The organism is Brevibacillus sp. Leaf182, from assembly GCF_001423865.2.
Classification (GTDB): Bacteria; Bacillota; Bacilli; order Brevibacillales; family Brevibacillaceae; genus Brevibacillus; species Brevibacillus brevis_C.
On the sequence record NZ_LMPN02000015.1, the window covers coordinates 520643 to 578313 of the forward strand.

General features: G+C 48.7%; 51 protein-coding genes (2 of these 51 running past the window's edge). 23 read left to right on the forward strand and 28 right to left on the reverse strand.

Annotated elements, in window-relative coordinates:
* The 5 genes from gcvPB to ASG16_RS05290 all read left to right on the forward strand — a co-directional run.
* Window positions 1–1027, forward strand: the 3' portion of a protein-coding gene (gene gcvPB, locus ASG16_RS05270) for an aminomethyl-transferring glycine dehydrogenase subunit GcvPB (protein ID WP_056489019.1). It extends 563 nt beyond the left edge of the window; the window shows 1027 of its 1590 coding nt (coding positions 564–1590); its start codon lies off the left edge, out of view; its stop codon occupies window positions 1025–1027.
* Between the two features lie 125 nt (window positions 1028–1152).
* The gene (locus tag ASG16_RS05275) at window positions 1153–2022 is read left to right on the forward strand and encodes an ABC transporter substrate-binding protein (RefSeq protein WP_056489017.1); all 870 of its coding nucleotides are present in this window, start codon (window positions 1153–1155) and stop codon (window positions 2020–2022) included.
* Between the two features lie 19 nt (window positions 2023–2041).
* Window positions 2042–2743 (forward strand): amino acid ABC transporter permease, encoded by a 702-nt coding sequence (locus tag ASG16_RS05280; RefSeq protein ID WP_056489015.1) that lies wholly within the window; start codon window positions 2042–2044, stop codon window positions 2741–2743.
* Window positions 2740–3462: an amino acid ABC transporter ATP-binding protein gene (locus tag ASG16_RS05285; protein WP_056489013.1), complete on the forward strand. Its 723-nt coding sequence runs from the start codon at window positions 2740–2742 to the stop codon at window positions 3460–3462. The genes ASG16_RS05280 and ASG16_RS05285 overlap by 4 nt, the downstream gene beginning before the upstream one ends.
* A gap of 21 nt (window positions 3463–3483) precedes the next feature.
* Window positions 3484–5133 carry a M20/M25/M40 family metallo-hydrolase gene (locus ASG16_RS05290; protein ID WP_056489011.1) on the forward strand — a complete coding sequence of 550 codons (1650 nt, stop codon included), beginning with the start codon at window positions 3484–3486 and terminating at the stop codon, window positions 5131–5133.
* A 54-nt stretch (window positions 5134–5187) separates the two neighbouring features.
* Here ASG16_RS05290 and ASG16_RS05295 read toward each other — a convergent pair whose 3' ends face one another.
* Window positions 5188–5841 (reverse strand): hypothetical protein, encoded by a 654-nt coding sequence (locus tag ASG16_RS05295; protein WP_056489009.1) that lies wholly within the window; start codon window positions 5839–5841, stop codon window positions 5188–5190.
* 168 nt (window positions 5842–6009) lie between these two features.
* On the opposite strand from ASG16_RS05295, the gene ASG16_RS05300 reads away from it, so the two are divergent.
* Both ASG16_RS05300 and ASG16_RS05305 read left to right on the forward strand, forming a co-directional pair.
* A complete protein-coding gene (locus ASG16_RS05300; RefSeq protein ID WP_056489008.1) occupies window positions 6010–6435 on the forward strand; it encodes a MarR family winged helix-turn-helix transcriptional regulator in 426 nt (141 codons plus the stop codon).
* A gap of 109 nt (window positions 6436–6544) precedes the next feature.
* A complete protein-coding gene (locus ASG16_RS05305) occupies window positions 6545–7936 on the forward strand; it encodes an MFS transporter (protein ID WP_056489006.1) in 1392 nt (463 codons plus the stop codon).
* A 10-nt stretch (window positions 7937–7946) separates the two neighbouring features.
* Here ASG16_RS05305 and ASG16_RS05310 read toward each other — a convergent pair whose 3' ends face one another.
* The 8 genes from ASG16_RS05310 to ASG16_RS05345 form a co-directional block, all read right to left on the reverse strand.
* Window positions 7947–10622 carry a YhgE/Pip domain-containing protein gene (locus ASG16_RS05310; protein WP_056489004.1) on the reverse strand — a complete coding sequence of 892 codons (2676 nt, stop codon included), beginning with the start codon at window positions 10620–10622 and terminating at the stop codon, window positions 7947–7949.
* Between the two features lie 156 nt (window positions 10623–10778).
* A complete protein-coding gene (locus tag ASG16_RS05315; RefSeq protein WP_056489001.1) occupies window positions 10779–11342 on the reverse strand; it encodes a hypothetical protein in 564 nt (187 codons plus the stop codon).
* A gap of 183 nt (window positions 11343–11525) precedes the next feature.
* Window positions 11526–15422: a metallophosphoesterase gene (locus ASG16_RS05320; RefSeq protein ID WP_056489000.1), complete on the reverse strand. Its 3897-nt coding sequence runs from the start codon at window positions 15420–15422 to the stop codon at window positions 11526–11528.
* Between the two features lie 52 nt (window positions 15423–15474).
* Complete coding sequence (locus tag ASG16_RS05325; protein WP_056488998.1) at window positions 15475–15816, reverse strand: DMT family transporter; 342 nt, start codon at window positions 15814–15816, stop codon at window positions 15475–15477.
* Window positions 15809–16591, reverse strand: a complete 783-nt coding sequence (locus ASG16_RS05330; RefSeq protein ID WP_056488996.1) for an HAD family hydrolase — start codon at window positions 16589–16591, stop codon at window positions 15809–15811. Before ASG16_RS05330 ends, ASG16_RS05325 begins: the two co-directional genes overlap by 8 nt.
* A gap of 40 nt (window positions 16592–16631) precedes the next feature.
* Entirely contained in the window at window positions 16632–18332 is a 1701-nt protein-coding gene (locus ASG16_RS05335; protein WP_056488995.1) for a putative 2-aminoethylphosphonate ABC transporter permease subunit, read from the reverse strand.
* A 14-nt stretch (window positions 18333–18346) separates the two neighbouring features.
* Entirely contained in the window at window positions 18347–19378 is a 1032-nt protein-coding gene (locus ASG16_RS05340; protein ID WP_056488994.1) for an ABC transporter ATP-binding protein, read from the reverse strand.
* A 20-nt stretch (window positions 19379–19398) separates the two neighbouring features.
* Window positions 19399–20469, reverse strand: a complete 1071-nt coding sequence (locus tag ASG16_RS05345) for a putative 2-aminoethylphosphonate ABC transporter substrate-binding protein (RefSeq protein ID WP_056489314.1) — start codon at window positions 20467–20469, stop codon at window positions 19399–19401.
* A 268-nt stretch (window positions 20470–20737) separates the two neighbouring features.
* Here ASG16_RS05345 and ASG16_RS05350 point away from each other — a divergent pair, with 268 nt between their 5' ends.
* A complete protein-coding gene (locus ASG16_RS05350) occupies window positions 20738–21283 on the forward strand; it encodes a GbsR/MarR family transcriptional regulator (protein WP_056488993.1) in 546 nt (181 codons plus the stop codon).
* Window positions 21284–21333: 50 nt separating this feature from the next.
* On the opposite strand, the gene ASG16_RS05355 is transcribed toward ASG16_RS05350, so the two are convergent.
* The 4 genes from ASG16_RS05355 to ASG16_RS05370 form a co-directional block, all read right to left on the reverse strand.
* Complete coding sequence (locus tag ASG16_RS05355) at window positions 21334–22317, reverse strand: FecCD family ABC transporter permease (RefSeq protein ID WP_056488992.1); 984 nt, start codon at window positions 22315–22317, stop codon at window positions 21334–21336.
* Window positions 22314–23324, reverse strand: coding sequence for a FecCD family ABC transporter permease (locus tag ASG16_RS05360; protein ID WP_056488990.1), 1011 nt, complete (start codon window positions 23322–23324; stop codon window positions 22314–22316). The genes ASG16_RS05355 and ASG16_RS05360 overlap by 4 nt, the downstream gene beginning before the upstream one ends.
* Window positions 23325–23410: 86 nt before the next feature.
* Window positions 23411–24379 carry an ABC transporter substrate-binding protein gene (locus tag ASG16_RS05365; RefSeq protein WP_056488988.1) on the reverse strand — a complete coding sequence of 323 codons (969 nt, stop codon included), beginning with the start codon at window positions 24377–24379 and terminating at the stop codon, window positions 23411–23413.
* A 213-nt stretch (window positions 24380–24592) separates the two neighbouring features.
* Window positions 24593–25741, reverse strand: a complete 1149-nt coding sequence (locus tag ASG16_RS05370; protein WP_056488986.1) for a glycosyltransferase — start codon at window positions 25739–25741, stop codon at window positions 24593–24595.
* A 172-nt stretch (window positions 25742–25913) separates the two neighbouring features.
* Between ASG16_RS05370 and ASG16_RS05375 the strand changes: the two genes are divergently transcribed.
* The 10 genes from ASG16_RS05375 to ASG16_RS05420 all read left to right on the forward strand — a co-directional run bounded on the left by ASG16_RS05375 (window position 25914) and on the right by ASG16_RS05420 (window position 34370).
* Window positions 25914–26765 (forward strand): class I SAM-dependent methyltransferase, encoded by an 852-nt coding sequence (locus tag ASG16_RS05375; protein WP_056488984.1) that lies wholly within the window; start codon window positions 25914–25916, stop codon window positions 26763–26765.
* A 7-nt stretch (window positions 26766–26772) separates the two neighbouring features.
* A complete protein-coding gene (locus tag ASG16_RS05380) occupies window positions 26773–27474 on the forward strand; it encodes a glycosyltransferase (RefSeq protein ID WP_056488982.1) in 702 nt (233 codons plus the stop codon).
* A gap of 291 nt (window positions 27475–27765) precedes the next feature.
* A complete protein-coding gene (locus ASG16_RS31735) occupies window positions 27766–27858 on the forward strand; it encodes a hypothetical protein (protein ID WP_483296474.1) in 93 nt (30 codons plus the stop codon).
* A 237-nt stretch (window positions 27859–28095) separates the two neighbouring features.
* On the forward strand, window positions 28096–28401 hold the full coding sequence (locus tag ASG16_RS05390) for an alpha-helical endospore appendage domain-containing protein (RefSeq protein WP_056488979.1): 306 nt from the start codon (window positions 28096–28098) through the stop codon (window positions 28399–28401).
* Between the two features lie 227 nt (window positions 28402–28628).
* Window positions 28629–28982, forward strand: coding sequence for an alpha-helical endospore appendage domain-containing protein (locus ASG16_RS05395; protein ID WP_056488977.1), 354 nt, complete (start codon window positions 28629–28631; stop codon window positions 28980–28982).
* A 58-nt stretch (window positions 28983–29040) separates the two neighbouring features.
* The gene (locus tag ASG16_RS05400) at window positions 29041–29415 is read left to right on the forward strand and encodes an alpha-helical endospore appendage domain-containing protein (RefSeq protein ID WP_241970691.1); all 375 of its coding nucleotides are present in this window, start codon (window positions 29041–29043) and stop codon (window positions 29413–29415) included.
* Window positions 29416–29449: 34 nt separating this feature from the next.
* Entirely contained in the window at window positions 29450–30265 is an 816-nt protein-coding gene (locus ASG16_RS05405; RefSeq protein WP_056488972.1) for a hypothetical protein, read from the forward strand.
* A gap of 28 nt (window positions 30266–30293) precedes the next feature.
* Window positions 30294–31217, forward strand: coding sequence for an MBL fold metallo-hydrolase (locus ASG16_RS05410; protein ID WP_056488970.1), 924 nt, complete (start codon window positions 30294–30296; stop codon window positions 31215–31217).
* Between the two features lie 26 nt (window positions 31218–31243).
* Complete coding sequence (locus ASG16_RS05415) at window positions 31244–33115, forward strand: glycosyltransferase (protein ID WP_056488968.1); 1872 nt, start codon at window positions 31244–31246, stop codon at window positions 33113–33115.
* A gap of 232 nt (window positions 33116–33347) precedes the next feature.
* A complete protein-coding gene (locus ASG16_RS05420) occupies window positions 33348–34370 on the forward strand; it encodes an alpha-helical endospore appendage domain-containing protein (RefSeq protein WP_056488966.1) in 1023 nt (340 codons plus the stop codon).
* Between the two features lie 65 nt (window positions 34371–34435).
* Here ASG16_RS05420 and ASG16_RS05425 read toward each other — a convergent pair whose 3' ends face one another.
* Window positions 34436–34777, reverse strand: coding sequence for a zinc ribbon domain-containing protein YjdM (locus ASG16_RS05425; RefSeq protein WP_007720328.1), 342 nt, complete (start codon window positions 34775–34777; stop codon window positions 34436–34438).
* 60 nt (window positions 34778–34837) lie between these two features.
* A complete protein-coding gene (locus tag ASG16_RS05430) occupies window positions 34838–36667 on the reverse strand; it encodes a helix-turn-helix transcriptional regulator (RefSeq protein WP_241970699.1) in 1830 nt (609 codons plus the stop codon).
* A gap of 171 nt (window positions 36668–36838) precedes the next feature.
* Here ASG16_RS05430 and ASG16_RS05435 point away from each other — a divergent pair, with 171 nt between their 5' ends.
* Together ASG16_RS05435 and ASG16_RS05440 are read left to right on the forward strand one after the other, a co-directional pair.
* Window positions 36839–38734, forward strand: coding sequence for a serine hydrolase domain-containing protein (locus ASG16_RS05435; RefSeq protein WP_056488963.1), 1896 nt, complete (start codon window positions 36839–36841; stop codon window positions 38732–38734).
* 105 nt (window positions 38735–38839) lie between these two features.
* Window positions 38840–39388, forward strand: a complete 549-nt coding sequence (locus ASG16_RS05440; protein ID WP_048035380.1) for an NADPH-dependent FMN reductase — start codon at window positions 38840–38842, stop codon at window positions 39386–39388.
* A gap of 148 nt (window positions 39389–39536) precedes the next feature.
* Here the strand turns inward: ASG16_RS05440 and ASG16_RS05445 are convergent, their stop codons facing one another.
* The 5 genes from ASG16_RS05445 to ASG16_RS05465 all read right to left on the reverse strand — a co-directional run bounded on the left by ASG16_RS05445 (window position 39537) and on the right by ASG16_RS05465 (window position 44660).
* Window positions 39537–40718 carry an ABC transporter permease gene (locus tag ASG16_RS05445; RefSeq protein ID WP_056488961.1) on the reverse strand — a complete coding sequence of 394 codons (1182 nt, stop codon included), beginning with the start codon at window positions 40716–40718 and terminating at the stop codon, window positions 39537–39539.
* A complete protein-coding gene (locus tag ASG16_RS05450; RefSeq protein WP_056488960.1) occupies window positions 40715–41434 on the reverse strand; it encodes an ABC transporter ATP-binding protein in 720 nt (239 codons plus the stop codon). The genes ASG16_RS05445 and ASG16_RS05450 overlap by 4 nt, the downstream gene beginning before the upstream one ends.
* Before the next feature lie 11 nt (window positions 41435–41445).
* Window positions 41446–42708, reverse strand: a complete 1263-nt coding sequence (locus ASG16_RS05455; RefSeq protein ID WP_056488957.1) for an efflux RND transporter periplasmic adaptor subunit — start codon at window positions 42706–42708, stop codon at window positions 41446–41448.
* 151 nt (window positions 42709–42859) lie between these two features.
* Window positions 42860–43966: a sensor histidine kinase gene (locus ASG16_RS05460; RefSeq protein WP_056488955.1), complete on the reverse strand. Its 1107-nt coding sequence runs from the start codon at window positions 43964–43966 to the stop codon at window positions 42860–42862.
* Window positions 43959–44660: a response regulator transcription factor gene (locus ASG16_RS05465; protein WP_056489312.1), complete on the reverse strand. Its 702-nt coding sequence runs from the start codon at window positions 44658–44660 to the stop codon at window positions 43959–43961. Before ASG16_RS05465 ends, ASG16_RS05460 begins: the two co-directional genes overlap by 8 nt.
* A gap of 196 nt (window positions 44661–44856) precedes the next feature.
* Between ASG16_RS05465 and ASG16_RS05470 the strand changes: the two genes are divergently transcribed.
* From ASG16_RS05470 to ASG16_RS05480, 3 genes are read left to right on the forward strand one after another with little or no spacing between them, the layout of a single operon-like run.
* Entirely contained in the window at window positions 44857–45642 is a 786-nt protein-coding gene (locus tag ASG16_RS05470; protein ID WP_056488953.1) for a transporter substrate-binding domain-containing protein, read from the forward strand.
* Window positions 45643–45691: 49 nt separating this feature from the next.
* Entirely contained in the window at window positions 45692–46345 is a 654-nt protein-coding gene (locus tag ASG16_RS05475) for an amino acid ABC transporter permease (RefSeq protein WP_007720310.1), read from the forward strand.
* Window positions 46342–47064 (forward strand): amino acid ABC transporter ATP-binding protein, encoded by a 723-nt coding sequence (locus ASG16_RS05480; protein WP_056488952.1) that lies wholly within the window; start codon window positions 46342–46344, stop codon window positions 47062–47064. Before ASG16_RS05475 ends, ASG16_RS05480 begins: the two co-directional genes overlap by 4 nt.
* Before the next feature lie 66 nt (window positions 47065–47130).
* Here ASG16_RS05480 and ASG16_RS05485 read toward each other — a convergent pair whose 3' ends face one another.
* From ASG16_RS05485 to ebgA, 8 genes are all read right to left on the reverse strand, one after another.
* Window positions 47131–48822, reverse strand: coding sequence for an amylo-alpha-1,6-glucosidase (locus ASG16_RS05485; protein WP_056488950.1), 1692 nt, complete (start codon window positions 48820–48822; stop codon window positions 47131–47133).
* Window positions 48812–49468 (reverse strand): YesL family protein, encoded by a 657-nt coding sequence (locus tag ASG16_RS05490; protein ID WP_056488948.1) that lies wholly within the window; start codon window positions 49466–49468, stop codon window positions 48812–48814. The genes ASG16_RS05485 and ASG16_RS05490 overlap by 11 nt, the downstream gene beginning before the upstream one ends.
* A gap of 13 nt (window positions 49469–49481) precedes the next feature.
* Window positions 49482–50294, reverse strand: a complete 813-nt coding sequence (locus tag ASG16_RS05495; RefSeq protein ID WP_082517199.1) for a carbohydrate ABC transporter permease — start codon at window positions 50292–50294, stop codon at window positions 49482–49484.
* Window positions 50291–51211, reverse strand: a complete 921-nt coding sequence (locus ASG16_RS05500) for a carbohydrate ABC transporter permease (RefSeq protein ID WP_056489307.1) — start codon at window positions 51209–51211, stop codon at window positions 50291–50293. The genes ASG16_RS05495 and ASG16_RS05500 overlap by 4 nt, the downstream gene beginning before the upstream one ends.
* Window positions 51212–51268: 57 nt before the next feature.
* On the reverse strand, window positions 51269–52567 hold the full coding sequence (locus ASG16_RS05505) for an ABC transporter substrate-binding protein (protein WP_056488946.1): 1299 nt from the start codon (window positions 52565–52567) through the stop codon (window positions 51269–51271).
* 118 nt (window positions 52568–52685) lie between these two features.
* Window positions 52686–53882 (reverse strand): response regulator transcription factor, encoded by a 1197-nt coding sequence (locus ASG16_RS05510; RefSeq protein WP_056488944.1) that lies wholly within the window; start codon window positions 53880–53882, stop codon window positions 52686–52688.
* Window positions 53854–55590, reverse strand: a complete 1737-nt coding sequence (locus ASG16_RS05515) for a cache domain-containing sensor histidine kinase (protein ID WP_056488942.1) — start codon at window positions 55588–55590, stop codon at window positions 53854–53856. Before ASG16_RS05515 ends, ASG16_RS05510 begins: the two co-directional genes overlap by 29 nt.
* Before the next feature lie 96 nt (window positions 55591–55686).
* A protein-coding gene (ebgA, locus tag ASG16_RS05520) for a beta-galactosidase subunit alpha (RefSeq protein ID WP_056488941.1) crosses the window boundary here: on the reverse strand, window positions 55687–57671 show its 3' portion. 1120 nt of this gene lie beyond the right edge of the window; only the last 1985 of its 3105 coding nucleotides appear in the window; its start codon lies beyond the right edge, outside the window; its stop codon occupies window positions 55687–55689.

Genomic DNA, 57671 nt, shown 5'->3' on the forward strand with positions numbered 1-57671 from the left:
CGAAGGAGAGCAGCGCAACGAGTTTATTACCACTCATTTTTCCCACCCGTCCCAAGCCGCGACGGCAGCAGTCAAAGGCTTCAAAATCATTTATGTACCTGCTGACGAAAACGGCTACCCTGATCTGGAAGCGCTAAAGGGCCTCGTCTCGGAGCGTACCGCCGCCTTTGCCGTAGCGAATCCAGAGGATACAGGCATTTACAACTCCCGCATCAAGGAGTTCACAGACGTCGTTCACGCCGCAGGGGGGCTGTGCTGCTACGACCAAGCAAACGCCAACGGCTTGCTCGGCATTACACGCGCGCTGGAAGCAGGCTTTGACATGTGCTTCTTTAACCTGCACAAAACCTTCTCCGTCCCACACGCTTGCGGTGGACCTGCAACAGGTGCCATCGGGGTCACTGCCGAGCTTGCGCCATTCCTGCCAGGACCGATCGTAGACTTCGACGGAGAGCGTTACTTCTATAAGCGTGACCTGAAAAACAGCATCGGGAAAGTCCGCAGCTTTTACGGCGTACCACCTGCTGTCCTGCGCTCCTACGCTTGGGTCCGGGCGCTTGGTGCTGACGGCTTGAAAGAAGTTGCTGAAATCGCTTGCCTCAACAACAACTATCTCTATCACAAAATCCTGCAAATCCGCGGTGCGAGCGCACCCTATATACAAGGCCGCCGCCTGGAGCAGGTTCGCTATAGCTGGCAGCAGTTAAAAGAAGACACCGGCATCACGACATACGATGTTCAGCGCCGGATGATCGACTTTGCCCACCATTACTGGACCAGTCACCACCCGTACGTTGTGCCAGAGCCGTTCACACTGGAACCGACGGAGTCTTACTCCATGGCAGAGCTCGACGAGTACATTGCGGCACTGACCCATATTTCACAAGAAGCCTATGAGAATCCGGAGATCGTCAAAACAGCGCCGCACAATAGTACAGGTCACCGTGTCCTAGAGTCCGTACTCGATGATCCTGATCAATGGTGCATCACTTGGAGAGCTTATCTGAAAAAGACGGCACAAAATTAGTTCATCCAGGGGCAAGGGCGGCACGTACGCCCTCCCCCTTTTCCTCTAGAGGCAGCACACTTTTTTGTTTCCTAGCTGGGTCAGCAAGACGATTTGCACACCATATCTGTTAGGGGGATTCTCGCATGAGGAAGAAAGGTTTGTTTCCTGTCGCTCTTTTGGTAAGTTCGCTCGTGCTCTCTATTTTGGGAGGCTGTGCTTCCAATGCCGCCCCACCACAATCGCCAACAAATGCAAGCGCTTCCACCACTCCCTCTACTCCCTCCACTACACCAGAACAGCCTGCTTCTGATGTGAAACTCAAGCTCGTCCATGAAGGAAAACTGACATTTGCGATGAGCGGCCTGCTCAAGCCACTCAACTACAAAGACACGAATGGCGTACTGACCGGATTCGATGTGGAGATCGGCAATGAGATCGCCAAACGGATCGGACTCGAAGCCAATCCCGTAACCAATCCGTGGGAAACGATTCTGCAAGGGCTGAAGGGCGGCAAATACGATGCCATTATCGGCAGCATGACGCACACAGAAGAACGTGCCAAGCAAGTAGACTTCACCGAGCCCTATTACATCTCCGGCGGGCAAATTTTCATTGCCGAGACCAATGACTCGATCAAAACGCAGGACGATCTGCAAGGCAAAGTCATCGGTGTCGTCCAGGCAAGCACTCACAAGGAGGTAGCCGAAACCTTAACGGATAAGACAAAAGTAAAAGGCTATCCCACAGACATCTACGCCTTGCAGGATCTGGTCCCCGGTCGGGTCGACGCCGTAATTACAGACCGTGTCGTTGGCACCTCTGCGATCAAGAATCAAGGCCTGAAAATCAAAGCGACAGGCGAGGTTTTGAACAAGGAAAACATTGCGATCGCTGTAACCAAAGACAACCCTGAGCTGACCAAAAAAATCAATGAAGCCATCAAAGCCATGATTGAAGACGGCACCTACGAGCAAATCAGCGTGAAATGGTTCGGATCGAACCTGTTGAAATAACGTGGGAGGTTGAGCAGCCATGGGTTTTGTGACCAGTATCATTGATATATTTACGATTCATGGAAAAGCTTTTTTAGAGGCCGCTTGGATTACCGTTTCGCTCACGGCTGTATCCTTGGCGATGGCCTCTGTGATCGGACTCGTCTTCGCCTTTTTCAAAGTATCCGGGATTATCGTCCTGCAAAAGCTGGCCGACACCTATATTTTTATCGTGCGCGGCATGCCGTTAATCGTCCAGCTCATGTTCCTCTACTACGGAATATCCAGTGTCATCGTGCTCTCTGACTTTACAGCAGGTGCACTCGCGCTTGGCATCCACTCTGGCGCTTACATTGCCGAGATTTTCCGGGGAGCCATCCAATCGATTGACCGTGGACAGATGGAGGCAGCGCGTTCACTCGGGATGCCGTACAGCCTGGCGATGCGTCGAATTGTTTTGCCACAAGCCTTCAAACGTGCCATTCCGCCGCTTGGCAATCAGTTCATCATCGGATTAAAAGACTCTTCACTCGTCGCGTACATTGCCGTTACAGAGCTGTTTAACCGTGCCTTGTCTGCACAAGCAGAGAACTTCATGCCTTTTGAAACGTATTTCGTCGTCGGACTGTATTACCTCGCACTCGTCGCCATCTTTTCCTTTCTTTTAAACCGTGTGGAAAAACGTCTCGATACTGGCAGGGCGTCCGTCAGCACTCCAAAACCAAAAGAGGTGGCAGCATGATCAAGGTACGCAATCTGGCCAAGTCATTCGGGAACCTGCATGTACTTAAAAACATCACGCTGTCGATTCAAAAATCAGAAGTGGTTGTGCTGATCGGAGCGAGTGGGTCAGGAAAAAGCACGCTATTAAGATGCCTGAACTTTCTGGAAATAAAAGACAAAGGCGATATCGAGATCAACAATCAGGTCATCGATGTCAACAACAGTGATTTGAACAAAGTACGCGAGCATGTCGGCATGGTTTTTCAGCATTTCAATCTGTTCCCGCATATGACCGTACTGGAAAACGTGATCGAAGCACCGATCTACGTCAAAAGGAAAACCAAGATGGAAGCGACCGCAAAAGCCATGGAGCTATTAAGGCGCGTCGGACTGACAGACAAAGCAAACACCTATCCCGAGCAGCTCTCCGGCGGGCAGAAGCAGCGTGTCGCGATTGCCCGTGCCCTGGCGATGGAGCCGGATGTCATGCTGTTTGATGAGCCTACTTCTGCCCTGGACCCTGAGTTGGTAGGCGAAGTGCTCGCTACGATGAAAGACCTCGCTCGCGATGGCATGACAATGGTCGTCGTAACACACGAAATGGGCTTTGCCCGCGAGGTAGCTGATCGAGTCATTATGCTAGCGGACGGAGAAATGGTCGAAGAAGCCCATCCCCATGAGCTTTTCACGAATCCGAAGCATGAACGTACCAAGCGGTTTTTACAACAAATTTTGTAAGCCAAAGACGAGGTGGAACCCATGCTACAAAGCCGTGAATCGATCCTGCAATTGACCGATGAATTAGTCAGCATTGAAAGTATCGTGAACACGACCGGAGAAATCGCCGTTGCTACCCATCTATACGAGCATCTGAAGTCATTCCCCTATTTTCAAAAGCATCCAGATCAATTGATTCTCTCCCGCACGGTCAACGACGAGGTGGAGCGCTACAACGTCCTCGCTTTTGTCAGAGGAACCAAGGAGCCAAGCGCCAAAACCGTTATTTTGATGGGGCACACGGATACGGTCGGCATCGAGGATTACATCCACCTGAAGGACAAAGCTTGCCATCCAACTGCACTCATGGACGCCTTGAAAAACGAGCCACTGCCTGCACTGGTGAGTGAGCAGCTAGAGTCAGGTGATTGGCATTTTGGGCGTGGCGTGCTCGATATGAAAAGCGGCGTAGCGAGCCACGTTTACTTGCTGAAGTACTATTCCGAGCACCCGGAAGAACTGGCGGGCAATCTCATGCTGCTTGCCGAATGCGACGAAGAAGATAGCTCGCATGGCGTCCTCTCTTCCTTGAAGGACTTGAAAAAATGGCGGGAGGAGCACAATTTTGACTATATCGCGCTGATTAACTCCGACTTCGTCGCCCCGCGCTACGATGGGGACCCGAATCGCTATATCTATAAGGGTACTGTCGGCAAGCTGCTGCCCTCCTTTTATATCACGGGCTACGAGACGCATGCGGGCTCTGCTTTCGAGGGACTCGATCCCAACTTTATCGCCGCAGAGCTGACTCGCCAGATTAGTTACAATCCTGACCTGTGCGACGAAGCCTACGGCGAGACACCTGTGCCGCCTGTATCGTTGAAGCAGACAGACTTCAAGCCGACCTACACGATCCAGACCGCCCTGTCAGCCTACGTCTATTACAATTTCTTCATCCATTCCTGGTCTCCAAAGCAAGTCTTGGCACTACTAAAGGAGCAAGCCGAGATCGCTTTCGAAAACGCGCTGACTCTGTTGCGTGAGCGTCATCGCCGCTTCTGTGAGAAGAGCGGGCAAGCTTGGACTCCACTCCCTTGGAAGACCCGAGTTTTGATCTACGAGGATATGAAAAAAGAGCTGATCGCCGAGCATGGGGACGCCTTCCTCTCGCACATGAAGCAGTTTAAAGAGGCCCTCTTGCAAGATAAATCCTTGGATGTACGCATGTTCTCGGCTCGTGTGGTTGAGGAGGAGGTCAAGTGGATGAAGGACAGAAGCCCCGCTATCATCTTGTTCTATTCCTCACTCTACTCTCCCCGCATCGAGCTCATTGGCAAGGACGAACGGGAGCAAAACTTGATAAAGGCATTAGAACAAGCCGTTGCGGCTGTCCAGCCGGATTATGCACACCCAATCGTGACGCGCAACTTTTTCCCGTACGTTTGCGATATGAGCTGTGTGGCACTCTCAGACGATGAGGAAGGCATTCTCGCGATCGAAGAGAACAACCCGAGCTGGGGAAGCAAGCATTACGTCGAGTATCAGGACATTCGGGACATCCATGTACCTTGCATCAACATCGGTCCGTATGGGTACGATGCGCATAACCGTTTTGAACGGATGGAGATTACGTATTCGACAGAAGTGGTTCCCTCTGTGACGAACGAGATTATCAAGCGTCTATTGAAATAAGAAAAACGCCAGCTCCGAATGCAACAGGAGCTGGCGTACTTTTTGGGATTGTTGTTAGAACTGATTCGGGAACTGCTTAATGATGCCTGCTGTCAGCACATCAGCGAATGAGATGATATGATCCTCACCTTTATCAAACGCAGCAATATCCGCTTCCCAGTCTTTTTTCAATCTGGCCTGGAGATTATCAGTGAGTAGCTTCAGATGCGTGTACATCATCTCTTTTAGTTCTTTCTCGTTCCAATTGGGGTTGGCACTGCTCAAGAACTTGGCGATCTCATCCGCATTCCGGTGCCAATCCTTATCGAGCTTTGCCACAGCAGCCTGATCACCTTTTTTGGCTGCGTCAATGATTTTGCCGCCTATGGTAATATGAGCCGTCAGCAATTCGGTAAGCTTTTTACCTGCTTCCTCTCCGTAATACGGCTTGATTGCGTTCCCGATATCCACCTGGTTTTTCAAGAGACGTGCCTGAACGGCGTCTTTGTCTTCCAGCCCTGCCAAGGCGCTGACCATATAGGTGTGATCCCACAGCAAATGGTCGATCCAGAGCCTGCGCATATCACCCTGAAGCTTTACTTCTTTCGGCTTTATGCATTCTGCCTGCTGTACATTTCCTTGTGATTCCTTGGCTGCTGCCATACCCGGCACACCAAGTAATGCCACGCAAATCATCAACACGGTTACTTTCCTGAGCATTGGAGTCATCTATTCCTTCTCCTTTTTGATAAGTATTGAATCCCGCTGTTATTTTGAGCAAATTTGGCTTTTTCATGCGTCCAATACATCAGCCCTGCAAATTGACACTTGTCGGAACCATCCTTATAGTTGTCTTATCAACAGTTGCCCTGACTGCCTAACCTAGGAGGTTTCGCAATGAAATTGGATGAGTATATCGGCGTCATCGTGAAACGAACGGATTTAAAACTGAACAACTATTACCAAAAAGTATGTAATCCGTATAACATCACCATCGATCAGTGGATGATTTTTGTCGTGTTATGGGAAGAAGAAGGTCTGACCCAGAACGAGTTGGCAGAACGCACTTACAAGGATAAAACGAATATCGCGCGGATGCTTTTTCTCATGGAAGAAAGAGGGTTCATTCATCGCGAAACAGATAAAAAGGATCGCCGCTCCCTTCGTGTTTATCTGACGGAAAAAGGACGACTTTTAAAAGACGAGGTCCTTCCTCCCTCCATTGAAGCGTACGAGAAAACCATTGCAGGATTGACCGAAGAAGAAGTGAACCAATTTCGCAGAACACTCAATATCATTTATGAGAACGTAAAAAACTTGTAAAAACAAAAACCATTGCAGGATGTCACTTTTTGTATATAATTAGTTGTTGTAGCAACAGTTTTTATAACAACTTTCGAAGCAAACTATATACAAAAAAGGAGTGAAAATAATGAGCACAGAAGGGATTTGGAGCACGCGTTACCGAGCGTTGACGATTGGTATTATTCTTGTGGTGACTGCTACAGCATTTGAAGGCTTGGCTGTCACGACAATCGCCCCCGGTCTTTCCCGAGAGCTGCAGGGTGAGGATCTTTATGGGTGGGTATTCAGCGCTTATTTGTTGGCTCAACTGATTGGAACCGTAGTCACAGGTCAATTCGTCGATAGAAAAGGTCCTGCCCAGCCTTTTATTGTCACGATCGTCCTCTTTGCTCTTGGCATTGTAGTCGCTGCAATCGCGCCAGATATGCTTACTTTACTGCTTGGGCGAGTGATGCAAGGATTCGGAGCCGGTGCCCTGGTCAATTGCGTGTATACCATGATTACTTTGCGTTACCCTGATTCCCTTCGCCCTCAGATTCTTGCTGTCTTCTCCAGCGCTTATATCCTTCCAGGGCTGTTCGGACCGTATGTTGCTGGGATTATTGCGGAACAGTTGTCGTGGAGATATGTCTTCTGGTTGATCCTTCCCTTTATCTTTCTGTCTGCACTCTTAACCACGCCCTCTTTCCGAGGCTTACAGCCGCCAAAAGCAAGCGCGGCCAACAATCGTAGTCTTCTTCTGCCTTTTTTCTTGGCCCTAGGGACTGGTGCCTTGCTTTTTGGACTCGGCAAAATTCCCTCGATCTACGGTTTCCTGCTATCCATCGCGGGTTTGCTCACCCTCAGTGTCCCATTGTATAAGCTGATGCCTAAAGGAACGCTCCTCGCACGTCCGGGCTTACCTGCTGTCATCGCGTCCCGGGGGCTTTTTGTCGCTGCCTATTACGGCACACAAACGTATCTCGTCCTGGGACTCACCTCGATTCTAGGATTAACCGCCGACAAAGCTGGTTTAGCGGTTGCCTCCGCAGCAATCAGTTGGTCGCTGGCAGCCAATGTACAAGCGAAGCTGGACAAAAAAGACCAAGGGGCCGGTCGAAAAAAACGAATTATCATCGGTCTCGTCATTATGCTCATCGGAGTCGCTTGCACTGTACCGCTGACGTTGATTCAACAAGACCTTTTCGGTATCATGATCGCGATTGTTAGCCAGATCATTATGGGCTTCGGAATCGGTTTGGCTCACCCGACAAGCGGTGCCATTGCGTTTTCTCTTGCAAAGCCTGGTGAAGAAGGAAAAGTATCTGCTGAAATATCTATCGCTGATACGTTCACACCAGCGATTGTCATTGGCGTGGGAGGAGCCATCATATCCGTGATGACCGCCTATGCATTTTCACTTTCTGTTGGTATTACCGTTTCCCTGCTCCTTCAGACGTTCATCGTTCTACTGGGGCTGGCATCTGCTGCACGACTGGCGACTCGTTCCGTGCCTGTTCAAGAAAAACGGACACCTTAAAAGGTGTCCGTTACCCAATAATCTTGGTCTTTTTCGCATTCTCCATCGACTTTTCAATGATTCCGCTCAACGGACGCTTCAGCGCGAGCGCCACAAACAGGCTGATACCGATAAAGCCGAATAGTACGAGTATATCCCGGATCGCTGTTTCCCAGAGGATGCCGCCCACCCCTTCACGCAACAGGCTGATCGCATACGTGAAAGGCATGTATGGGTTCAGTGCTTGGAAAAACGGTGAAGTCATGCTGATCGGGAACGTACCGCCCGAGCTGGAAAATTGGAAAACCATGAAGATGATCGCTATGCCTTTGCCCACGTTGCCGAACACGGACACCAGCGTGTACGTAATCGTGACGAACACCAGGCTGATCAGCATACCGAATAACACAAACGGAGCTTTATCCGCTACATAGGCCCCCAGAATGTAAATATCACCGAGCGTGACGAACAACGCTTGAAGCAGCCCGATGGTCGCAAACGTTCCCAAGCGACCCAGGTACAACTGATATGGCTTGTACGCTCCGTCTGGATTTTCCGCATTCGGCTTCAGCAAGGAAATCAACAAGGTCGCACCTACCCAAAGAGAGAGCACACCGTAAAACGGTGACATGGCTGAACCATAATTCGGTATCGGGTAGAGGCGGTTTTCCTTGATCTGCACGGGACTTGCGAGGAATTCGCTCTCTTTTTTTATGTCGCCGCGCAATAGCTTGGCAAGGTCGGCGAAGTTGTTGTTCGCCTCGACCTCTCTCAGCTTGTCTGCTGCCTGCCCAATGGCACTTTCCAGCTTAGGCAGATCATCGCGAACCAATGCAGCAACTCTGTGGACTCCTGCCTCCACCTCCGGGAGCTTGTAGCGCACAAAATCAGCCAGCTTGGTCAAATCCGCCTCCGCTTTGGGCAGATCGTTCTGGACAAATGCCGCTGCCTCATCGAGCTTTTTCCCGATTGTAGGAAGATTGCCCTTCAGGAATGGCGCTGCTACGCGAATGGCATTTGCAAAAGCATCCGACTTGCTTCTGAGCGTTTTTGCGAGCTCGTGGACCTGCGCCCGTATTTGTGGCATCTCCTGCTGGATACGTTTCAATTCTGCCAATCCCAGCTCCAAGCCCGTTTTTGTCTCTTGGAGAATCGCTTCGATATCCGGGAGTTTTTCTTGGGCCTTATGCAGTAGATCGGCAGATTCTCCTGTGATCACCTTCAGCCTATCAATGCCCTCGGATACTTTCGGGACGATTTCGCTATCGTAACGGGACAGAATGTCTCCCAATTCCGCGCTGGTGTTTTTCGAGAGCTGATTCAGACTCTCGACTAAGTCTTTCGCTGGCTGCTTGCCGTTTTCCAGCGCGCTTGCAATCATGCCGAGAATCTCGATTTGCCGGTTCATTCTGTTCTCAATCGTGCGCAGCCTCTCTGTGAAATGACTCAATGGCTGTCCAGGAATATAACTGTTTACTTTCTCTACGAGCGATGCGGTATGCCCCAAAACATTCACAGCTCTGGATAACCTGTCTTTCACGGCATTTACCTCACTCGCAGTAGGCAGGCGATCCGGATTGATTTGCAACAGCCTGTCTGTGAGTTGTGTGAGCGCATCTGATGCTTGCTGGGCTAAGATGAGATTTTGCTTGATCAGCGGTGCAATCGTTTCAAAGGCACCATCATGCTTCGCAAAAAAGTCATTGAGCTGATCGGCAACAGCCGCGCCCTTGTCAGTCAGATCAGCAATACGCGGCAACGCATCTTGAGCAGCCGAAACGATCTCAATGGCCTGACTCGCTTTTTCTGTGGCCGTAGTCACGGCGTTTGCGACTTTATCAAAATTTTGATCCAGCTCTTCTATTCGTCCAACGGCTTGCTCAATCACCGGCAGCTTGTCTTCCATCGCGATAATGACAGACGCCGCTTCATTGATTTTCGGCCAGTTTTGCTGAATTTTGAGCACGGCCTGCCCAGCTTGATTGATCTCGGGGATTCTTTTTTCCACTTCCAGAATGATCTGCGCTTTCTCGTGAATCTCAGGAAGTTTCTGTTCAATCTCCAATACTTTTTGCCCTGCGGCACGAATCTCGGGCAGGTTCTTTTCCAGTTGGAAAACGCCACTCTCGATTTTGCGGATGGTCGGCAATTGCTCTTCAATTTTAATGCCGATCTCTGTAAGCTTCGTCAGCAAGGCTTCACTGACGCTTTCCGTAAAACTCTCGTTGATCTGCTTGGCAATCGCTGAAACACCTGACGAGGTGATTTTGGGTGCGACGGCGTTCACTTTTTCATTGACCGTATAGATCACTTCGGGCTTGTTCAGGTTGCCATGGACAATTCCCGTGATTTTTGTGGAAAAGTCAGCCGGAATCAGGATGCTGGCATAGTAATCGCCCCGCTCCACGCCCCGTCTGGCCTCTTCTTTATCCACAAAGGTCCACCCTAGTTTCTGGTTGTTATGCAAGCTTTTTACGAGCTCGTCTCCGATGTTGACCTTTTGATCGCCAACCGTGGCTCCCTGATCCTCGCTTGTCACCGCCACCTTGACACCTTGCGTATTGGCGTAAGGGTCCCATACTGATTTGATGTTGATCCAGTCGTATAAACAAGGAAGGAGAATGATGGCGATGATCAGAAAAATCCCGGTCGGGACCTTGAAAATGTTAATCCAGTCCGTTTTGTAAATCTTCCATATAGACCGCATGTATGTACCACCTAGTAGGTAAGAATGGATGAAGCATGACACTTACATGACAGTTTACCATGAAAGGAAATGGCCGGGAATGAGCTGTCAGTAGTAGCATGATCTGCTGCACGCCAATTTATGAAGGACAATCTTCAACGCGCTGGACTCACCATATCAAAGCTCCAAAGTCAGGAGCAGATCGGATGGTTCTGCCTTCTCGATGTAGACAGTACGATACGTCAGTTTTTTGTTTGGTTCAATCGGTCCATAAAACTCGCCATCTGCCCCGTTCGTATCCATCACAACCTTGCCTTTCTCATCGACGATTTCCCACATGACTGTCGTATTCTCCCCAAAGAAATCCCATAGCTCTTGGGCGGTAACCTTATCCCGGTAGAGCGAATTGTAGACTTTTACCCCTGCTTGCACTCTCGACTCCATGCGGGCAAGCTCTTGCTCATTCATTTTGGACGAGAGAATCAGTTTCGATTCCATCGGTGTCAGCACCAGTCGGTCAGCCACTAGGATAAATCCTTGCGGCGAGGTATACGTCTTCTTGAGTGGAATCGTTTGGGTTGCCGACTTGCTTTTTTCCAGTGAGACAGGAACCTTCAAGTGCCAGCTTCCGTAAGTCGGCTTGACCTTCTCTTCTTCCTCTTTTGAAGCTTCATCTTGCAGGTCCACTCTGTTTACTTTCAGGTTGAGAATCAAATCGTTCGGCTCTTGATCATCCTCCATGAACTGTCGCTCCCTCCTATTTCTATCACCAGACAATCCGTTCACTTATACTGTCCAGCAATCATTCTACCTTTACTATGAAAAGATCGGTTTTTTTCTTACAAGGGTTGGATAAATATTTTCAGGACAGAAAAAAAAAGCCCAACCATCACTGGTCAGGCTCTTCCTCGTAAATCGGTACCTCTATTTTCTCACTTTTAACTTGTACTCGCTCGTATGACCATCGTTCTGGGCAACAATCGTCAACGTGGTTTTTTCTGGTGCATCCTCATGGACTGTTACCAGACCATCCTCGCTAATCACCGCATATTCTTCCTCTACTACATGGTAAGTAGTTCCTGTGCTTTCCTTAGTCATTTCTCGTCCACTGCGGTCTGTCATGTTAGCCCACACGATCATTTGAACCGTATCACCAGGCTTCACTGAACTCTTTTTGGTGGATAGATTGATACTTTTGATTTCCGCGATCGAGAAGGTCACTTTGGACGATTTTTCTCCGTTTGTCACCTTGACTGTAAATTTCTTGCCCGGTCGCGCATCCTCGGAAACCTCAATCAAGCCGTTTTCATCAACAGTGACGCTATCGTTGTCAGATTCATAAACCGTTCCGCTCTCGCCATCGGTCAGATCCTGCCTGGTGCGGTTCGAGAACGATCCTGTTACTTGAAGCTGGAGATTCTCTCCTGGCAACAGTGTTGCTTTGCTTGGCGTAACTCTCACGCTTTGCAGACCTGCACTCGCTACCATGTAGATACCCGGCTTTTCGATATCAAAGCTTGCGCGGTTTCCCGTTTTGATAACCTCTACTGTTTTTCCTTTGGAAGTCTTGAGGCTGCTCCATACTTTCTCCGCTTCATCATAATGCTGAGCCGTCAAATATTTATCCTTTTTCTCGTAAGGCAGAATCATGCGGACAGTCTCGCTGTCAAAGCGCTTCAATTCCTTGTTGTCTGCTCTCAGGCCAACTTCGTACATGTCGCTGGCATTGCCAGATTTCGAAGGCTTTTTGATGTCGTCCGGCTTCGATATCTCGACGTGGATATCCGCACCGTCATGCTCTTCGAGAAGCTCGCTCGACAGCCACACACCTGCGTCATCCTTGTTCACCAAGGCTACATTGATTTGTTTTTGTGCCAATGCATCTACGATATCACCACTTAGTGTCAGCGAAGATTTTTCTTCTTCCTTCGATTTTTTCGCTGCACGCACTTCATGACGAGTACCGTCCATGCGAATCTCGATTGTCTTCTCCAAACCAAACAGTGATGCTTGCTCGTCCAGTGCTGTCTCGAGTGTCTCTACTGCTTGGGCAAAACGTTCGATCTGAGCGACTACCTTCTCCGTATTTTCGCTATCGTCTGCTTCAATTGTGCTGACTTGTGTCAAAAGCTCCGCGATCGGTTCTTTCAGCTTTTTCACCCATTTTTCAGAGAGATCGTCTTTATCCAGCTTGGCAATCGTCGTCTCTGCTATATGAGCCATGACTTTGACTGCTTGTTCCCATTGTTCTTGATCGTTTTTCTCGATCTCATCTACCACTGGCAAGAAAGCATCCTTCAACAGCGAGTAGGTCTGTTCTAACACTTGATCCTCATCGATGATATCCTCTTTCCATTTGGAAACCATCGCGGCCAACACAGTATCCGTTGCATCGGAAACCAAAGCAAGATGCGTAGACTCACTGAGCTGGTCGTCCTTGATCAGCTTGGACAATTGCTTGATCGCATTCTCTGCTTGCTTCTCTACTACATCCTCATCTGTCGCGTTCTTAATCACCTCAGCAGCAGCGCGATTGGCTTGGCGCAACTGCTCATCTGGCGTGAGTACAGGCGGATCTACTGGTGGTGTGACTGGTGGTACTTGGGTAAACGCATCCTTCAGAGATGTTTGGGCAAAGTCCTCGGACTCTGTGTCCTTTTGCTTGGAGAAAGCGATAATTTTCGTCGCGCCATTCGGGATCGCCGTACCATTCGGGATCGCGTAGACGACCTTATCGCCTGTCTTGGCTACAGATGCGATTGCAGATTGCCCGGACAGCTTGCCTTCATCGCTGCCCCAGTAAAGTACATACTCGTCAATGTTCGATTCATTTGCCGCAGGAGTGATCGTGACATCCCCGCCAATCACGCCCTTGTTCGTGTCCGCATCGGTGAAGGATACCGCCTGTGGTGCTTGTGCCTGCGTCTCATCGATAATGGTAAAGGTGACGCGGCCCAGCTCCAGATTGTCGTTATCTGTTCGATACTCTGCTTCCCCGACATAAACGGCATCGTACTTGCCAGGAGCCAAATTCAAATCCTTGAACGAAATCGTTCCATCCGGCTGCTTGACGCTTTTCGTTTTTTGCATCGCGATTGGTTTAACATTTTTCCCAAGCTTGGTTCCCACAGGAAAAATACCGATCCAGTCTTCTAGTACAGAGCTGGTATAAGCAACCTCAACAGCTTCTGTTGGCAGATATTTTTCTTTGACCATATGAACGGTAGGATTGCTGATAGTCAAATCCGGGTCGGTAGCCGGGTCTACTACTGGTATTTTCTCGGAAAGATCGATTTCGAATTGCGCATTGGCGATCCATGTGTCGTTTTTAAAATCTCTGCCTTTTACCAGCACTTTATCCTCGTACACTTCCACGAAAAAGCCTTGGCTTCCGTCCTTGCCTGTATTGGCGTCTGTCCACAAATAAGAGGTAGCACCCGCGTTAAACATCGTAGCGTATTTGGCGTTGTACATCGTATCCTTCGCACCCAGCTCCCAATGCGTATGTCCGCTGAACAGGAAGGCCCCTGGATGCTTGGACAAGATCGTTTTCATTTCCTTATCCTGTCTGACACCGTACCAGTAATTGCTTTTAAGATAGCCAACGTTCGCACCTGCTACCGTATTTTTCAACGGTTGATGGTGGAAGATGAAGGTCGGCTTGCCCTCAGACTCGGATAGTTTTTCGTCCAGCCATTTCAACTGGGCTTCTGATAAGTACGAGTAGTCCTTTAACCCTTTTTCCGTGCCCAGGAAAATGAATTGGTAGCCATTAATCCACACATTGTAGTAGCTGGACTTCATGTTGGTGTACTTGTGGAACAGCTCGGAAAATTGCGTCCAGTCCCCCCAGCGAACATCGTGGTTCCCTTGCACAAAATACGTTTCCGGGAGTTGGTCCTTGTACGTGTTAAAAATCCGGGCCAGCTCCATATATTGCGCTTCGGTTCCGTTCTCGGTATTGTCCCCGATGGTCATGAGTCCGTCACTGTCCGGATTCAGTGCAATCATATCTTTGAAGGCATCTTCGAGATTTTTATTATGAACGTGATCCTTGCTGGTTTGCACATGCATGTCAGTGATGACTTCAAAGCTGACCAGTGGCTTCTCTTTCACCATTCCCGGGATCGTAAACTCTGCGCTCGCAGTCGTTTCACCAGCAGTTGAATCCGAGTAAGCGAGGAGCTTCGTCGCGCCCTTTGGGATGACCGTGTTAGCTGGGATTGTATAGGTCGCATCCGTTTCACCAGGCATAGTTGGGGGCTGCACTTGTGCGATAATCGGCTCTCCTGGCAGCTTTCCGACATCATTTCCCCAGTACAGATTGTAATGAGTCACATTCGCAGGATCAGCAGGGATTTTAATTTTCACATCGCCTGCGATCTGGTCTGCATCGTCATCCGTATCGACAAAAGTAATGCCCGCAGGAGGATTCAAGGTAATGATCGAAAAAGGAGCCCGCTGAAAAATGTTGTAGCCGTCATTTTGCATGTACAGCGCCTCGTACTCACCTGCTGGCAATGACTTCGTAAAGCTCATCGCACCATTTGGCTGACCGCTTGCACTCGTGTATTGCCAAGTGAGAGAAGGATTGCTTCCCTGTGGAATGGCACCTGCTTTATACAGTCCGATCCAATCCTTCAGAGAAGCTCCTGTATACGCCAAGGAAATCGGTTGACCATACAAATAGGTTTGCTTGTCCATCGTGACGGTTTGCTCTCCTGCTGCCTGAACGCCTTGGATCATAAAAGGTTGAGTCATTCCCATGAAGGCAACCGTAACACCCAGTACCATTGACATCGTTTTGTTTATCACTTTCATAATAAACGCACACCCCATTTCGATCAGATTGATAGAGTCCGACTGATGATTTTTACACGACCTTGCTGCTGACTTTCAGACCAATGACACCAATCACAATGAGTGACATCCAAAGCATTTGCTGAAGATTGATCATTTCTTTGAATAAGAAAATACTGACGAATGTAATTAAAACAATCCCGACACCAGACCAGATCGCATATGCGACTCCGACCTGTATATAGCTGAGTGCGAAATTAAGCAGAGTAAAGCTGGCACCGTACAACAGAAACATCAGAATGGATGGCCACAGCTTGGTAAAACCCGCAGATAGCTTCATCGAAGTCGTACCTGCTAGCTCCAACAGAATAGCGAATGTGAGGAGAATCCATCCCCACCCGATCCCCTCATTCATGCCGTGATGCCTCTACCTTCAGTTGCGCATAGGAGGAAATCACCGCTTCTGCTTCTTCCAGGATTTGCATACGGTCAGACGAGTCTTCCTTGCTCACAATCCCAATGGTCACCAAAACCCCTGCACTTTTCCCCATGCGTATGTCGCCGCTCGTATCGCCGATGACAGCGACTTCTCTCGGCTTCAAGCCCAATTGGGTACAAGCTTTTACCACCATGTCCGGATAAGGCTTGCCACGCTCTACCTGATCATTCCCGATAATGACTGGAAAATAAGAGCGAATACCCATCCATTCCATATGCTTGATCGCTTCCTCTGTTTCGTCTGCGGTTACAATCCCCATAAACATGCCGTGGTCGCGACATTGTTCGAGGAACGGGATCAGCCCCGGAATGGGATAGGCAGGACGAGTCTGCTCCATATCCTGATAAGCTCGCTCCTTGCACTCTCTAGCGAGTCGCATGGATTCTCCCCACGATAGTCCCTGACGATATCCCTGCCATGCCAGGATCGCAAGCAAATCGCCAGTTGAGCCCATCGCTAACGGACCATTGATGCTGTAGTCGCATACGTGCCCGTCTTCGTCGTGAACAGTTCCCCACAGCTCTGCAAGAGGAGCGATCTGGGCCGGCTGGGGTAGCTGGCTGGCAAAATGACGATGTACGGATTCGCTCCAGTACCCCCAGAGCCGCACAAACTCCAGCAAAGTACCATCCTTATCGAACAAAATCGCTTTGACCGTATATCTCTTGTTGTTAACAAGTAAGTCGGGCATCTTTTTCCCACCTGCATTCCATTTTGAATCGGATTTGGCTTTACTCTTTCGTCCTGACAAGAAGCGCATCCGTTCTTTTCTGAATCTTGCCTGACATCCACATGATCGCGGTACGTACCAGCAGATTCGCCACGATGATTAACGTAGACATCGCAGCAGCTTGCGCGATATCGCCTGAGTCCTCCTTATTCACAATCGCAACCGCAGCCGGTTTCAGATCCGGTGCATACAAGAAAATAATGGCCGAGACTGTCACCATGCTGTTGATGAAATAGTAGAGGAATACTTCCAAAATCGTCGGCAATGACAGCGGAACTGTAACGCGCAGCAATGTCCGATACCAAGGCACATTCATCGATTCCGATGCAGCTTCGAACTCGCTATCCAGCTTCTTCAGACCGGACGTCATCGTCAGGAAGGAAACCGAGTAGAAGTGAACGATGTTACACAAAATGACGATCCAAATCGTGCCGTAAATGCCGTGCAGCGGTTGATTCGGATTGTTGAAAAAGAATACGTAGATCAAACCGAGCACGAGTCCTGGCAATGCAAGCGGCAGCATGGACAGAAAATACGCTGACTGACGCAGCAGACGATGCCCGCGCGACTTCTCGATGAGATACGCGAACAAAAAAGTAGCGATTGTGCCAATCAAAGCCGTGGCAAACGCGATAAGCAAGCTCGTCACAAACGGCCCTTCGCTATCCAAAAAGTCTTCGTAGTGCGCAAAGGAAATAGATAGATTGTACGGCCACACTTTTACAAGGGAGCCGTAAATAGCAACCAGGATAATGCTAATAATCACAGCGGACACGGCGGAGCAAAGCACGTAAAACAACCCATCCCGCAGTTTGTTGCGTTCAATTCGGTAAGGGATGGACTTCGCGCTCAACCAACCGCTCTGTTTACGCTGGGAGATGCGATCGATCACGAATGAAATCACAGCCGGTATCAACAGCAGCACCCCAACGGCCGCACCCATTTGCATGTTTTGTTGCCCGATAACCTGCTTGTACAAATCTGTCGCCAGCACGTTGTACTGCCCGCCGACCACTTTGGGAGCCCCGAAGTCGGTAAAGGTCAAGACGAAGCAGACAAAAATGGCACTGATCAGCGCAAACCTCGTACCCGGTACCGTGACCGTCCAAAATCTGCGCCACTTGGATGCCCCGAGCGTCTCTGCCGCTTCATACATCCGGTAATCTGCACTTGCGAGTGCCACCGACAGCATCAGAAACGCCTGCGGAAACGTATAGAGTACTTCCGCCATCACAATCCCGATAGGCCCGTAGAGCTCTATGCGGAATTCCGGCAACAGCCCAAAAAATCCGGTAGAAATCAGCCCTTGATTGCCAAACAAGTAGGTCAGCGCCAAGCCGTGCAGCATAGAGGGCGCGAAGAGCGGCAAGAGCGCAACAGACCGATAAAACCATTTGCCGCGAATCGCGCTTCTCTCCAGTGCGTAAGCAAATCCGAAGCCTAGGGTAACGGCAATGATCGTCGTGACCGTCGACACCTTAATGGAATTCCACAATGACATCACGAGGGCCGGGGTCGAAAAGTAATTCGCAAAGTGCATGAGCCCAATGAAGTTTCCGTCCTGATCCGTAACTGCCTTGATTACCAGCTCACCAAGCGGCAGCAGGATGGCGAACAACAGCGCGATGGTCATGCAGACGATGATCGCGTTTTGGCTCCATTGGTTGGCATCAGGGCGTATTCGTTTTAACCAGGTGTCCATATCGTGTACGCTCCTTAGCCAACAGCCAGGTCTGCCGTATCATCAAAACGGATGACATGCTCTGGCGGCAGAGTGAAGGCAATTTTTTGATCCGGCCAAACATGATGAGACACCATAGCATGTGCCGGGACATCAATCGTGACAAACTGTTGCAACAACGTACCTTGTGGACCGATCAACTCTGCCACAATCCGATAATGCGTACCGCGATATTCCAGCTCGCGCACGATCCCTTGTCTGCCTTTTTCATGACCGTCACGCAGCAACTGGACATGTTCCGGGCGGATGGCGAGCATAGCCTGTTCCGAATGCTTATCCGACTGGATAAAGCTGATAGCTCCGATAAAATCAGCGACAAATGGCGTTTTGGGACGCTCGTACACTTCTTTTGGCGTACCGACCTGAATGATGCGCGACTGGTTCATGACTACGATGCGATCCGCCATCGTCAACGCTTCCTCCTGATCGTGCGTCACCATAATCGTCGTCATCCCGAATTGATGATGGAGCCGACGAATTTCGTTCCTGAGTTTGGCACGAACCTTGGCGTCCAGCGCAGATAATGGCTCGTCCAAGAGCAAGCAGTCCGGCGAAAACGCCAAGGCCCTCGCCAGCGCTACCCGCTGCTGCTGCCCTCCTGATAATTGAGCCGGGACTTTGTTGCGGTGTTCTACCAGCTCAACCAGTTGAAGCATTTCCTCTACCCGATCAGCAATTTGTGCCTTGGAGAAGCGATTACGCAATCCGTAAGCAATGTTTTCACTGACCGTCAAATTCGGAAACAAAGCGTATGATTGAAACATCATGCCAAAATTCCGTTTCCCTGCTGGCAGCGAGGTAATGTCTTTCCCGGCAATGACGACGCTCCCTTGATCCGCTTTTTCCAGTCCTGCGAGGATGCGCAACAACGTTGTTTTACCGCAGCCGCTCGGTCCGAGCAGACAGATGAATTCATTCTTGGCAATGTCCAGTTGAATGTCCTGAAGCGCTGTATGCTTCCCGAATCGCTTGGCGAGATTGCGTAATGACAAATAGCCTTGCTCCATCACAAATGCCCCTTTATTCTTTACTTTTTCGGTTCAGCCTTGGAGCCGTACTTCTGCTCCCACTCTTTCAAAATGCTTTCGCGGTCTCTTGCTGCTTGATACAAGTCCAGCTTGGTCAACTGCGATACCGGGTCTTGTTTGTAGCCTTCCGGAATTTGACTTCCCTCTTGCTTGATGCTCAAAATCGCGTAGTTCTTGTTGTATTCCTTCATTGGCTCATCGCTGATCGCCCAGTCCAGGAACAATTTAGCTTCTGGCTTGATGTCCTTTTTCATTACGAGCGCGCTCGCTTCCATATCCCAGCCCGAGCCTTCTTTCGGGAACACGACTTCGACTGGAGCTCCTTTTTTCTGTTCCTGAATGCCGCTGTATCCATAAGAGATACCGATTGGTGCTTCACCTGCGGACGCCATCTTCGCTGGCTTGGAGCCAGAGTGCGTGTAGACCATCATGTTTTCATGCAGCTTGTCCATGTATGCCCAAGCCTTGTCTTTGCCGTACAACTGATGCAGGGCGTTGACAGTCAGGTAGCCTGTTCCAGAAGAAGCAGGGTGAGGCATCGCGATTAAGCCTTTGTATTCTGGTTTGACCAAATCTTCGTACGACTGTGGGATAGCCAGATTGCGTTTTTCCATCTCTGCTTTGTTGACAATAATGGCTGTCTCCCAAATATCCATGCCTACCCATTTTGGCGGGTTGGCCTTGTCTTTGAATTCAGGTAGTACACGATCTACGCCTTTGGGTGCATATGGCGCAAGCATTTGCATATCGTCCATCACCAAGAGACTCGTAGCAGCCAGTCCCCAGATCACATCAGCCTGCGGGTTGTCCTTCTCGGCAATCAGCTTGGCTGTCATGATACCAGTGGAGTCACGAACGATGTTTACTTTGATATCCGGATACTGCTCTTTGAAAGAAGTCAGATACGTCTTGATCTGTTCATCTTCAATTGCCGTGTACACATTGATTTCTCCAGATGCGTTAGCTACAGCAGCCTCCGAACCGTTTTGCCCACTGCTCGATGCTGTTCCCTCTGTCTTCGGTGCTCCGCAGCCTGCCAACAAACTCGTAACGACCAACGTTGCTGCCATCACATTCCACTTGATTTTCACGGTGATTCTCCTTTTCTGAAAGAAAGTATCGGATAAAAACCATCTCTGTTCAAAAATTATTGTACACTCGCATTGTGTTTCGCCCATGAAACCACTGTTAATTGAGCATTAAGATTACGTAAACGCTCATAACAATAGCTCGCTTTATCACTATGTATAAAAACTTTTTGCTATAATGGAAGTATCATACAAAAAGAATTGAACGAAATGATGATGACGGTGGCACGAGAGGGAAGTGAATAATCGCATGTCTTTGAACGAGGAAAATGTACTTGAAGAAAAACGCCTCCAAATTCGTAAGCAAATGATCGAAGCCATAGCGGAAACGATGGACTTGTATGGGGCCACTCATTCTTCGGGTCAGCTTTACGGTGTCATGTTCTTCGAGAATCGTCCGATGACGCTCGACGAAATGAAAATACAGATGAACATGAGCAAAAGCAACATGAGCTATGCGGTGAGATCCTTAGTGGAATCTCGAATGGTCAAAAAGCTCGAGGAAAAACAGGAGCGAAAAGAGCTGTATGCGGCGGAGACCAACTTCTTCACAGCGTTTCAAAACTTCTTCACATTCAAGTTGCAGCGTGAAGTCGATGTGATGACCGGTGCCATCGACCAAGCACTGCCTGAATTAACCGAGCTAGTCCTTCAGGAAAGTACCTCTGATGAGGAACGAAAGCTCGCCCTCCAAGATTTGCACAAGCTCAGACATGCAAAAAAGTATTACGAATGGTTACAAAACTTTGTGTACGCCTTGGAACAAGGTGATTTTTTCGAAGAAGAGCCTGAATAGAAAAAAGCCATCTTTCTCTCCAAAGCTAGAGGAAAAGATGGCTTTTCATTTTACTTTTTCTTCTCTTGACGCACCAAATACAAGAAGTAAGGAACACCGATGACCGCTGTCACAATACCCGCAGGAATCTCGATCGGAGGATTCAGTCCCCTCCCCAATGCATCTGCAATGACGAGAATCAACGCGCCCAAAACCGCCGCACCTGGCAACAGATAGCGATGCTGATGACCAAACAGCTTCCTCGCCATATGTGGCGCAATTAATCCCACAAAGCCGATCGAGCCGATCGCCGCTACACAGGCGCCTGCCAATGCAACGGCGAGCAGCAAGAGTACATAGCGTGTTCGCACGACATTCAGCCCGAGCCCCGTGGAGCTGCCTTCATCCAGACTGATAATGTCCAGCTTTCGATGCAGAGCAAAGCTGATGGGAATGAATACGAGCAACCACGGCAGCAAAGCGTAGATTTCATCCCAGCCTTTCCCCCACAAGCTCCCTGCCAGCCAAACAAGAGAATCATTGGCTTGCATCGGATACTTCACCATGATGAATTCCGTCAACGCTTGACAGATCGCCCCTACTCCCATGCCGACCAAGGCAAACGTAGTTGGCTGTGCACCGCTTTTCCGAGCGAAATAGATGAGGGCGATCGCTACCGCCAGTGCTCCCAAAAACGCGACAATCGGGAGAAGTAGCGGTGAAGCGGTCGGAAACAGAATGATGACCACAACCGCGAACAAACCCGCACCTTTGGTTACCCCTACGACATCTGGAGATGCCAGCGGATTACGGATCATTCCTTGCAAAATCACACCAGCGATCGCGAAGCCCGCTCCAGCAAGAATCGCGAGCAACGCCCGCGGCAATCGATAGTTTTCAATCATAAACGTAAGCGACGATGATTCTCCCATGATCACCCGGATGATTTGATCAGGGCTGATAAAGATCGGGCCGATTCCCATGCTAAGCAATGCTGCCACTAAGACTAAAGCACCGAGGCCCATCAGGAGCAGGGAGTTTTTTCGCGAAGTCATACCATTTCCCTCCCCTTTTTTCTCGCCAAGTACAGAAAGAACGGGGTTCCCAGAAGAGCCGTTACAATTCCTACAGGAGACTCAAACGGATAGGAAATCAAGCGAGCCAGAACATCGGAATAAGTGACCAAAACAGCGCCACCAAGCGCAGACACAGGGATAACGACCCGATAGTCCGTACCCACGAGCCTCCTTGCGATATGCGGAACCATCAGTCCGACGAATCCGACAGCACCGGCGACAGCAACAGAGGCACCTGCCAAAATAACGACCACAATATAAGACAGCAGTCGGACCCGGGCGATTTTTTGTCCCAACCCCATCGCGACTTCCTCCCCCAGTCGAAACACAGACAAAGAGCTGGACAGCCAAATCGCCAGCAGGAGTCCCGCCATCGACCACGGCAAAATCAATTGCACATCCGTCCAAGCCGCTCCGCTGATGGAGCCAGACAACCAGTACAATACATTCGAGATGTGTTCGTTAAAAATAATAATTCCCTTCGTAATGGAGGTAAGCAGCAGATGGATGGCCATTCCTACCAAAGCGATCTTGAGATTGGTCATCCCGCGGGAAGCTGCAAATCCAAAGACAACAAGTCCCCCGAGAATCGCTCCAGCAAATGCAAAATAGATGAGATTGGCCTTCCCGATATCCGGTAAAAACACAATCGCGAGTACGACCACCAGACAAGCCCCTGCATTCACGCCAAATACTTGCGGGGATGCCAGTGGATTGCGGGTAACGGCCTGCATCACGGCTCCTGCCACAGCCAAATTCGCCCCGATGATGGCTCCCAACACTGCTCTCGGAACGCGGATGGTTTGGAAAATCAAGAGCTCCTTGGAGTATTCACCCGATAGCCAATGCGTCACCAATGATCGAATTTGCAGCGAAGCTACTCCGGTAAACAAGCTCAGCAACAACCCGATGAACAAGAGGATTGCCAAGCCGATCGCAATGAGGACAAAGGTACCTTTTCGTTGTCGTGTCGTTGTTTTCTGCAATACAAGCCACCTCGATCAACTACCACGTGCAGGAACACGGAAAAGACCAGATCATAGATCGGTCTTTCCAGAATTTGCATCGTATGTTATTTTTCCTTGCTATATAAGAGATTCACTGCCTCTTCCACAATGCGTTCTGCCGATTTCAGTCCGCGATAGCGTGTCCAGAGGTCACGATTTACTTTGTGTACTTCCTGATTTTTGACAGCGGTGATATTGTTCCAGAGCGGATTTTGCTTCCACTCGTTCAACAGCGCATCATCAGCCTCCGCCAGGAAAATCACATCTGGGTCCCACTGCACCATTTGCTCCAGACTGATTTTTACCGTTGGTTCTGCCGCATCCTGAATCGCATTTTTGATTCCAATCATTTCAAGCAATTCGCCATCAAACGATTTCGCACCATGTGCAGACAGCGAATCTGCACGGAATACACCCAGCATGACATTGCGGGAATCCCCGGCAGGTACTCTCTTCTTAAACTCTGCGATGATCTCCTTGTGCTTGATCAGGCGTTGTTCTGCTTGTTTTTGCTTGTTCAGCGCTTCCCCAATCGTGGCAAACGAGCTCAAGTTTTCCTGGTACGTCGAGTTGCGGCTTTTCAAAATGATCGTCGGTGCGATTTTTTGCAAATCCTTGTAAATGTCCTTGTGCCGATTCAAATCACCGATAATCAAATCCGGCTGCAACGAGCTGATGACTTCCAGACTCGGCTGCTGGCGAGTCCCCACAGGGGTATACTCGATTTTTTTGCCGATCAATCCTTCTACGTCCTTATCCTTCTCCTGCGCGATTCCTACAGGCGTCACTCCCAGCTCCCATAACCCGTCTACAAAGGAGTACTCCAACGCGACAACTCTTTTCGGGTCTCCCGTAATTTCCGTTTCGCCCAGCTCGTGTTTCACGATGCGCTTTTGTGCGGTTTGTGCACTATCTTGACCTGCTGCTGGCTGTTTTTGCTCTGCGCTGCCGCACCCGGTCAGCAATACCGTACCTGCCAGTGCAAGCGTCCAAAGCATATGACCGAGACGTTTTATTCCGTTTGTTCGCTTCATCTTTTGTCCCTCACTCGATGTAATTGATAATGATTATTATTACCGACGAAATGCGTTTTTTATTGTAACAATCCACTCCCGCAAATGAAACATTATGCTAATTAAACCTTTTACCGCAATAAAGGTGATTAACGTCATTTTGTTCACGCTCTGCCATTACAAAAAAAGCCGTTACGCCTGAACCATCGACGTAAACGGCTTTTCGCCACGATGCTATTTGTTGTTTGGCGTATGACTTACTTCAGTCATCGCGCTCAACTTCTCCAGTGCTTCCTTGGCAGGCGCATGATTCCCCGCCATCGCCAACGCCGACTGATAAGCTGCCACAGCCTCCTCCACTTGACCCAATCCTTCGTAGCAAAGCCCTTTGTAATACCAGGCGTGAAAACTTCCCGATCCCCTCAAGGTCAGATGCCGAATGTTGCTCTCACCTAGCTCCAAGCAGTGATCGAACGTCATCAATGCTCGATTATAGTCCTTTTTCAAATACTGAATGATCCCTTTGTACAAATGCAAATCAACGTAGTCAGGATAAATCTCGATTGCCTTTTCAATTCCTGGCCACGCTCCCTCAGCACTGCCGATCGAGATCAACGTAGAGTATTTGAGCTTATAAAGAAGCGAAGGAGGCATCATGTGGTTTTCGAGAAACCCGATAATAGACAGATTCACGAACTTGAACGTTTTCTCATGCTCCTGGATGCGTGAGAATTCACTGGCAAGATGATACTCAATCCATGGAGAGTGGTTCTCCTTTTCCAATTCTTTCATGAGTAGCTGAATATTGCGCTCGAATTTGTTCTTTCTGCCAGTAAATTCATTCATGTAGCCATAATGGTATATCCGTACAGGCAGGATTTGAATGTGGAGATCTTCAGTCAGATTGGGAAGAACCTCTTCTACGTTGAGCGTTTCATGGATGGGAAAATGGAAGCGAAAACCGATGCCATTGCGAAACAAACGTGAGTGAGCGATATGAAAAGCATCGTCTTCATTTATATCATCTCCAATGTAATTGATTAGATGGATATAAAAAAGAGAATCCTCTTGACCGCGAAGCAGCTCTTTCAATTTCGTGCTGTCTTCCTGATTCATTTCCTCATCGGCATCCATCCACAAAATCCAGTCGCCCGTTGCTTTTTCCAGTCCAAAGTTTCGTGCTTCTGCGAAGTTATCCTGCCACTCATACGAATGCACGACTGCTCCGAATGACTTGCATATCTCTACCGTTTTGTCGGTACTCCCTGTGTCTACGATAATCATTTCATCCACAAGATCTTTCACGCTTTCCAAGCACTTGTGAAGGCACTCTTCTTCGTTTTTTACAATCATACATAAGGAAATTTTGGGCGCCTCAGACATGCTACTCATCTCCTTTTACCCACATCACTGAGATCGTAGTCTATCCCCCCATTACTCTATGAGATGACTACTCCTTTCAGAACGGCGCCATTCCCTTGGTTTTCGAACCATTTGCTGGAGCAGCGCATAGGTAGTTGTAGGCAGATATCACAAGAAAGCAGGGATCGTATCCATGCATGACTCATGCCCATTGTGCAACAGTGCCGAGGTTGCGCTTTTCCACCAGTACGCTACTTTTTCGCTCCTAACGTGCCAAGATTGTGATCTCGTTTTTCAACCTCACCTCGATCAAGTCAACGTGACACAACTGGTTGCCGACATTTATGATGCGAGTTGGGTTTCCATGCGGGATCAATACGCCAAAAATACATTTACCGAACATGCGATCTTCCATACATTGCTGCTCGATATGTGGTTTTCGGAAAAAGGGAAGTTGCTCGAAATTGGTCCAGGAACAGGAGAGTTGTTATTCCTTGCTCGTGAGGCTGGGTGGGAGGTTGTTGGGGTAGAGCCTTCACACCAATCATGCGCATACGCCCAAAACCGGTATGGGTTAGAACTAATTCATTCGTTATGGAACTCCTCCGTTCTCGCCCCCGAACATATTGGTACGTTTGATGCCATTGTTTTTTGTCACGTCTTTGAGCATATTTCGCATCCGAAGCAATACCTTGAAGAATTGAAGGGGTTTCTGAAGCCAGGAGGAAAGATCCTTTTTAGCGTGCCGAACAAAAACTCGTTCACCAATAAATTGTTTGGGGTGTATTCCCCGCTGTATACCGAGAATGACCACCTCTTTCATTACTCCCGTGACAATCTGATCTCACTGCTTCATCAAGGTGGCTGGGAGGTTCTTTCCATCTTTTCTCGCGAAGAAACGAACCGCTTGGAAAACCATCTGCGCAAGACCACACAAACACCTTTACCGATCCAGGACATCATGAAGCTAGCCGTGAACCTCCAGTCGACCTTCCAAGGCCATGAAATCTTCTGCATTGCAACACGACAAACGCAGGAGGTGTAGCACGTAGATGACCAGAGCCAAACTAACTCTTTCCATGATTGTGAAAAATGAAGGCAATCGCTATTTGAGACGCGCGTTGGAAGCACATAAAAACTTTATTGACGCAGCCGTCATCATCGACGATGGCAGTACCGATCATACCGTGGATCTCTGTAGAGAGGCTCTCAAGGGCATTCCTCTTCATCTGGTTCAAAACGCTGCCTCTCAGTTTTCCAATGAGGTCACCTTGCGCAAACAACAATGGCAAGAAACGATCCAGACGGATCCGGGATGGATTTTGAATCTGGACGCCGATGAAATCATGGATAGCTCCTTCCCTTCGAAGGTTTCCGATATTTTGGAACAGCAGACATACGAGGCGGTCTACTTTCGTTTGTACGATATGTGGAGCGAGGCGCATTATCGCGAAGATGAGTATTGGAAAGCCCATCATTACTACCGTCCTTTTATGGTCAAGTACCGCCCTGACTTCCTATATATATGGAGGGAAACCCCTCAGCATTGCGGCAGATTTCCTCTCTCGATCAACCAGTTCCCTTACCTGTGCCATTCATCACGCGTGAAACATTTCGGCTGGGCCAAACTCGAAGACAGACAAAGCAAATACAACCGTTATCAGCTCCTCGACCCCGACGCCAGATATGGCTGGAAGGAACAGTACGAATCCATCTTGGATCAACATCCCAATTTGTTGGAATGGGTGGAATGAAGATGATCATTCGCGATAGCTTGTGGCCTGCCATCGGACAGCGTGTTCCCGAGAATCAATTCGATCATTTTTCCATTCAAAATGCCTTTTACGCCAATTTGGACCAACTATCGCTTTCCGGTCATTCCGTAGATGTCATGGTTGTAGACGGTCCGCATGGCAACGGTCGCTCTCTTGCCTATCCACTATTTGTTGACACGCTCAAACCAGATGCGCTTGTGCTCGTAAGGGCTCGAACCAGCCGCAACACTCTCCGACATCCTGCTCGTCAATGCAAGCGTTCGTCAAACGATACAAGATATCATAAAAAAAGAAATGCTCCTGCCATTCAAATTGGAAAATATCGTGGATAATCTTCTTCCACGGATTCCTTCGATTTCATAGGCCTCATTCGTATGGAAACTATCAGAATACCACTGGTCCGGGTCAATCGATCCGGGCTTTTCCTTTTCCTCTCTTCCATGCGCATGGTGTACCAATAAACAGTTCAGTGGGACACACACCTATGCATACACTTACCGTAGTTAAAACGAAGGGGGGAATAGCTAGCGCTCACGGTTTAGAAATAAGCGATAGCCGAACGAGTAAAATAGTTACCCAATACTTCAAAGAGGTGATCTCATGTCTCAACCTACCATTCCTAACATTACCCCCACAATTTCCGTTACGATTGAGCAATCCGTCTCTTTACTGCTGACATCCATTGCTCTGGAAGAATTGGCTTTGGCGCAAATCATGAATGCAGAGGCAGAAAAACTCCAGTTTGTGGTAGGTACATTGGGGATTACGCCAGGGGTCGTCCCCACCATCTCTGACATTCTTGCCGTTAACAACAGTGTTCACAGAACGCTGCAAGATGTCATCAAAAAAGATATGCTCTCGCAATTCAAGCTGGAAAGTGTGGTTAACATTATCCCGGGCACCTGAATGCGATTAAGTTGTCATATTAAGATCGCGGTTACATAACATGTACTGCGAGGAAGTTTCCATTTATTCACTATCAATCACGCGATCCTATGACGATTCTATCGTTTTTGTTGCAAGAAACTTGCCCGAAGGCGTTCTGTGCAAATAAAGGGAAGCAGATCGCCTTCTTCTTTGGGCTAGTCTTATTTTGTATCCAAAATCATACACAAAAAGGATGTAGATAACGGATGACAATGCCCACGGTCCCTAATATAACACCGGAAATCATATTGAAACGAAACGAAGTATTAAATTTGCTTCTCACCTCCATTGCGCTGGAGGAAATCGGACTTTCTCACATTATTAATACAGAGGGAGAAAAGATCCAAAAGATAGTGAAGGAGCAATTCCTCTCGCTCAATGATGCGCTTACCTTAAACAACAGCGTAGAACGAATGCTACGCAATGTCATCAAGACCGAGATGCTCCTACAATTCAGGCTGGAGGATATTATCAAGCTGGAGCAGATGCAACAGATGCAAAATAATCATGATCATCAGCACGATGACTTACCTGACTTACCCGACCTTCCATGCCTTTAAAGAATAGCCCTCATTACTTACACTGCTTTTCACGGGATCATAATTTTATTGAAGAGGGATGATGATGACCTTACGGGATAAAGTTCCATCAAACGATGTGCCTACACGCGAAGAAGCTTTGAGTCATTTGCTGCAATCTATTGCCCTAGAGGAAGAAGCATTGTCCAGATTGCTAAACGCCGAAGCTGACAAAGCCCTTGCTTTCGTTGGCAAAAATCTGGACTTCCCCAACACCCCCTCTAATGATGAGATCATTACCTTTAATCGTACAGTCATTTCGATTCTCGATTCGGTGCTGATGGCTGAGTGGCTTTTGTTAAAAAAGCTGGATGCAGCCATTCACATGTACCCTGTGGCGCTTACATCAAATTTTGAGATGGAAGAATCCGATTCCGGGGATGAATTGGAAGACGACTTCACCATCGACTATTAACGATTGATCATTTCAGAATTCGAGGTCAATTGCCATGAAGAACAGAGGTATCGATGACCAAACCGTTCTAAAGCTAACCTATTCCATCGTCCAGTTGGTCAAAGGATTGGAATCCCGCTTTCATCATGCCAAAGATTACGAGCTCATGCTGTTTGGCTACCAAATATCAACGATGTTCAATCTGCTTGTCAAACTGCATTCCCACATACATAACAAGCAGGTTGCTCACAGCCTCTTAATTGAATCGCGTAACCCTTTCCATCCCACTAGTGAAATGTACACACATGTCCTTGCTGCGATTGCCCAGTTATCGGAATTGGTAAAGACATGGAGTTTTCCACATAAACAAATCGCCACCTTGATTGAAAATCATCTGCGGCAATTACAAGCGTTTTACTCGATAGAAGGCCATTCCCATCACCAAACAAAGTCTATGGAACCGGAAGAGAATTCCCACTACGACAAGCCGATGCAATTGGAGCTGGAAGAAGAATTACCATGCGACGAACCGATACTGCTGGATCTAGGTGAGCAAACGAAAACTACTGACGCTCCACCTATGCCTCCCCCAACCCCTCCATTGCTCACAAACAACGCACGCATTGATACAGCCAACAACCGGAAATCAGTACGTTCAAAACCCCCATTAGTAGCACAGGCTGCCTCCATCCCTACTCCCGATAAAAACAAAAGCAAACCCAAGCGTCCCAAGCCTGTAACAAACGTGGCGAAAGTGCGAGGCCAGAAAAAAATGCTGGCAAAGCGAGTGTCTGCACCTGCAAAGCCTCCCTTTGTACCGAACTCCGTAAAGGTACGTATCGGCAATGTCACCAAGGTCATCCACATATGAACCTGAATCTAGTGAAGGAGTAAGGGATATGGATCGTTTGGAATTGATCGAAGTGGCCGGCAATAGTTATGTAGTCTCCGGTAAATACGGGATCGGTATCTATTTGGATAGGTCCAGCAAAACCGCTGTTTGCATTGATAGCGGACCGAATGCCACTGTTATCGAGAAAGTATGTACGAAAATCAGCGATCGAGGGTATCAAATCCTTGCCGTTGTTCATACACATGGTCACGCTGTTAATTATGGTGGCAATCTCTATTTGAAAAAGAGGTACCCTAACCTTCGCATCTACGCGACACATCTCGCCTCCTATCTCATTGAAAATCCGCATCTCGAGCCTTTGGTTTTCGACGAAGGTAGAGGGGCTGATACGGAGCCTGATCAAAACAAAAGGAATGCTCATGCGCTAGTAACCGATTATCTGCCATCTACCGATGGTATCTTTCACGTCCATTCCATCCCATTCAAAATCGTCTCCTTGCCTGGACATTCGCCGGGAATGGTCGGCATTATTACCCCTGATCATGTCCTTTATTGCGGCGATGCCTTATTTGGTCCCAAAACATTGAACAAGCAGGACCTCCTTTTTTTTAACGATCTGAGTGCTGCCAGAAGAAGCTTCAAGAAGCTCTCGACGATGAAATTGAACGCTTATGTGCTGTACCATGGTGGGCCCTTTAAGACAGTCACAGGTTTAATTAACAAGCATCTCACCCTTATGAAAGACACCTCTGCTTTTCTTGAAGCATGGATTCATGAGCAGCCAAGCACTCTCGAACAAGTAGTCCAAAAAGTCATGAAAAAGTATGAGTTTAAAGATGACTTGCACCGCTACGGTTTGACTACTTCGATTATCCGTTCTTATTTAAAAGAGCTACAGCAAGAGAACCGAATTGTCGCAAAAGTGGACAACGGTTTACTGCTATTCAGTAAACCTGCGACAACCACTTGAACAAAGGCTATATATGGGGGTATACCATGGGTAAAAGACGTATTTTAATCGGTAGTCCCATTCAACAATTCCCGATCATTTTGGAGGAATTCCTTCAATCCCTCACGGAGCTGACTACCAAAAACGAACTGGTTCATTACATGTTCATTGACGATAACAAAGACCCACTATCCAGTACACTCTTGGCTGATTTCGAGAAGGAGAACAAACGAACCGTCATCCTCAAAAACATAGACGATGACACGTATGTCCGAAATGAAATGACGCATTATTGGACGGAACGAAATATTTGGAAAGTAGCGCAAATGAAAGATTCGATTATCTCCTATGCGCTCAAAGAGGGTTTCGATTATTTGTTTTTGATCGATTCCGATCTCGTTTTACACCCTCACACCCTGCAACAATTGCTTCAAGCCAATAAAGATATTATCTCCAACATTTACTGGACACGTTGGCAGCCTGATACGATTGAGCTTCCTCAGGTTTGGCTGATGGACCAATACACGTTGACACGCGAAGGCGCAACTGAATCAGCGGAGAACCAAAACTTTTTAGAAATGCTGCGTAAACCGGGTGTGTATGAGGTAGGCGGCCTCGGTGCATGCACGTTAATCCATCGAAAGGTCTTGGAGGCAGGCGTCAGCTTTAAACGAATAGCGAACTTGTCGTTCTGGGGAGAAGATCGGCATTTTTGCGTTCGGGCTGTAGCTATGGGCTTTTCTTTACATGTGGATACGCATCTTCCTGGGTACCACATCTACCGTCAGTCGGATCTGGCAGGAGTAAGTGAGTATCGCAAAAAAAATGGTATGACAGCGGGGAAAACGAGTCAGATTTCCATCAGCTTATGCATGATCGTCAAAAATGAAGAAGACGCTCTGGAGCGTTGCCTCTCCACCGTTGCGGATCTCGTCGATGAAATCATTATCGTCGACACGGGTTCAACAGACCGCACGAAAGAAATTGCGTCCAACTATGGCTGCACCCTTTATGATTTCGAGTGGATTGATGATTTTTCAGCCGCACGCAACTATGCGTTCAGCAAGGCAACATGCCCCTATATTTTGTGGCTGGATGCAGACGATATCCTTCTGGAGAAAGATCGTCAGCTCTTCCGCGAGTTGAAGTTTACGTTGAATTACAGCATCGACAGTGTCACGATGAACTACAACCTTTCTGTAGACAGCAATGGGAATGTGGCATACAGCATTCGCCGCAATCGCCTCGTAAAACGCGACCGCGGTTTTCGCTGGATCGGACCTGTTCATGAGTATTTGGAAGTAAGCGGAAACGTCATCAACACTGACATATCCATCACGCATAACAAGCAGAAGGCATACACGGACCGCAATCTGCAAATCTATCGACGCAGGGATGCCAAAGGGGAAGAATTCTCTCCACGGGACTTGTACTATTATGCGAATGAATTACGCGACAATCAGTATCATGAGGAGGCCATTACTTTTTACACGAAGTTCCTGAACACCCAACAAGGCTGGGTAGAGGACAACATTAACGCTTGCTTGAAGTTGGCGAGTTGCTATTCCCATCTATACGAGAGACAAAATGTTCTGTCGTCGCTCTATCGTACGTTCAACTACGATCGCCCACGAGCGGAAGCGTGCTGTCAGATCGGAGCCTTTCACGTCGAAGATAAAAATTGGCCGCTGGCGATTTTTTGGTATGATCTCGCAACAAAAGTAGAGCAACCTGCTGAAAAGCTCGCACACATCGACCACGTTTCATGGACCTGGCTACCTCATCTGCAACTCTGCTTGTGCTATTCTCAAATGGGGGATAACGAGAAATCACGTCACCACAATGATATTGCCTACTCTTATAACCCAACTCACCCTAGCATTCTTTACAATAAAAGGTATTTTGAGTCTCTGACCTGACTCCTCTCGTGATCATGAAAAAGTTACCCACCCTGTGGGTGAATGTATCAATGCCATATGCAATGGCAATGGTGGTCTATTTTTTGATGAGCACGGTGCTTACCGGTTAACACAAAAGCCAAACTGGAAATCGGATTGGCTTTTTTCTGTTTCTATACAGCCAGGCACGCGCACAGATAAGACCTCATAACATAGTAATAAGTTTTTGAATGTAACAGGAAGGATGAATGCCATGTCTCAAGCCAATATTCCCAATATTACTCCCACCATTACTGTAACGAGAGACGATGCTATCAATCTCCTCCTTACTTCCATCGCCATCGAAGAGCTCAGCCTCGGGCATATTATTAATGCAGAAGCAGAAAAATTGCAATATGCCATTGGTACACTACCAGGCTTGACTGTTCCTGCTTCGTTAAGTGATCTTCTTCTGGTGAATGCAAGTGTACGCCAAACCTTGCAAGACGTTACGAAAAAAGAAATGCTATTGCAATCGAAACTGGACAATATCCTGTCTGTTCCATCCAGCAGCACAGTTGGCATAACGGGGGATACGGGGGCCACAGGGCCGACTGGCGTTGGTACTACTGGAGCTACGGGCGCAACAGGGGCCACGGGCGTTGGGATTACTGGAGCTACGGGCGCAACAGGGGCCACGGGCGTTGGTATTACTGGAGCTACGGGCACGACAGGTGCGACGGGGATTACTGGAGCTACGGGTGCCACCGGAGAAACTGGCGCTACCGGGGCAACAGGCGCAACTGGACCTGCTTTCACCACTGAAAACTTCTCCGCCTTCTTATCAACGGTAACCCTTAGCGCATCTTCCCAATTAGTTAACTGGTCAACAGCGAGCCCCTACTATAGTAATCCAAGTTTCAACCCTGTGACTGGCACTTACACAGTACCAGCGACTGGAACTTACGCCATCAAAGCAACCATTAACTATGAAACAAGCGCAGCCATTACCGGTAGTTTAGACCCGGCAATCACCCCTGCATTTGAAGTACGGAGACTTACCCCTACTGCGACAAGTCTCATTATCGGTGATTTCCCTGTTCTCAACGTAAACATTGCGCTCGTACTCACATTAAGAACCATTCTGGGGACAGGAACCGTCACACTCGCGGGTGACGTTCAACTCAATGCAGATGATACACTCGGTTTGTTCTATGTTGCCAATGGATTGACCATCAACCTCAACTTAGGTGGAAGCGGCGAGGGTATCGTCTGGTCCATTCATCGTCTTACTTAACGAGGCCTTGCTATTATGAAAAAAGCTGACTGCACTCTACCATGCAGTCAGCTTTTTCTCGTCCATTACACCTTTTTCACAAATTCCGATTTTAACTTCATCGCGCCAAAACCATCGATTTTACAATCAATATCATGGTCCCCATCAATCAGGCGAATGTTTTTTACCTTTGTTCCTATTTTTACAACTAATGAAGTTCCTTTTACCTTGAGGTCTTTAATGACCGTTACTGTGTCGCCATCGTTAAGGACATTTCCATTCGCATCCTTGATGACCTTGTTATCTTCACCGTTATCGTTGCCTGCTTGGAGCGTCCACTCATGGCTGCATTCCGGGCATACCAAGGAGCTTCCGTCTTCGTACGTGTATTCTGAATGACATTTTGGGCAATTTGGCAATTGACTCATCTTTGAATAACCTCCATTCGATACTGTCCATTCTATCATAAACTAGCCTGAAAACCTGGCCTAACCAGTAAGCCCTTCGTCCCGTGCTTTTTTAACGGCCTCTTCGCGATTCTTAACACCCAGTTTTGCATAAATCACTGTGGTACAATTGCGTACTGTTCCTTCAGAAAGAAAGATTTTCTCTGCGATTGTTTTCATGCGAACCCCCTCTACTAACGAGGCAAGTATGCCTCTTTCCCGTTCCGTCAACCCATAGGGACACTCGCGTCCTTGCTTTTGGCGAAGTCCATTCAGCTCTTCTTGCTGCAAGCGCATTTCTTTAAAAAGGACATCAGCAATCTTATGGTTAATCAACGCTTCTCCTTGATGAACAACTCGTATCGCCTCTACGAGCTCAACCGGACTAACCGATTTTAACAAGTAGCCATTCGCGCCACTCCCTAGCGTTTCCGTCGCAAGGGCTGTTTCTTCGAAGGTCGTCAACATAATGACACGCATGTCTGGCCACCGCTCACGTATCGCTTGTAAAGTCTTCGCCCCGTCCATGACAGGCATTTGAACGTCCAAAAGTACGACGTCGGGCTTTTCTTTTGGAATGATGTCCAGTGCTATCAAGCCGTTCTCTGCGACCCCGACAACTTGCAAATCTTGCTGATTCTGTAAAACAAGCTGCAAACCTTCCCTCACAAAGGGCTGATCATCGACGATCAAGATACGTATGCCTGCACTTGGTACAGCCTGCATAGCTGGCAGACTACAAATGACCGTCACACCTCCCTCGTCCATACAATGGATCGATAATCGTCCCTGAAGTGCTTCCAGCCTTTCCTTCATCGAGTGCAAACCAAATCCGAATTCGATCGTCCCATTTCCTTCCCCATTATCTTCAACCTGCAACCGAATCTGGGCTTCTTCAAAGTATAGCCCCACTTGAATTTGTGATGCTTTTCCGTGGCGCACAGCATTGGTCAGTGTTTCTTGCAGGCAGCGGTACAAAGTCAGCTTCATGGAACGGCTCAACGCATACTTAGCGCCGTACATACGCAGCTTGACGGACACCCCTGTAGCCACCTGAAATTGCCCGATCAATTCAACGAAGGCGGACTCCATGGTCGTAGCAGATTCATAGCCATTCTGAGCCCATTTGTGGAAAATCCCTCTGGACTCGTCCAAACCTTGTCGGGCCATCTGCAAAAGCATGTCCAGCCGGCTAGCCTCCGCATCCGGTATTTTAGACCGAAGCATCTCCAGCCCCATAATGAGCGATGTCATCGTGTGTCCGATCGTGTCATGCAGCTCTCGGGACATTTTGTTTCGTTCTTCCAGCAGAGTGATTTCCTCCACCCGGGAAGCGTATTGCTCCAATATCTGGTTCTGGTTTTGAATAATCAGGCTCTGCTTGTGCATACGGCTAAGCAATTGAAAGGCAAAACCAAGTGCATATGCCGCGAAATGGTACACAATTAGATCACTTTCGGCTATAGGCTCGAAATCAAACCCAATTGCCTCGGACACAAGAAACGGAATCGCCAAAATCGCCAATGGTCCCGTCCAGCGATAAGATCGTTCCGCACTGTGATATCCGATGAGAAAAGCGATGGGGATAAACTGCCATCTTACTCCCTCAAAAAAGAAGTTCAAGGCAATACACAAGCCTCCACTCAAAATAATCTCAGCGAACAAATATAGGTTACGAGAGTATCGACGCAAACAACTGGGGACGACAAGCACCAATAACCAAACGATCAATGTAACCACTAGCGGATAAGGCAATTGATCTTGATATCGGACAAGGCCGAGGAAAATCGTCACCCCCCACATAAAGTGGATGGTGAAGATCATCCAGTCGACCCATAACCATCGTTTAACAAATGCAAGCAATTGGCACACCTCATCTACACCCAAACTTTCTCTCCATTATATTCCCAGATGACGCCCAGCTACTATCACGATAAGCAATGACATTCTGTTACTTCTCACCGTGACACTCATCGTCCTATACTCATCCCTGTCGCTGGCTTACAACAATTGACTGACGCAAAACGCGAAAGGTGATGAAACATGACATTATTTGCTCTACGAAAATGGTTTGCCGTTTTGCTCGTATCCTGCCTCATGCTGATACAGCCCCTATCTGTGGCCAATGCTCGCTCGCCGCTTACTACTCCTCCTTCCATCGAACAAGTAGTTGATCCCCTCATGAAAAAGGAAATGAACAACTTGCATATCCCTGGTGCAGCCATTGTCATTACCCAGGGAGATCGCATCATTTTTAAAAAAGGCTATGGTTTTGCCGACGTCGAGCAGCAAATCCCCGTTGATCCTGAGCGTACGGTGTTTCGAATTGGTTCCGTGACCAAGTCGTTTACCGCTACTGCAGCGATGCAGCTCGTGGAAAAAGGCAAGCTTTCCTTACGCGAAGATTTGAATACCGTCCTAAAAGACTACAAAATCACCAATAATCGTTACGGCCCGATCACACTCCACCACCTGCTCACACATACAGCCGGCATAGATGAAAAGATTTATAAAAGAGACAACCGCCAGAGTGTGATACCGGAATTCTCGACCGAGGCCGTAAATGAAACGCTTCAGATGCAAAAGACGATTTTCACGCCAGGCAGCAAATTTCAATACAGTAATGCGGGCACCGGATTGTTAGGGAGTGTAATCGAACAAGTTTCCGGTCAATCTTTGCATGACTATATGCGGGAGAATATCTTCCGCCCGCTAGGTATGGATTCCGCCGAATTGTATCTCCCACAAGACAGGAGCAAGCTGGCTAAAAGCTATTATTACGACGGAAACGGCTATCAAACAATTCCTTATTCGGGAATTATTTTTCCAGGGAGTGGTGCCGCTAATATGACACCAGTCGACTTTGCCCCCTATATGATCGCCCATCTTTCAGACGGCAGCTATAACGGCACATCTCTGCTGAGACCAGAAACTGTCCAGCTTATGCATGCCCAGCAATTCGCGGCCCATAAACGCATGCATGGAATTGGCTACGGCTTTTTTAAAGGAGAGACGAAAAACGGCATTCCTACCCTTTGGGCAAACGGTGGGATTGATGGCTTTATCTCGAAAATGGTGCTGATTCCCTCAGAATCAATCGGCATCTTTGTTACGGTGAACGCCACGCATCCGGGCTTGGAGCTGCACAGCAAGATCGTGAACGCGTTTACAGACAAGCTACTGACAGAGCAAGTCCGCAAGCCCCTAACTCCTGTTGCTGGAACCATAGACGAAATGAAAAAGCTGGAGGGTCAATATCTGCTTACCCTGACGCCCGAGAATGGCTGGGGCAAAGGGCTTCGGCTGCTCAGTAGCTACCCTTACACAGTGAAGGCATTGGATGGGCAGACGATATCCGTGACTGGTTTATTCCAGAATGAAGGACAGCAATCCCTTGAGAAAAAGTTTGTGCAGGTAGACGATCATTTCTTTCAAGAGATCGGCGGCGAGGAACAGCTATATTTTCACGAGGAACAAGGGACATTTTATATGACAGGACCGATGAACTTTTCACTCCCTCGTATCTCCTTCATCGAAAGTCCGCCTGTTCTCCTGGTTCTGTATGTGATTCCCGGAATCGTGTTCATCCTTCTTCCGCTCGTCTGGCTCGCTCGTTTCGGGCTGCGCAAATGGCGCAAACAATCGTACGCCATTTCGAAGATCGTTCCGATCATGGCTCTGCTTCATAGCTTATTTTTTATCATCCAATTCACCTATGCAAACGCAGAGCTTGTCTATGGCTACCCGGCCTTCTACCAAGTGGTTGTCGCATCCCTGCCGATCGTTTCGTTGACCCTCGCCGCTTATTTGCTACTGCGAATCGGAACAGCTAAGGAGCGCGATCGCTGGAAGGTAACGAATAGCGCAGCAGCGGTACTCTCCATCCTGTATACTGGCTATTTATTTTACTGGAACTTTCTTTCCCTTCATTACTCATAAGACTCCGAGGCCGCAACTGCGCTTTACAGTTGTCGCATTTTTTTAAGCATAATGTTTGATCCAAGGAACTACCATTAAACTAAGCCGCATAAGGAGGAACGAACGATGAGTACTTCTAGCTTAAAAATCGGGATTATTCTGGGCAGCTCTCGCCCAGGCCGAGTCAGTCCCCAAGTAGGTGCGTGGCTCAAAGGAGTTGCCGATCAACGAGGAGATGCAGCGTATGAAATCGTTGATATCGCGGACTTTCACTTACCGTTCTTTGGCGATCCGAGTGGTGAGCAACAGGTAGCCGCCTGGGCGGCAAAGCTATCCAGCCTGGATGGATTCGTATTCGTTACCGCCGAATACAACCACAGCATCACGGGGGTATTAAAAAACGCACTCGACCTCGCCCGCAAGGAATGGTACAACAAAGCGGCCGGTATCGTCAGCTATGGTTCATCAGGCGGAACTCGTGCAGCAGAGCACTTACGTGGAATCCTGGGGGAATTGCAGGTTGCCGACGTGCGTACACAACCTGCCTTCAATCTATTTACGGATTTTGAAAATTACACGGTCTTTAAACCATCCGAATTGCACATCCCACATGTAAACGACATGTTGAATCAGGTGATTAGTTGGTCAACGGCATTACAATCAGTTCGGGACTAATAAGAAAACCTCTATCGAGGCCTTTACAAGGAGGAGCGACCGCGTTTTAGCGGAAAGTTTCCATGCGCTCCGGAATTTATTTTATAAATTCCTATACGTTAGAAAAATGACTAGCAGCGATATCTGCTAGTCATTTCTTTTTCGTTCCTCACTCATATCGCAACGCATCAATCGGATGGAGCCTGGCTGCCTTATGAGCCGGGTAGAGCCCAAAGAAAATACCGATGGCACTGGAAAACCCAAAAGCGATTACGATACTTTCCCACGATAGTAGCGGCGGTACTTCGACATATTGCGAGGCAAACATGGCTGTCCCGATGCCGAGCAGCACGCCAATCGTTCCACCAATCAGACAGACAATCATCGATTCGATCAAAAACTGCAGCATAATATCTCCGTAACGCGCCCCTAACGCTTTGCGAATGCCGATTTCCCGCGTCCGCTCCGTGACAGATACGAGCATGATGTTCATGACGCCAATCCCACCGACAAATAACGCAATCCCGGCTGCGACACTAAAGATCGTGGTGAGCGTACCGGAAAAGGAATCCATCTCCCCCAGTGCGTTCTCAATACTATCGATTTGGTAGTAGTTTTCGCGATCGTGCCTGCGGTTTAAGTACTTCTCTGTCTGCCTCTTGGCTGCTTCCATCGTTTCCTTCGACTTGGCTTTTACGGTTATCGTATGAACGTACTTGTACCCGTCCATATTGTGCAGAAAAGTAATCGGCATATAGGCACCCTCGGATCGACCAGCGTCAATCATCAGCTTGGCTTCACTTACCACGCCAATAACGATGACTGATGCTGATTTGAAAGTCAAACGCTTGCCAATTGGGTCTTCACGTCCGAAAAGCCCTGCTGCTAATTTTTCGGTTAAAACGATAACCGGCTTTCCCTCTCTTACTTCCTTCGCAGTAAAATATCTGCCTGCAACTATTTTCAAGTTGGGTTGAACCTTTAACAGATCCTCATTTGTTCCTTGTATACTTGCGTCCTTCCCCTTTTTCGGGCCACGAATCGTTCCATAAAGATTTGTGAACGGCACGGCCTCTTCAATGTAGGGCGATTGTTGGGGAAGTGCATAAGCATCCTCCACTGTCAAATCAGAAAGCTTGCTTCCTTGGTCCCACCAAATAGTAACGCTGAAATTAGTAGCACCCAGCTTCTCCAATTGATCGGTATAGGCCTGTTGACTGCCGTTTCCTAGTGTAATCACGGCAATAACAGACATGATTCCGATGATGATCCCAGACATCGTCAAGGTAGCTCGGAGCTTATTTGTCCCAATCCCTTCCAGAGCCGTACGAAAGCTTTCGAGTAAATTCACGTGAGGATCACCTCCTCGGACGGAGTAGCAAACAAGCGCTTCTCCACTCGCTCATCTCGGATGATATGACCATCTCGAAACGTAATGACGCGCTCGGCATGCTGAGCGATATCCGCCTCGTGCGTGACGAGCAGAATCGTTACCCCTTGCGCATGCAACTCCTGAAAAATCGCCATGATCTCGATGCTGGAACGACTGTCCAGATTCCCTGTCGGCTCGTCAGCAAGTAAAATGGCTGGCTGGTTTACCAACGCTCTGGCGATAGCTACCCGCTGTCTTTGACCGCCGGACAGTTGCGTTGGTTTATGATCCATCCGCTGGGCAAGTCCGACACGCTGCAACGCCGCTTTCGCTCTTTTTTTGCGTTCTGTCATGCCTACGCCCGCATACATCATCGGCAACTCTACGTTTCGCAGCGAAGTAGCACGTGGCAACAAATGAAACGATTGAAAGACAAAGCCGATTTTTTGATTGCGCACCTGCGCCAGCCCACTATCCTTCAACTGCGTAACATCAATTCCATCCAAGACATACGATCCGGAGGTTGGCCGATCCAGACAACCCAGCATGTTCATAAACGTCGATTTTCCGGAACCAGAAGGTCCCACGATCGCCACGAATTCACCTTGAGCCACGTGGATATTGACATTTTGCAAAGCGAACAGCTCCAGCTCATCCGTCTTGTACTGTTTGGTTAACCCCTCAATGTTCAGCATATTATCCTCCTTTACCCCGCAAACTCTTCGGGAGATGCTTGGAAGACCGCTTCATTTTCTTGTAAGGTTTCCGGTGGATTCGCTACCAATTCTTCACTGCCATCCAATCCGCTTTCAATTTGGATAAACAATTCACTTTCAATTCCAGTCGTCACTTTTTTCTTCTTGGCCCTGCCATTTTCCACTACCCAGACAAAGGAAGATCCATCTTGATCCGTCACGACTGCCTCAATGGGAACCTGCATGGCGTTTGCTGCTTTTTGCAGAACGATGTTCACATCCACGTGAAAACCTGGCTTCAAATACTCCCTCGTCTCATTCAGATTGACAGCGACCGGCACTCCCGTACTCTCCCCACCCGGCTCTTTGCTGGTTACAGCTATAGGAGATATGCGCGACACCTTACCTTGCAACTGTTCTCCGCCTAAGGAAATGCCTGAGACCACCGCATCCTGTCCGATTTTGATTTTACGCAAGTCAGATTCTCCGACTCCTGCTTCGACCATAACATCATTGGTATCTCCAACCGTGAGAATTTCCTCGCCTTTACTTAGGTACTTCCCTTGTTTCACCTTCATGGAGAGCACCGTCCCGTCAATCGGAGACACGATGCTGCTTTGCACACGTTGCTTTTCATATTTTGCTTTTTCCAAATTCAGCTTTTGAATTTGCGCCTCGTAGGAGCGAATCTCTGCCTTGTCTGGCCCTTTTTGCTTCAAAAGTAGATCTTGCTTTGCGACCTTCACGCTTGATTCCGCTGTTTGCAGCTTTTGCTTCGCCTCCTCTACAGCCTGTTGGGTTGACACGCCTGCGGTAAACAGCGATTGCGTTCGCTGGTAATCTTTTAATGCCGTTTGGTACTCGCGTTCATGCTGGGCAAGCTGCTCCTGCATTTTCGTGACTTCCTCAGGCTCCACACCTTTGGAGAGCCTTGCGATATTCGCTTCCTGAATGGTGATTTGCGCCTCGATATCCATGATTTCATTGCTGACATCGGACATGTCGATATTGCCAATCACCTGCCCTTTCGTCACTTTGTCTCCCTCCTTGATGGAGAAATTCCGCAGATCGCCTGCATAGTTGGCGAACAATGTATGTTCATTTCGTACTTTGACCAAGCCCGACGTCAAAATCGTGCTTTCCAAGTCGGCCGTTACCACCGTTGATAACATGACAGGAATACCATTCTTCTTTTCTCCCGAAGAAGCTGCATAGCCGCCGAACCCGGCCACAAGCACGCCCACACCCAGCCAGATCCACAAACGTTTTTTCATATTCCTTACCTCCCCAAAAACTTTAAACCCCGATCATTCTTAGCCAATCAAAAAACCCCACTTTTTCTATTACAGGTTCCACCCTGGCTCGTCACCCGATCAGGATAAGAAAAACTGTTAAAAGAAAAAGTGGGGTAATCCTTAAATTTTTTTAAAGTGAGGTAGTCTGTTCGTAAGGTAAGCGTATTTCAAAAACGGTGCGGATCAAATTGCTTTGCGCAGAAATCGTCCCTTCATGGCGCTCGACGATATTTTTGGCGATAAACAGCCCAAGACCTGTGCTTCCGTTTTGATGACTTCGGGCCTTGTCACCCGTGTAAAACATCTCAAAAAGATGCGGCAGCTCTTCCTCGGGAATTTCGTTTCCATAATTGATAATCTGCACAACGACCTCGTCACCCGCAAGAAAACCGTTGATATCAACAAACTGACCATCGTGCCCGTAACGGATGGCATTGGTCATGATGTTCTCGAAAACACGTGCCAAGAGCTCGCCATCTCCGCAAACCGTCAATCGTGAGGCCACATTCATTCTGGTTTCCAACTGATTTTTTTCCAAAGAAGGATATAGCTCCTCGTTTAACTGCATGAGTAATTCACTCAGGTCAATCAGATTCTGTTGGATGGTGAGCATGCCGTAGTTCATTCTCGTAATTTCGAAGAGCTCATCGATCAGTTTTTCCAAACGCTGCGACTTGGTAAAAGCAATATTCGTGTAATGTCGGGCTTGTTCCATTGTCAACTGCTCGTCCCGCAAAATGATGTCCAAATACCCTAAAACAGAAGTCAGCGGCGTCCGCAGGTCATGCGCCAGGTTTAAAACCAACTGATCCTTGCTGCTTTCGGCAAAATCTCCTCTTTGTACGGCTTCTTGCAATTTTTCACCCGCCAAATTGATGTCCTTGGCAATATCTCCAAACTCATCGTTTGACGGTATTTGAACATGATGGGTAAAGTCGCCGTTTGCAAGATGATGAATTCCTCTGGAAATCTCCTGAAAGTAGACGGCATACCGTTTGGTTAGCAAGAAGAAAAACAGTATGGCTAGTGGAACAAAAATAATCAGAAAGAAGTAAATGTCCCCTATTTCTCGCATAAAATAGCGAATCGGCGTCAACAAGCTTTCAAACTTTACCTGTGTTCGATAGTAAAACTGTAGCGCTTTAAAGATCACATAGGTAACCGAACCAGATAGAAGCAAACTTAGACCCAGAAGCTTGACCATTTGGAACCGAAAGCTCCGTATCATCTTAGCCATGAAAGGAATACCCTACTCCCCAGACCGTTTTAATCCACTTGTTTTTGGTTTTTTCTTCTCCCAGCTTCTTTCGCAAGGTGCGAATGTGCACCATGACTGTATTGCAGCCTTCATAGTACGCTTCGCCCCACACCTGCTGGAAAATATTATCCGCGCTAAACACCTTCTTTGGATAGCTGGCCAGCAGATAGAGAATATCAAACTCTTTTGGCGTTAACTCAATCGTTTCTCCGTACAGGCTCACGGTTCGCTGCTCTGGATAAATGATAAGTCCACCTGCCTCTACGACCTTGTTACTCGCTACTGCTACTGCTGGTTGATTCAACTGCTTAAAGCGCCTCAGTTGGGCATTCACACGAGCGACTAATTCCATTGGATTGAATGGCTTGGTCATATAATCATCTGCGCCCATCACCAAGCCCGAGATTTTATCCAGATCGGATGTCTTGGCACTCAAAAAGATGATCGGCATATTGTGCTGCTCGCGAATGAGCCGGGTGACCTCATAGCCATCCAGCCCAGGCATCATGATATCGAGGATCGCCAAATCAATCGAATGGTTCTGTACAGCTTGGAGTGCTGCCTTTCCATCCGCTGCGATAATTGTGTGGTAACCTTCTTTTTTCACATGCAAGGCAACGAGCTCAGCAATCTCCGCTTCATCGTCGGCGATCAATATGGTGACGTGCTTCATCGTTTTTCCCATCCCTTGTATACATTTCCTACCATTATAGCAGGTATGAAATAACTTTTCTGTTATCACACGTAGAGCTTGATCATACAATTATGGATAATAATTACTTTCAGTTTCTTTTGACTTTGCAGACTTTTCTATATTAATATATTCATGTCCATATCATATCTATCATAAATATACTTGGGGGTAATTTATGAAAAAACTAATGTTTGCTGTTGTTTCTGGTTTGTTGGCACTGACGGTAAGTGCGTGTGGCACTGGCACGAATCAGGCCGCCTCGACATCTGGGCAATCCGGTGCGACGAAGTACGTGTTTGGTACAGATGCAACATACCCACCCTTTGAGTTTGAAAAAGACGGAAAATACGTGGGAATTGACATCGACCTGATCAATGCGATCGCCAAAGAAGAAGGCTTTGAGGTAGAAATTAAGCCGATGGACTTCAAAGGAATCATTCCGGCTGTTCAAGCGAAGCAATTGGACGGTGCCATTGCAGGGATCAGCATCACAGATAAGCGTAAAGAAATTTTGGATTTCTCTGAACCTTACTATCAAGCAGGTCTTTCCCTGGTCGTACGTGAGGACAACACAACGATCAATGGAGAGGCAGACTTGGCTGGCAAAACGATTGCTATCAAAAAAGGCACGACTGGCGCGACCTTTGCTGATGAGCTCGGGAAAAAGTACGGAGCGACTGTCAAATACTTCGACGATAGCCCTTCCATGTTCCAAGAGGTTCAGAACGGCAACGCTGATGTAACCATCGAAGATTATCCGGTTATCTCTTATAAAATTGCGGTAGACCCTGCTTCCAAACTAAAAATTGTAGGCGATCGTCTCAATGGTGACCACTACGGCATCGCGGTATTAAAAGGGAACAAAGAGCTGCAAGACAAACTCAACTCCGGTCTGAAGAAGCTGAAAGAGAACGGGAAATACGACGAAATCATCAACACATACTTGAACACGAAAAAATAAGGCGCAAGACGCGCCTTTTTTTCACCTTAGAAAGAATGGAGTTGTCCAAATGAGCAGTAGTTGGGATGTCATTGTCGATGCTCTTCCTGTCTTGGCCCAAGGCTCTGTGGTCACGTTAAAAATAACGGTCATTTCCCTGTTTTTTGCTCTCTTAATCGGATTGCTTTTTGGTTTAATGAGCACCAGCCGCTCCAAAATACTCCGCGGCATTGCAACCGCTTACGTTGACTTTCTCCGCGGCACACCGCTGTTGGTTCAAATCTTCTTTATTTATTTTGGCTTGCCGCCTGTCCTTGATATCAAAATTCCAGAGACAACCGCAGGTATTCTTGCGCTCAGCCTCAATGCCGGAGCGTACCTGGCTGAAATTTTCCGCGGAGGGATTCTCTCCATCGATAAAGGACAGATGGAAGCAGCTCGCTCCCTCGGACTCACGCACGGAAAAGCCATGCGCCTGGTTATCTTGCCTCAGGCTGTTCGCCGCATGATTCCTGCCTTCGTCAACCAATTCATCGTGACGCTAAAAGACACCTCACTCCTAACGGTCATTGGTATCCGTGAACTGATGAACAGTGGTGAGATTATCATTTCTAGCAACTTCCGTTCATTCGAAATTTGGGCTGTAGTAGCGGTCTTCTATTTCCTGATGATATACATCCTCAGTCTGCTATCCCGTTCCCTTGAGAGGAGGTTCGCGAAATGATTCATGTAGAGAATTTGAAAAAGAGCTTTGGCTCGTTGGAAGTCTTAAAAGACATCTCGACTACCATTGAAGAGCGCGAAGTTGTCTGTGTCATCGGTCCCTCCGGCTCGGGAAAAAGTACGTTTCTGCGCTGCCTGAACCAGTTGGAAGAGGTGACATCCGGCAAAATCACCATTGAGGGCATGGAGGTTACTTCCCCCAAAGTGGACATTAACAAGCTGCGAGAGCGTGTCGGCATGGTGTTTCAGCGGTTCAATCTCTTTCCGCATCTCACTGTTTTGGAAAACATTATGCTCGCACCCAAGCACGTCAAAAATTCAGCGCGTCAGCAAAATGAACAAAAGGCGCTGCAACTCCTCAAAAAAGTAGATTTGGCGGACAAGCGAGACGTGTATCCAGATCGGTTGTCTGGTGGTCAACAGCAGCGTGTAGCCATTACCCGTGCGCTCGCCATGGACCCTCATATCATGCTGTTCGATGAACCTACCTCTGCACTCGACCCGGAAATGGTCGGTGAAGTTCTTCAGGTGATGAAGGATTTGGCCAAAGAAGGAATGACGATGGTCGTGGTTACACATGAGATGGGCTTCGCCCGTGAAGTAGCCGATCGCGTGATTTTCATGGATGGCGGATTCATCGTAGAGGAAGGCACGCCTGCCGAGATTTTTGACAACCCTCAGCATGAGAGAACCAAAGCGTTTCTCAGTAAAGTACTGTAAAACAAGCAACGAGCATGATGCGATTTTTCATCCATCATGCCCGCTTGTTTTTTCTATGAAACTACCTCACACATACTCATGCGCCAGCATCAAAAACACGCTGGACGTCCATGTAAATGCCCGATCCCTCAAGCCATCACCTGTCAGTGCATCGAAGTTTTCCGCCATGCCACTGCGTGCTGCCATTCGGCAAAAACGTCTGGCAATCTCCTGAGAAAACGCCACTTCACCTGCTCGCCGCAATCCATCGACCAATAGCATCGTCACTGGTGCCCAGATCGGGCCTAACCAGTAGCCATCAGCTCGGTAGAAGGAGCTGGTTGGACTCTCCGTAGCCAGACCATTCTCTGTCAAAAATCGCCCCTGCAAGTCCGCAATCAGCTTGGCCCGGATGTCCTGCGGCAGCTTTTCGCCTAGCACGAGAGGCATATAGCGAATCAAGCTGTCTCCTTGGGTAGGCTGATCGCTGCCAGAGTGGGTCGCGAAGAAGTTTTCGCCATTCCAGTGCTTCTCCAGGAGGCGTTGCAGCGTCATTTCCGCCTTTTCCTGCCACTTCGCTGCCTCTTCAGGACAGCCCAGTCTCTTCGCCAAATCCGCAAGCACATCCATTTGCAGAATCAAATACGCAGGCAAATCTGGGCTTTCAATCGGTGCCCCCTCGAGGAAAATCGTGCTGTTGTCCCAGCCGCAGTCATAGCCGTGATTGTACTGCGGAATCCCGTCCTGATCATCATCGCGATAACGGAACCACCAGTCGGTCCAGCGACAAAGCGGCTCGTACACCTCTTCCAGCATCTCGTTTGTAATCGCGTCGTTCCGATCCAGCATCCAGCGCAGCGTCCAGCCGTGAATCGGAGGCTTGCAGCAGTTCCACAACGCATACCGATCATTGATAAAATCGGGGAAGACACCACTTTCGTCCTGCCTGTCGATAAAAATCATGAGCTGATCCCACGCCAGCGGCAGGTTTGCTCGCGTCAGTGCCATCGCATTGAAGCAATGATCCCAGCTCCATATATTCGTCATCCAGTTTTTGGACATGTACATCGCAGACCGCGGCAGATAGCCTTCAGGTCTCACCACACAAGACCAGGTGATGTACGTCGCGAGTTCTCGTGCTTCATTCAAGCCTTCACGATGCTCTTCAGATACAGAGAGTGTCCGTTCCAGCCACTCGTCGTACTCTTTTTTTACCTGCTCCCATCCATCGGCAAAGGCAGGATAGCTGCGCTCCTTCCATACCGTGTGGAACTCCTCCAATACGCCTTCCAGTACACCCGTTTCCTCGTCGGGAAGAAAGGTTACGCTCACTTGCTGTTCACGCGATGCCTTTGTAGGGTTGACCACCAGCGCTCCAGCAAGCGGAGTCACTCGCAAGCGAATTTCCGTGGAAAAGTGATTGATTTCCCAGCATCCGGCTCCTGCTTGGATCGCGTAGTCTGCTGCCGTCGATTCCAGCACGAGTCGCAAACCAACGCCTTGACCACGTAACTGCACCACCTGCGGCTCGCTCATGCACAGCTTCACTTCGCCTTTATCTCCGTAGAGACGCAGCAAGGTTGGCGTAGCCTCCGTCTCAAATGGAACCGCCACACCATCGGCTACCATTTCTATTCGAAAAATCGCGCCATCGTGGTTGTCTCCTCCACGAATATTGCGCAAATACAGCCCTTCTGCTCGTTTGGTATTCCCCAGTCGCGAGAGTACGAGATACGACCCGTATCGGCTAAAAGGAACGATTCCTAAATCAAACTGCATATGTCTCACCTCGAGGTTGCTTCGTCGATCGTTTACGATCGCGCTTTTCCAGCAGACGATTCATTCTGGCGTTCATCCACCAGACAGGCAGGCTCGCTCCCAACAAGATCGTCAAAACGGGAATCGCCAGCAAGAGAATCAAGAGAAGGAGCAAGCCTCCCATCGTGACGAGCGAATGCACCGGAAAGGCCGCAACCAGCCAAAACGATTGCTTGAGCGTCCGCTTCACGTCTGCATCCTCCCGAACAAGCAGGGAAAAAGCGTGGCAAGAAGTAGCCGCATGCAAGAATCCAATCCCCGCAAAAACGGCCGCAATCGAGAGCCCCCACAGGGTGCCCATGCGAAGGAAAAACACCACATCGACCCACAGGATTGCCCCTGTTAGCACCATCCCTGCGCCAAGCCATTGGCTCCTCCAGAAGTAGTGGCGAAAAGCATGCCAGAAGGCGGACAAAAGCCCACGGTCTTTCCACTTGCCGCTAAGTACGTCGTACAAAGCGGCTGTCGCTGGGAAGATTCCAAAGACGATGCCTCCCATGAGCGTGCACGCCACCCACATGAGATGCGCTGCCGCCATCCGCAACAATCGCTCACCAAATTGATGAAATGACCATGCCCAGCCTTCCCATTTCGCCCGATTCCCCACTGTAGCTCCCTCCTTACTTGATAGCAACGCCGGCTGAATTGTCTACGATATATCGTTGTGCGAGGAAAAAGAGGAATAACGGCGGAAGCGAGATCAGTAACGTTACCGCCATCAGCCCGGTAGCCTCTACTTCATACATCCCTTTAAATTGCGCCAGTCCCAGCGTCAGCGTGTACTGACTTTGGTCATTTAAGAAAATGAGTGGACCCAAGTAGTCGTTCCATGTGCCCAAGATGTTGAATACACTCACCAAAATCAAAGCAGGCATCATCAACGGCATAATAATCCGAGCATAAATCTGAAACGAACCGGCACCATCAATACGCGCCGCTTCATCCAGCTCACGAGGAATGGTCAAAATAAACTGTCGCATAAGGAAAATATAAAACGCTGACCCAAAGAATGAAGGAACAATCAATGGCTTGAGCGTGTTGATCCAGCCCAGGTAGTTGAATTCCATGTACAGCGGGATCATCGTCACTTCCCATGGAATCATCATCGTGGCCAGAACGACCATGAACAGAAAGTCCCTCCCTTTAAACGTAAACCGGGCAAAGCCGTACGCGACCAGCGAAGACGATATCAACTGACCAATCGTAGTCAGGATCGTCACCGTCAACGAGTTTTCCAAATACAGATGAAACGGCTGTGACATCCACGCATTCCCGAAGTTCTCCCAATGCAGCACATCCGGAATCCATTTGGGTGGATACTGCAAAATCTCAGTATCTGACTTGAGCGCAGTAGAGATCATCCAGTAAAACGGTGCGAGAAACAGGAAAGAGAAAAAGATCAAGCTCGCATAAGCGATCGTTTTGCGTATCAAGCTTCTTCCCCTCCCCTGCGGTTGTCGCCCTCGTAGTACACCCATTTGCCGGACGTTTTAAATACGAGGAAGGTCAATACCAAGATGATCACAAACATAAACCAGGAGTTCGCCGAAGCATATCCCATCTTGAAGTATTTGAAGGCGTTGTCATACGCGAACATGGCATAGAAATACGTAGACTGCAACGGTCCGCCTCCTGTGAGCAAGAGTGCTAGACTCAACTGCTGGAACGCACTAATGATCGTCATAATCAGGTTGAACAAAATCGTTGGGCTGACCATCGGCAGTGTAATCCGGAAAAACTTTTGCACCGCCCCTGCCCCATCAATCGAAGCCGCTTCATACAAGCTCTCCGGGATGCTTTTGAGCCCCGCCAGGAAAATCAATACCATGGAGCCTTGCCCCCACAGACTGGCGATTACCATGGCAACGAGTGCCCATGACGTATCGTTTAGCCAATTTGGACCTGTAATCCCAACCAGACTGAGCAAATAGTTGAAAATACCGTATTCCCCGTCATACACCCACGCCCAAATCATCGCCAGCGCCACACCAGAAATCACGCTCGGCAAGTAAAACACTGTGCGGAAAAAGCCGCTGCCTCTTACCTTCTGATTCAGCATCATGGCCAAAAACAACGCGATGAACAAATTTAACGGTACAAACAACAGCGCAAATTTAATGGTGACCCAGAGTGATTGCCAAAACAGTGGATCATCCGTAAACATATTGACGTAGTTGTCCAAGCCGACGAACGTAACCTCACCAACGACAGGCCAATCAAAAAAGCTCATGACGAGCGAAAACAACATCGGTCCCAGCGTAAAAGCGAGAAAGCCGATAATCCAAGGCAAGATAAAAAGATAGGGCGTAAGAAACGCCCTTCCCCCCAGTTTTTTCGGTTGAACGGTCATGGCAGGCTGTTTATGTGTCACGACACTCTCTGTATTCAAATTCCTGACCCCTTCCCGTTATTTCAAGAATTTCTGGGAGTCTTTGACTGCCTTGTTCAGTAATTCCTCGGCATTTTGTCCCATCATGATCGCATTGACTGCTGCGGAAAGGTTCCGATTGATTTCGTTCCAGTGTGGATTCAACAGGAAGGCTGGCGTGTCATTCGATTGCTCCAATGTCTTGTAGAACGGCGCGTAAAGCGGGTCCTGATCGAGCTTCTTCTCTTGTACGACACTAATACGCACAGGCAAGTCAGATGTACGCATCTTGATCGCATCACTGGAAACGAAGAACTTCAAAAACTCCCAAGCTAGTTCTTTGTTTTTGGAATCCTTGGCGATCGATACTGAGGAGGTTGCAATGACACCCTTACCAGGCTTGCCAGGGAATTGCGGCATTACGACCGTACCAAAGTCGACATTTGCCTTCTTGTACGACTCGAGCGACCATACACCGTTGTCATACATCGCGAGCTTGCCCGCTTTGAACAAGTCGTTGCCGCTTTGCTGGTTTTTGCCACCGACGAGCAAAGCGCTCTTGTCCTTGGCCAAGTCACTGAAAATTTGCAGAGCTTCTGCTGTTTCCTTGCTGTTCATGTAGCCTTCGATGGTTTTTCCGTCAGGGCTGATGAAGCTGCTGCCATTGCTCCACACGAACTGCTGCAAATCGTACGTATCCGGCTCCGAACGAACAGCGAAGCCATACTGCTTCTTGTCACGAACGGTCAGTTGTTTGGCTGCCGATTTGAAATCCTCCCACGTCCAGTCGTCTGTCGGAAGTGGTACATTTGCTTCGTTAAACAGTTTTTTGTTATAGAAGACGACCCGCGTCGAGAAGCCCGCTGGGAGACCGAACAATTTTCCATCGAAGCGATTATAGTTTAAGAGGCCTTGGTAAAAGTCGTCGATTGCCACTGATGGGTCCTTCTTTACGTACTCATCCAATGGCTCGAGCGAGGCGTTGTACGTTGGGAAATCCCACATGTACATGACATCTGGCGGGTTTTTCGCTCCGAATGCCGCTACCAGCTTCTGATCAAATCCATCTGCATATGCCTCGACTTGTACCTTCACACCCGGGTTTTTCTGTTCGAATTGTTTCGCGATATCTTGTTGGATCTTCAGCATTTGGTCCGTATCCCATGTCGCGAAACGCAATGTAACCGTTTCCTTTTTATCAGACGATGCTGGCGTTGTCGTACCCGTGTTACTAGACGTGCCGTCTGTACCTGATGGCTGGGCTTGTGAACAACCAGCCGCGACGGCCAACAGTAGTGCCATGCCAGCTGCCATCCATTTTGACGCAACCTTTTTCATCTGTGATCCCCCCTAGATTTACCCCTCATTTTTCTTTATTTTAATGAAGGAAAAAAAACGGTGAAACCGCCAACTGTTCGCAATAGTGTGTGAATTTGTTTCCTTTTTTTCGCTTTGTTCAGGTTTGCGCGGTGGAGTGGACGATTGTTCGACTGGACTCCTCCTTTTGTTTGAAACGGTAATGGCTCGGGGTCATCCCTGTATATTTTTTAAACCATTTGCTGAAGTATTTCGCGTCAGGAAGACCAACTCGCTCAGCTACCTCCTGAATGGACAGAGCTGTTTCATCCAGCATCGCTCGGGCCATTTTTACCCGGCGCTTGTCGAGAAACTCGCCGAAGCTCTCGCCCACTCCCTTTTTAAACATCACGCTAAAATGACTGCGGCTCAGCCCCACCTGTGAAGCTACCTCACTGACCGTCAATGGCGTATCCAGGCGATCGAGCGCGTAATGAACGGCCTGCTTGATCGGTTCCTGCCACGGGTCTTGAATGACGCCATACTTGCGCGCCCGCTCCTTGCGTTGGTAGAGCGTCCGTACTGTCTGCATCCACGGCTCGAGTCCGGCAAACGGGCTTGTTGTCTCCCAGCTCGTCACCTTTCCAGCCAGCTTCCATTCCACGAGCAATGATTCTACCTGCCTGCCGGTACTTGCGGGAGTCAACAAAAAACGGATATCGCCACATGCGATCCATTCCCATTGGCTGTCCAGCTCCCGTGTAATCCATGCCCGCTCCTGCTCCTCGCCATTTGCACTGCTGCCCATCCCTTCCAAGAGCCATACACGCATGGAATCGTTCATCCACGACCAGTGTGATTGCAGGAGGGAGGACAAGCTTTGCTCGAAATCCCGGCTCAAACCAGTCAACCACGCACCGAATTCTCGCTTCCATTCATCAGGGCGTTCATGGATTTTTTCAGGTCGCGTGCTCTCACCTGCCAACTCCGTCCGCAGCTTTTCCAACAACGTACCCCATTCCTCATCCTGAAACTCGGTCTTCAACAAATATCCGGACACCCCGAGAGAGATTCCCTGCTGGGCAAAAGAAAAATCGCGGTGACAGCTCAGCAGAAGCACCTTTGTTTGTGGAGCGTGCTCCTTCACCCGCCTGCACAGCTCCAGTCCATCCATTTCCGGCATAACGATGTCCGTAATCACCAGCTCGGGCTGTATTTGCAGGAAAGCCTCCCAGCCTTTCCTACCATTCGGTGCATCCGCTACCACTTCCATCCCGTAGCGACTCCACGGCACCATTGCCTTCAATCCTCTTCGCACCAGCACTTCGTCATCCACAATCATTACCTTGATGCTCATCAGGAAGTTCCTCCCTTTTCGGCCATGTGATTTGAATTGTGGTTCCTTCTCCTCTGACAGATGAAATCTTCATGCCGTGCTCCATACGGAAATGAAGCTTGAACTTCTGATCGACGTTGTACACGCCGAGTCCTCGTTTGCTAGAACGCTCCAGATCAGGATCGAGAAGTTTGGCCAATCGCTCCGGCACAATTCCTGCGCCGTCATCTTGCAACAGCAGCGTCACAAGCCCTTCTTTTTCACTGACACTGATCCGGATCGTTCCATGCCCGTCTTCGAATGCGTGGAAAAAAATATTTTCCAATAGCGGCTGGAGAGTCATGCGCGGGATCAAATAGCGACCGCAAGCCTCTACGCCCGTCTGTTCGTATTGAAAAACAGGCCCGTACCGCAGCTCTTGGATTTGCAGAAAATGCTCGACGGTTTGCAGTTCCTTATCCAACGGGACGAGCTCCTGCGTGATATCAAGATTGCCCTCTAGCACTTTGATGAGATGATAGAGCATATTGCCGATTTCATTGGCACCTGATAATCTTGCTTTCCACTGGATGGAATTGAGTGTATTGAACAACAGATGCGGGTTGATCTGGTAGTGAACGGCTCGCAGCTCTGCTTCCTTTTTCAACTGCTCAGTGCGACTCACCTCGGCGATTAGCGTCTGTATCCGCCTCACCATTTGGTTGAAGCTCACCCCTAACCGCCCCAGCTCATCTTCTGTGTCTACCTCTGCGCGCGTCTGTAGCTCGCCTGTACCGACCAGACGCATCGTTTCTTGAAGTCGTTTGATTTTGCCCGTAATCCGTCTGGAAAATAAATACGCCAAAAGGAGTGCCAGTACTGCCGAAAGAATCAGCGCCGCGATAAAAAAGGATTGAATCACTTCCGCAGAGCGGTTCATTTGCTCATACGGCAAGCGCACCTGAATCATCCAGTTGTTGGACTCCAGTGGCTTGTTCCAGACGACATCGCTCTCTTTCTGGACAAACGTACCCGCAGTCTGATAAATCAGCTCGCCATTTTTGGCTGTAATCGTCACATGCGCACTCATGTCCTCTTCTAGCTGCGAAAACAATTGAAACAGCTTGCCTGCCTTCATCTCGATCAAAATCCGGCTGTCCTTCAATACGCCATAACCACTGAGAACAGGAACGACCAGACCGAGCACCTTCTCCTGATTGCGCAGCTCCGCCTCATCCTGAAATCCGACATAATGCCGTGGTGTGTAAAAGCCGATCCATCGCTCCTCATCCAACTTGGCGGGCAGTGCTTTCCACCACGATTCTCGCATCAAATCCTGTCCATTGATCACATTTTCCCCGAAAAAATAACCGGTGGGCGTCACGATAAAAATGCCTTTTGTATCAAGGTTGCGGTGCGCCCCCAGGTATCGCTCGAAGTTTTTTTGTTCCAGGAAGCCTGTGTACGTCTTCGGCTGTTCCTCCCGCATGACGACCAACGTCGGGTCTGACACGTACGTATTGATGTCATAAGCCATGTATCTCATTTGACTCAGGTAATTGTCGATCTGGATTTGCAGTTGCGTAGCAATATACTCACCTGACTTGCTAAATTGCTCGCGAACGACCATCGACGATTTCCAATACGCCATACTCCCCAACGTAATCAGTGGAATAATGGCTGCAATCAGCATAAAAGCGAGCAGCTTGGCATGAATGCTTCTGCGCGGAAAGAGCGACCATGACTTCATGTGACAGAACCACCACCGGATTTTGATTAGTTGCACTATTCAATCTTCAACTAGATTGTACAACGTTTCGGCGATGCCTTCGAGAACAATCAGCGGTTAGTCCCACAAATTCCGCTTATACAATTGAACCGGAGAAATCGTATCCTTCGAAAAAGGCGTTAGCCTCATCTGGAAGAAAAACTCCTCTGGACGCAAGGCATGCTGCTCCGATTGCTTGGGTCCACAGCTATTGCTACCCAGCCCGTTTTGTCGATAATCGAGATGCAGTGTGACATACTCTCTTTTTACGAGATCTGTCGTGTGCTTCGCTTGCTCCAGATCGTCCGTATCATAGCGAAGTGCGATAAATTCCAGGGTCGGTTGACCCATCGCGAAAAGTCCAATGCCTCGCTGATCCGTGATCGACATCCATTTTACGTCCGTGCGATTGCCATTTTCCTGTGGAAATACGTAAGGTGTGTACAGCTCATCCACGCTCGCGTGATATACCCCAATGCGATTGGCTTCCTTACTGTCGATATACGCCTCTCCCGGTCCACGCCCATACCACGAGACACGCTCCATATCTTTGGCGACCAATAGCTTCAAGCCAATTCGTGGCAACATAGCTGGCGGGGTGCCTTTGGGTGTCCCTTGAACATCTACCTGCACTTCGCCATTTCCGAACACGGTATACGTGTAGCGGCACGCAAATCCCCAGTCGTATACAGGCGGAGCAATCCGTACATCGCAAGTTATGACCACCCGATCTTCTCGATCCTGCTGGATGCTTACATGCTCCACCCGGTTTTGCAAACGATCGAGGTACACCTTGCGCCACTCTTCCACTACGTACATGTCATTGTCAATCGGAGCACGCCAAAACGTCAGACGAGGTCCTGCCACCAACAACTCTTTGCCTGCAAACACCCAACTCGTCGGTACACCGCTCACTTTGTCAAAAAAGAACTGAAAATCTGCTCCTGTAAGGGTGACGTCCGTTTTCGTTTCTTTCGTATCTACTCTCCTGAACACAGGCTGATAGGGTGCGAGCGCAACCTGTTGGGCAACGGTTACTGGCAAGGCAAATTGTGCCCAAGCCAACTCATGTCCAGCCTGTACCCAGCTCTCATCTTGGTCCAGCACAAAGGAGAGCGTCAGCCAGTAATCGGTTCGATCCTGTACTTGCGCTGGCAAGGTATACGGAACAGCTACAATGTTGCTACTTGCTGCTTCTGTATGTGGCAGTGACAGCGATCCGCTCTGCACCACATGTCCGTCTGCTGTCACACTCCAAACCATTCTCACGTGCGCAAGCGTGCGGAAATCATAGCGGTTCGTAATGGTGACGAGCCCGTTTTCCAAATCAGTCGCTTCTACGATAATCGGCTCAATCACTTTTTTGTATTCGAGCAATCCAGGGGATGGGGTGCGATCCGGACGAATCAGTCCGTCGATGACGAAGTTGCCATTCGTCGGGTAGTCTCCGAAGTCTCCTCCGTAGGCATAATACTCTCGCCCATCCGGTGTATATTGGCGCAAGCCGTGATCAATCCATTCCCACACAAAACCGCCCTGCAAGCGTTGATATTTGTCAAACACATTGGCGTAGTCGCGCAAGCCACCGGGTCCATTTCCCATGGCATGAGCATACTCGCACATGATATGCGGCTTTTGCAGATGTTCATTTTCACCGTGCTGAATCATTTTTTCAATCGAGGAGTACATGGTGGAAAATACGTCGCACACTTCTGCTTCGCGATCCTCCTCGTAGTGGATGAGACGAGTCGGGTCCGCTTGTCTGCACCAAGCAGCCATCGCTCGGAAGTTGCAGCCGAAGCCAGATTCGTTGCCGAGCGACCACATGATGATCGATGGATGGTTTTTGTCCCGCTCTACCATGCGCTCCATGCGCTCCACATATGTCTGCGCCCACTCTGGATCATCGCTTAACAGACTAATGTTGCCCGTTAACTGGAAGCCATGTGTCTCCAAATCGGTTTCGTCCATGACATACAATCCGTACTGGTCGCACAAATCATAAAAACGCGGATCGTTCGGGTAATGTGCGGTACGAACGGCGTTGATGTTGTGACGCTTCA

Coding starts and splice junctions, on each gene's coding strand:
- ASG16_RS05275 (WP_056489017.1), top strand. CDS start 1,153: ATGAGGAAGAAAGGTTTGTTTCCTGTCGCTCTTTTGGTAAGTTCGCTC.
- ASG16_RS05280 (WP_056489015.1), top strand. CDS start 2,042: ATGGGTTTTGTGACCAGTATCATTGATATATTTACGATTCATGGAAAA.
- ASG16_RS05285 (WP_056489013.1), top strand. CDS start 2,740: ATGATCAAGGTACGCAATCTGGCCAAGTCATTCGGGAACCTGCATGTA.
- ASG16_RS05290 (WP_056489011.1), top strand. CDS start 3,484: ATGCTACAAAGCCGTGAATCGATCCTGCAATTGACCGATGAATTAGTC.
- ASG16_RS05295 (WP_056489009.1), bottom strand. CDS start 5,841: ATGACTCCAATGCTCAGGAAAGTAACCGTGTTGATGATTTGCGTGGCA.
- ASG16_RS05300 (WP_056489008.1), top strand. CDS start 6,010: ATGAAATTGGATGAGTATATCGGCGTCATCGTGAAACGAACGGATTTA.
- ASG16_RS05305 (WP_056489006.1), top strand. CDS start 6,545: ATGAGCACAGAAGGGATTTGGAGCACGCGTTACCGAGCGTTGACGATT.
- ASG16_RS05310 (WP_056489004.1), bottom strand. CDS start 10,622: ATGCGGTCTATATGGAAGATTTACAAAACGGACTGGATTAACATTTTC.
- ASG16_RS05315 (WP_056489001.1), bottom strand. CDS start 11,342: ATGGAGGATGATCAAGAGCCGAACGATTTGATTCTCAACCTGAAAGTA.
- ASG16_RS05320 (WP_056489000.1), bottom strand. CDS start 15,422: ATGAAAGTGATAAACAAAACGATGTCAATGGTACTGGGTGTTACGGTT.
- ASG16_RS05325 (WP_056488998.1), bottom strand. CDS start 15,816: ATGAATGAGGGGATCGGGTGGGGATGGATTCTCCTCACATTCGCTATT.
- ASG16_RS05330 (WP_056488996.1), bottom strand. CDS start 16,591: ATGCCCGACTTACTTGTTAACAACAAGAGATATACGGTCAAAGCGATT.
- ASG16_RS05335 (WP_056488995.1), bottom strand. CDS start 18,332: ATGGACACCTGGTTAAAACGAATACGCCCTGATGCCAACCAATGGAGC.
- ASG16_RS05340 (WP_056488994.1), bottom strand. CDS start 19,378: ATGGAGCAAGGCTATTTGTCATTACGCAATCTCGCCAAGCGATTCGGG.
- ASG16_RS05345 (WP_056489314.1), bottom strand. CDS start 20,469: ATGGCAGCAACGTTGGTCGTTACGAGTTTGTTGGCAGGCTGCGGAGCA.
- ASG16_RS05350 (WP_056488993.1), top strand. CDS start 20,738: ATGTCTTTGAACGAGGAAAATGTACTTGAAGAAAAACGCCTCCAAATT.
- ASG16_RS05355 (WP_056488992.1), bottom strand. CDS start 22,317: ATGACTTCGCGAAAAAACTCCCTGCTCCTGATGGGCCTCGGTGCTTTA.
- ASG16_RS05365 (WP_056488988.1), bottom strand. CDS start 24,379: ATGAAGCGAACAAACGGAATAAAACGTCTCGGTCATATGCTTTGGACG.
- ASG16_RS05370 (WP_056488986.1), bottom strand. CDS start 25,741: ATGTCTGAGGCGCCCAAAATTTCCTTATGTATGATTGTAAAAAACGAA.
- ASG16_RS05375 (WP_056488984.1), top strand. CDS start 25,914: ATGCATGACTCATGCCCATTGTGCAACAGTGCCGAGGTTGCGCTTTTC.
- ASG16_RS05380 (WP_056488982.1), top strand. CDS start 26,773: ATGACCAGAGCCAAACTAACTCTTTCCATGATTGTGAAAAATGAAGGC.
- ASG16_RS05390 (WP_056488979.1), top strand. CDS start 28,096: ATGTCTCAACCTACCATTCCTAACATTACCCCCACAATTTCCGTTACG.
- ASG16_RS05395 (WP_056488977.1), top strand. CDS start 28,629: ATGACAATGCCCACGGTCCCTAATATAACACCGGAAATCATATTGAAA.
- ASG16_RS05400 (WP_241970691.1), top strand. CDS start 29,041: ATGATGATGACCTTACGGGATAAAGTTCCATCAAACGATGTGCCTACA.
- ASG16_RS05405 (WP_056488972.1), top strand. CDS start 29,450: ATGAAGAACAGAGGTATCGATGACCAAACCGTTCTAAAGCTAACCTAT.
- ASG16_RS05410 (WP_056488970.1), top strand. CDS start 30,294: ATGGATCGTTTGGAATTGATCGAAGTGGCCGGCAATAGTTATGTAGTC.
- ASG16_RS05415 (WP_056488968.1), top strand. CDS start 31,244: ATGGGTAAAAGACGTATTTTAATCGGTAGTCCCATTCAACAATTCCCG.
- ASG16_RS05420 (WP_056488966.1), top strand. CDS start 33,348: ATGTCTCAAGCCAATATTCCCAATATTACTCCCACCATTACTGTAACG.
- ASG16_RS05425 (WP_007720328.1), bottom strand. CDS start 34,777: ATGAGTCAATTGCCAAATTGCCCAAAATGTCATTCAGAATACACGTAC.
- ASG16_RS05435 (WP_056488963.1), top strand. CDS start 36,839: ATGACATTATTTGCTCTACGAAAATGGTTTGCCGTTTTGCTCGTATCC.
- ASG16_RS05440 (WP_048035380.1), top strand. CDS start 38,840: ATGAGTACTTCTAGCTTAAAAATCGGGATTATTCTGGGCAGCTCTCGC.
- ASG16_RS05450 (WP_056488960.1), bottom strand. CDS start 41,434: ATGCTGAACATTGAGGGGTTAACCAAACAGTACAAGACGGATGAGCTG.
- ASG16_RS05455 (WP_056488957.1), bottom strand. CDS start 42,708: ATGAAAAAACGTTTGTGGATCTGGCTGGGTGTGGGCGTGCTTGTGGCC.
- ASG16_RS05460 (WP_056488955.1), bottom strand. CDS start 43,966: ATGGCTAAGATGATACGGAGCTTTCGGTTCCAAATGGTCAAGCTTCTG.
- ASG16_RS05465 (WP_056489312.1), bottom strand. CDS start 44,660: ATGAAGCACGTCACCATATTGATCGCCGACGATGAAGCGGAGATTGCT.
- ASG16_RS05470 (WP_056488953.1), top strand. CDS start 44,857: ATGAAAAAACTAATGTTTGCTGTTGTTTCTGGTTTGTTGGCACTGACG.
- ASG16_RS05475 (WP_007720310.1), top strand. CDS start 45,692: ATGAGCAGTAGTTGGGATGTCATTGTCGATGCTCTTCCTGTCTTGGCC.
- ASG16_RS05480 (WP_056488952.1), top strand. CDS start 46,342: ATGATTCATGTAGAGAATTTGAAAAAGAGCTTTGGCTCGTTGGAAGTC.
- ASG16_RS05485 (WP_056488950.1), bottom strand. CDS start 48,822: ATGCAGTTTGATTTAGGAATCGTTCCTTTTAGCCGATACGGGTCGTAT.
- ASG16_RS05500 (WP_056489307.1), bottom strand. CDS start 51,211: ATGACCGTTCAACCGAAAAAACTGGGGGGAAGGGCGTTTCTTACGCCC.
- ASG16_RS05505 (WP_056488946.1), bottom strand. CDS start 52,567: ATGAAAAAGGTTGCGTCAAAATGGATGGCAGCTGGCATGGCACTACTG.
- ASG16_RS05510 (WP_056488944.1), bottom strand. CDS start 53,882: ATGAGCATCAAGGTAATGATTGTGGATGACGAAGTGCTGGTGCGAAGA.
- ASG16_RS05515 (WP_056488942.1), bottom strand. CDS start 55,590: ATGAAGTCATGGTCGCTCTTTCCGCGCAGAAGCATTCATGCCAAGCTG.